Origin of the sequence: Aeromicrobium sp. NPDC092404, from assembly GCF_040684095.1 — a bacterium.
In the GTDB taxonomy this organism is placed as follows: Bacteria; Actinomycetota; Actinomycetes; order Propionibacteriales; family Nocardioidaceae; genus Aeromicrobium.
Genome location: NZ_JBFBFI010000002.1, coordinates 1,112,053 through 1,168,077, shown reverse-complemented (window position 1 = coordinate 1,168,077; position 56,025 = coordinate 1,112,053). Strand labels below are relative to the sequence as shown.

The window sequence follows — 56,025 nt, the reverse complement described above, 5'->3', positions numbered from 1 at the left end:
CTGCAGGGCCCAGGCGAGGTGCCGCAGGGCCGGAGTCGCGAAGGCACGCCCGCTGGCGATCACGACGGAGCGCGCTCCGTGCTCGGACACCGCGGCGAGCACCTCGCGGACGACCTGGGCCAGGCTGTCGTCGGACACGGCGCCGGCCGGAGCGAGCTCGTGCGGAGCACGCCACGAGCACGTGGCCAGGACGTTGATGTCCTTGCGGCCGACCCACCGGTTGGCGAGGCGCTCGACCGACTCGACCTGTCCGACGAGGATCGTCGGCGTACGACGCAGGAGTCGCCGGTGGGCGAACGCCGACGCGGCCGAGACCGCCGGGGCGGCGAGCACCGCGATCGCGGCCTGACGGATGGTGCTCGAGCTGTCCGCCTCGGCCATCATCAGGGCCAGGGCGGCGGCGCCGAGGAGCTCGATGAACCGGATCGCCGGCTTGTACGACCGGGCGCGCTCGTAGGCCGGCATCGCCGCGAAGCTGTAGGCCAACCACGTGCCGACGAGCGCCACGGCGCCACCCGTCCAGGCGTCAGGAAGTGCGAGCTGACGGTCGGCCAGGAACCAGGTCGCTGCAAGTGCGCCGAGATAGCCGAGGATGCCGGTGCGCAGGACGGCGAGCGGGAAGCCCCGGAGGCCACGGCGCGGCGCCCGACGTGCCGGCAGCTCGGTCTTGAGCCCGCGCAGCGGCACCGAGACGTTCATGACCGCCATGGCTAGATGCCCTTGCCGAAGCGGTTGGCGACACGGGCGATGGCGTGCGCGGAGACGAGGCGGAACGAGACCAGGAGGCCGAGCCAGGCGCGGACGTTGAGCGGCTGGGTCCGCAGCGCCGCTCGCAGCCAGGTGCGTGACTCGCGGCGGCTCCCGGCAGCGGCGAGCGCGAACCCGATCTGCGAGCCGATGCGCGCCGACGAGGCGGGGACCTCACGAAGCTCGGGATGCTTGGCGACGAGATAGCTCAGGCCGGCTGCGTACTGCGCCCACTTGCCGTAGAAGAACGACTCGCCGGACCAGCGCACCGAGACCAACGGCTCGTCGACGAGCCGGATCACCGAGCGCTGCGACGTGGTGAGCAGGACGTCGTAGTCCTCGCCATAGCTGCCCGGGAGGTCCTCGTCGATGAGTCCGACGGTGTCGACCAGGACGTCCCGGCGGAACACGAAGCTGCTGGAGTGGAGCCCGGCGATGCGGTCGCGGACCAGATCGGCGTGCGTCACGGTGGTCAGCGGCACCGGACGCACGTGGGTCGTGTGGCCGTCGTCGACCAGCATCGCCGTGCCGACCAGCCCGACCTCAGGATGCTCGGCGAAGACGGCCATCTGCGCCGTGAGCTTGGTCGGCAACCAGACGTCGTCGTCGTCGAGGAAGGCCACATAGGCGCGCTTGGCCTGCAGGATGCCGGTGTTGCGGGCGCCGGCGAGTCCCCGGGTCCGGTCGTTGACGACCCCGGTGAGCGTGCGGTGCGGGCCGGTCACGACATCAGGCAGCACGGGCTCGCACGCGTCGAACACGACGACGACGTCGATCGTGCCGGCGTAGTCCTGGTCGATGATGCTCTGCACCGCCTGGCGCATGAGCTCCGGTCGGTTGTGGGTCGGGACGACCGCGGTGACCGCCGGCAGGTCCGCCCGGGTCACTCGCCGCGCTCGGTCAGGAACGACCGGAGCATCGAGCTCGACGTGTGCCGGGTGTAGGGGAAGTAGACGACCTTGACGCCGAGCTCGCCCAACCTGCGCTCGAGCCGGTAGCCCTTGGGGGTGCCCTGCCAGTCGTCGCCCTTGAAGATCGCGTCGAACGGCCGCTGCTGCCACATCGCAGCCTTGTCCTCCGAGCGGTCGATCACGACCTCGTCGACGATCCCGAGCGACGAGATGATGTCGATGCGCTCGTCGCACGGGACGACCGGGAGCCGACCCTTCAGGTTGTCGACGTACTCGTCGCTCGCGACCCCCACGACCAGGTGGTGGCAGTGGTTGCGGGCTCGGCGCAGCAGATTGAGGTGACCGACGTGGAACATGTCGAAGACCCCGCTCGTGTAGCCGACCCCATACTTCCTTCGTACGTCATTCAAGGCACAGAACTTTCAGTTGGTGGTGCCTAGGGAGAGGAGCGAGCCGAGCAATCGTGACGGGACCTCGGCTGTGACGCTCGCGATACGTGCCCGTACGCCGCTCTCGTCGACCTGCACCGTGACGGCGGAGCCGACAGCAGCAATGACCTTGGGCGGCGACGTGGGCTCGGATCCTGGCGACGTGCCGGGCTTCGTGCCCGGGCTCGAGGCACCGGCACCGGCGCTGGCCGTGGCCTTGGGGCGGGTCTTGAGCGTGGTACGCCCGACCGTCTTCGTGACGGACTTCGACGGCTCGCTCTGCTTGGCCGCAGCGGGCAACGGCCCGCCGGGGATGCCCGCGCGTTCTGCGCGTGGACCGTCGGCCTGGACCGGCATCGGGTAGCGCATGGGCTCGGTGGCCTCGGTCGCCCCGAAGCCGATGACACTTGCTGCGGTGAAGGCCGCGACCGCGGCGGGAGGAGCCAGGACGGCGAGGCCGGCCTTGCCCAGTGCGACCACGTTCGCGGTCAGCGAGGCCCACACGCTGGCGAAGGCAGCGCCGACCAACCCGAGGAGCGACACCAGCAGCGCCGCCGAAACGCGGACCGCGCCGACCTCCCGGTTGACGATCCGCAGGTCCGAGTCGATCGCCGAGCACGCTGCGCACCCCTCGAGATGACCGGCGATGCTCGCCTGCTCGCGGGCGCTCGCGGTCTGCCGCACGTACGCCGACAGCCGGGCACGGACCTCGCCGCACGCCCGGCTGGGCGCCGGCCCCTGCTCGTTGACGTGCTGCTGGAGGTAGGCCTCGCGCAACCCCGAGCGGGCCCGGTAGGCGAGCGCCGAGACGCTGTTGGGCGACAGCTTCAGCAGGGGTCCCAGCTCCTGCGGCTTGCGGCCCTCCACGTCGAGGTGCCACAGGACCGTCCGCCATCTCGCGGGCAGCGACTCGTACGCACCGCGGATCGCGGACTGCTCGAAGGCCTCGAGCTGGCCGGCGCCGAAGGGGACGACCGAGTCGATCTGCCGCTCGTCGGCGGTGGGCATCACGCGCTGGCGGGCCTTGGCCCGCCGGGCGGACTCATGACGGATCGAGGTGAAGAGGTAGGCGCGAAAGGCGCGGTCGGGCCCCTTCCCACGACGGAAGAGGTCGAGCACCTGGGCGAACGACTCGGCGACGACGTCCTCGGCCTCCTCGCGCTGACCGAGGTGGCGCGCCAGACGGTGCGCCGCGTAGGTGTGTCGGCGGAACAGCGCGGCATAGGCGTCGTCGCTGCCGTTGCGAGCCAACGCGATCAGCTCGGCGTCCTCGAGCTCGGTGATCGACAGGTCGGCGAGCTCAGCGGTCAAAGGGGTTGCCGCAGCGGTCATGTCCTGCACGTGTACGTCCTCTGGATGTCTTGCGGCGCTCCAGATCGTGGAGCAGCCACAGGTCAGTCCCCCCTCGCCGTGCCGACAATGACAGGAGTCCGGGCCATAGTCCAGTCGAATTCGGACCTGACTTTTCTGCCGGGTTGTGGACGACGACGCCCGGATCCGCCCCGGTTGTCAGGCCTTTGTGTCCGGGTTGAACTAATTCACGCCTGAATCGGGTTGCCAGGGCTCCGTCGTGCGGCATGTGGAAAAACTCCCCGCTGGCGAAGTTGGACATTTGGGTGATTTAACTCTCAGTCGCCCTTTGTCGTCCGCCCCGTCATATTCCGTGCCGTGGCCGCTCTCACTCTTTGGGCCATCCGACCGGAGGGTCCACACCCACACTTGGTAGGCCTCCCGATCGGGATCCTGAAACCTTCGAGGAAGTCCAGATGGCAACCACTCCCCAACCCGTGCAGATCACCGACATCGCGGGCCGGCTCAAACGTCATTGGGCGGTCATCGCGGTGCTGGCGATTCTCGGACTGATCCTCGGCGTCCTTGCGTCCTTCGCCGTCCCCGCGAGCTACACGGCGACGACGACGGTCTCCGTCAACCCGATGAGCTCCGACCCGCTCAGCTCGTCGGTCGACAGCGCCCGATCGATCAACATGCCGACCGAGCAGGGGCTCGTCACGTCCCAGAAGGTCGCAGCAGCCGCCGCCGATCTCCTGGACGAGGAGTCGGTGGATGCCGAGGAGGTCAAGGAGGCGACCTCGGTCGACAGCCCCGAGGACTCGCTGATCCTCGCGATCCACTTCAGCGGCGACACCGCCAGGCAGGCGGCCGCCGGCGCGGACGCCGTCGCCGAGGCCTATCTCATGACGCGTCGCTCCGCCGCCTCCGACGAGGTCGACCGGCTCGTCCAGGCCGCCACGAAGCAGATCGGCGAGATCCAGGAAAAGTCCGACAAGCCGGCTTACGACACACCGATCGGTCGCCGTTCGCTCGCCATCCAGGCAGACGCGCTGGGCACCAAGCTGGCCGACCTGAGCAACGTCGACCTCAACCCCGGCCAGATCGTGGGCAAGGCCGACACCCCGTCGAGCCCGTCCACGCCGAGCGCCGTGTCGCTGGGGCTGGCCGGGCTGTTCCTGGGTGTCCTGGCGGGCATCCCGATCGCGCTGCTCCGCAAGGAGGAGGACTCCGAGATCGGCGGCGTCGACGGCCTGCACGCGATCGGCGACCAGATCGTGCTGGACGGCACCAAGGACACCAACCGGGCCGACACCTGGGACATCGCGGCGTTCATGCTCAAGATCCCGACCGAGATCGGCACCGACGGGCCGTTCATCATCCTGGTCGACGCCGAGGAGGGTTCGGGACGCTCCATCACGTGCGGTCAGGAGCTGGCGGACGCGCTGCAGCGCCGCGGTCGCACGGCTCGGTTCGTCGATGCCGGCGCGATCAACGAGGGCAAGATCAGCCGCGGCTGGCCGACCGAGAAGAAGCGCACCACGTGGGCCGGCGAGATCATCATCATCGACACGACGCACCTGACGTCCGACGCCAACAAGGTTGCCCTCGCGACCCGCTCGGACTCGGTCCTGCTCGCCCGCTCCACGACCGACGATGCAGCAGCCCTCCGCCGGTTCGCCGGGCTGCTCAAGTCCAAGAACGTCGACATCGCCCTCACGGCGCTGTTCCCGCCGCTCCCCGAGCTGGTCGCCCTCAGCCGCTGAGCCCGGCGGCGGCCGAGCGACGAGCCATCCGGACACCATCGGGCTTCCCGTGGTGTCCGGCTCGTTCGTCTGAGCCGACGCTTCGGACTGCTCAGCCGCGGTGCGCGACGAGAGCCACGAGACCGAGCCGGTGGCGCAACGGCCAGCTGGCCGCGAGGTAGGTCGCACCGATCACCAGGAGCGAGCAGCCCAGCACCGGCAGCGACGAGCCGCAGGTGGCGCGGGCCAGCAGCCCGAGCCCTCCGACGACGACGACCGGGAGCCCTGCGGCGACCGCCAGGTGCCCACCTCGGGGCCGTACGCCCATCAGCCGCTGCACCTGCCACACCACCACGCCGGTGTCGGCGACGATCGTGATGGCCCACGCCAACGCCGCTCCCTCGATGCCCCACAGCGGGATGAGCACGAGGTCGAGGACGATGTTGAGCACGAGGGCCATGGTCTTGTCGGCGAGCTGCCAGCTGCTGCGACCGCCCATCAGCAGGATCGTCTGGACGGTGCCGGCGGCGGCGGCGATCGCCATCGCGACGCACAGCACGGCGAGCGAGACGGCACCGTCGGCGAAGCCGGGACCGAACAGCGACAGGACCGCGTCGCCGAAGATCGCCAGCAGGAGGAACAGCGGCCAGGCGAGCCAGATCATCGCGGCCGTCACGAGGCTGTAGATCTCGCGCGCCGCGGCGAGGTCGCCCCGGGCCATAGCCGCGCTGATCTGCGGTCCGACGGCGACGCGTGCTGCGCTCTGGATGACCTCACCGGCGCGCGCGCACCTGGTCACGACGGCGTAGATGCCGGCTTGCTCGGGCGACGTGAGCGCGCCGACGAGCAGGACGTCTATCCACTCCAGCAGGATCTCCACGGCCGCCGACACCCCGCGGACGGCGCTGAAGGACCAGAACTCTGCGCGCAGGCGGCGATGATCGGCCGGGCGGGCAGGCGCGGGGGTGAGCCCGCCGGCATGACGCACCGTGAGTCGTACGGCCACGGCCGCCGCGCCGGCCAGCACGATGGCGACGGGGGCGAGCCACGCCCCCAGGATCCCGACGACACCCCAGCCGGCCAGGACGGCGAGGCCGACCCCGACCAGCCGGAGGACGGGCAGGCCGATGCCTTGCAGCAACGGATAGGCCAGGACTCCGCCAAGACCACGGACGACTGCGAGGATCACCGCGAGCAGCGACGACAGCACGGCGGTGGACGCTGCCACGAGGACGAACGACGTGGGCAACGGGTCGAACAGCTGCGGATAGGTGGCGGCAGCCGCGGCGGCGAGTGCAACGACCAGCGTGCCTCCGACGACCACCGGCCCGAGCGCCAGCCGGACGAGCCGCGGCACGTCCGCTGCACGGCCGCGGGCCCTCGCGGCGGAGACGTAGCGCACCAGGCCGGTGTCGGCGCCGAGCTCGGCCACGCTCGAGACGATCATGAAGACCGCGACCACGAGGAAGTAGGTGCCGGCCCCGACGGTCCCGAGGTGACGCCCCACGATCGCCGCGAGAAGCAGCCCCACCACCGACCCGATCGCGCCGCCGACCAGGTTGACCGCACCGGCCCAGGCGATGCCCCGGGACGCGGTCGCGGTGTCAGCCATCGGCGTGGATGCCGCCAGTGCCCGTGTCATCGAGACCGTAGCGGCGGCGCAGGAGCAGCGCCGCGACCAGCATGATCGTCAGGAACTGCATGATGTCGAGGCCGTAGACGAAGATGATGCCGCTCGCCACCACCAGGACGCTGTGCAGCACGAGGTCGACGTCACCGGGTGCCCGGATGGTCCGCAGCGTCGTGCCCCACAAGAACGTGATGAACAAGGCGAGCCCCACGAACCCGAAGCTGAACATCAGCATCCAGACGTAGCCCTGCGTGCCCAGCGACACCTCGTGTGCCGGCGACGGTCGGGGCGCGCCGTAGCCCAGCAGCGGGGACCTGAGCGTGCGCGCGATCGTCTCCTCGTAGAGCGAGAACCTCGTGTGCGACGAGTCGCCGTACTGCTGCCGGGTCGCGATCTGGGTGAGCAGGCCGTTGCCGATCAGCACGGCCGTCCCCATGACGCCCAGGACGGCGATCGTGAGCACGGGGGCGGCCCGGTCACGTGCCGCGAGGCGGACGACGACGTAGACCGCGGCCAGCGCGAGGCCGGCGAACATGCCCCGGTTGCCGGTCGCCATCGCCGGCCCGATCATCGCCGCCATTCCGCCGATGATCGCGACGCGCAGCAGGCGAGACCGCGTCATCAGGAAGCACGCGGCCGCCACCGGGGTCAGCAGCACGATCGCCACGCCCCAGCTGTTGGCGTACGGGAACGGGGCCGACGGGCGCACGAAGGTCTGGGGCGACCCCCACGGGTGCTGGATCTCCGCGAGCGGCGGGAAGAACAGGTCGCGGACGTAGTCGTTGCTGGTGAGCGAGTCGGGCAGCAGGAGGCCGACCGGCGTCGACAGGCGCACCTCGGGAAACGCCATGCCCAGCAGCCCGCCAGCGATCGCGAAGAACCAGACGAAGGTCAGGCCGTTGACGATCCGAGCGCGACTCAGGGCGCTGCCGGCGCTGAGGGTGTAGACGAACGCCGTCCCGACGATTGCCAGGATCGAGAAGCGATAGGCCAGGCCGAGCATCCGGGAGGTCGAGTCGATCATGACGGCGCACGGGATGACCCAGATGACGAATGCGGTGAAGGCGTACATGCCCGGCACGAACCGCACCGTGCCGCTGTGCGCGAGGAACGACAGCATCACGACGGTCAGCAGGACGCCGGTGATCACCGTCGCGCCGAGCGCCCAGAACACCGGGAAGCCCCACAGCAGCGTCAGGACCGGCCATGCCGGCAGGCTGTTGCGGCTCACCGCTGCGGCGGACGACTCCTCGGTCGCGACAGCGGTGCTCATGCGGGAGTCTTGGCCAGGGCCGCGAGCTCGCGGTGGCGGCGCACCAGTGTCGCGGCGAGCAGCAGCGCGTTGAGCAGGCCCATGACCCCGTACGCCCACAGGAATCCGGTCGTGAGCGGCCACAGCAGGACCACGAGGTTGAGCAGCCCGGTGTCGGCCGGGGCCTGGATCCAGGTGCCGAACCTCGGCACCGAGTCCGGCCCGGCGACCGGGTCACGGCGGGCCAGCTGCTCGGCGAGGATCTGCGCGAAGAACCGCACGGTCGACACGAGCCCGAACCCGAGCGGGACGAGCAGCACGGCGTCGGAGACGTCGGTGAACCGGTACAGCCCGACGAGCACCGCGAGGTGGAACAGCAGGTGCCGGCCGGAGTCGACGACGTGGTCGAGCCACTCCCCCGCGGCCGAGCCGCCTCCACGGAGCCGGGCGAGCTGACCGTCCGCGGAGTCGAACGCGAAGCCAAGCTGCAGCAGGAGCATCGAGGCGATGGCCATGACCGCGCCGGGCTCGACCGTCACCAGGAGGGCTGTCCCGCCGAGGAACGACGCGAAGCTCGCAGCGGTCATGTGGTTGGGCGTGAACCGGCCCTGCGCGGCCACCGCGGCGATCGCCCGACCCAGCCTGCGGTTCACGGCTCGCATGTACCAGGGCACGCCCGCACCACTCTTCTGCGCGTTGGCGAGCTCCCGGTAGGCGGCCCGCACGCCGGACGCGGTGGCGACCTGGCTCATGAGGTCGCGACCAGGCGCAGGTCCATGCTGCTGCTGGGGGTGGCCCGGTAGTTGGAGTGCACCTCGACCGCGATGGTGTTCGCGCCGGCCCGCAGCAGCGAGACGGGCACGTCGAAGGTGACCTCGTTGGCCACGGCCGTCGCGGTGTTGGGCGCGGAGCTGGCGTAGGTGCCGGCGCCCAGGGTCCCGGCCGGGAGGTTGGCGCGGCCGACCTCGGTGCCGTTGACGTGGACCGCGACGCCGTCGTCCGCACGGGTCGTGACCTTGACGGTCTTGAGCGCTCCGAGGTCAGCCACGGTGAACGACCGGCGGAAGTACGACGTCAGGGCCCGCGTCTGACCCGCCGCGACGTCGATGTTGGTCGCGATCGGACCGCTGCCCCACCCGAGTGGTGCAGCACCGGTCGCCCAGCTCCCGCTCTCGGTCTTCCACGCCGCCGAGACCGGCGCGGTGCTGTCGAAGTGGTACGACCAGGTCGCGCCGGCCGGCACGAGCGTCGTGGTGGCCGATCCGGTCGCGGCCACCGTCACCGGGGTCGAGGCCGAACGGTTCGCCCAGCCGTCCACGGCACGGACGAAGAACCGGTCGCCGGCCGACGCACCGGGCACCGTGGCGCTGGTCGTCGTGCTGGTCGCGACGACCCGGTCGTCCCGCAGGACCTCGTACGTGACACCGGAGGTCGACGAGGCGTTCCAGGTGACCGTCGCCGATCCACCCGCCACCGCGACCTTGAGGTTGGCCGGCGCGCCTGGAGCCTTGCTGGGACGGGGTGCGTAGCGGACGAAGCCACCGACCCAGCCGTTGCTGCCGTTCTCCTTGACCGCCGACGTGAACGTGCCACCGGCCCACAAGGTGCCGTCCGCGGCGACCTTGAGCGCCCAGGCGCCACGGCCCTGGCGCGCCTTCATCTCCGGGGTGAAGTCGGGCACGTAGTCGCCGGTGGCCTCGTCCCAGGCCCCGACGAAGAAGATCTTGTCGGCCTGTGACCAGCTCACGGTGGTGGAGCCGATGCTCGTGTTGTCGTAGTCCGCGGTGTCCTGGAAGACCCAGCTGAGGCAGTGGCACCCTCCGAAGACCAGGCCGTTGCCCGCGTCGATCGCCTGGAGGTCGCCGCCGGTCCTGGTGATGTGGGTGTTCTCCAGGGCGAACGTGCTGGCGTCGTAGGCGAACATGCTGTGCTGCGACCCGCCGAGCCACACCTTGCTGCCGACCTGCTTGACCGCCTGCTGGTAGCGAGCCGGGCCCGACGTGCTGAAGGTCGGTTGCCAGGTCGGGGTGATGCGCTGCGCACCGGGCCCGGTGCTGAAGGCTGCGGCGCGGTCGGCCGTGGTCCCCTTGGAGGTCGTGAAGTAGCCGGCGAGGTAGACCCGTGACTTGTCGTCGCTGACGTCGATCGCCGTGCCGGTGCCGTTGAGCTCGGGGTTCCAGGTGCTGTCCGCCGTGCCGTTGGACAGCAGGATCCGCGCGCCACCCTTGGCGTAGCGGTCGCTGACGCCGGGCTTGGTGAAGTGCGTGAAGGCGCCGGTGGCGTAGAGGTAGGTGCCGTCGGTGTCGAGGCCACGCACGGACACCGTGCCGCCGGTCGACCTGTTCTCGACGTTGGTCTGCCAGCTCGTGTCGAGCGCGCCCGTCGTGGGGTTGAGCACGACGATGCCCTTGCGGGCGACCCCGCCGACCGTGGTGAACTCGCCACCGACGGCCAGCCGTCCGTCGGGCAGTGCGGCGAGCGCCTTGACCTGGTTGTCGAGGACCGGTCTGAACCCCGGGATGTAGTCGCCGGTGGTCGCGTTGAACGCAGCGAGGTAGGGGTGCGCGACCTTGTCGGCCCCGGTCGCGGCGGAGCCCTTCTGCACCGTCGTGAAGTTGCCGCCGACGTACATGACGTTGCCGATCTGGGCGAACGCCTGGACCTCGGAGGCGGTCTCGGCCGTACCGCCCGCTCCGATGCCCGTGACGCCCCACGTCGAGGTCAGCGAACCGTTCTTGGGAACGGGCTTGATGCTCCGCGCCGGTGTGCCCGCGTCGGGGATCGCGTTGAACGTCAGGTCGCTGGTCCGGATCGTGGGGCGGATGAACACCTGGGTGAAGGGTGACCCGTAGCCGCCGCCGTCCGCGGAGGAGTAGATGTAGCTGCTGGCCGAGGTCGACCCGGTGCCGCCCTGCCCGAAGTTGAACCCGCGGACGTAGTTGTTGGTCACCGACTCGTAGGTCCAGAGGCGCTTGTAGGCGGAGTCGACCGCGATGCTGTACGTCGTGACGTTCGTGACCGTCGAGCCGCCGACGGTGGCCGACGCGAGCGGGTAGCCGGCACCGAACGACCAGCTCCAACGGTCCCGCGTGTTGGCGCGGTACTTCCAGCGCGTCTCCTGCCAGCTCGTGCCGGCCTGGTTGACGGCGCGGCGCAGGCGGACGCCGTCGCTGAACGAGTCGAGCCGGCGGCCACCGAGCAGGCCGTCGACGACCTTGGAGTCGAGCTGCCGGGGCTTGAACGCCGCGGTGCCGGTCACGGTGTCGGCGACCTGGGCGGGGGTGGCGTTGCCGTTGTAGGCCAGCGACCAGCCGTCGCGGCCACGCCCGACCAGCGCCCAGCCGCCGCCGTCCGTCGTCATGTCGCAGTAGATCTTCGTGGGCACCTGCAGCTGCGGGGTGAGGATCCAGTAGGTGCCGTCGTCGGCGCCGGAGTCGACCTGCTTGGCCTCCCAGCACGAGGCGGCGGCGGTCGCCTGCGTCGTGCCGTCGTTGGCGACGGCGGCCTGTACTGCACCCCCGACGGCGACCAGGGCGCCGGTCGACACGATGGCGGCAGCCAGCAGCAGGCGGGCATGACGGGGAGTGGGAGCTCGCACGACGAAGTGATCCTCAAGGCTTGGGGCGGCGGTGTCGGGATCCCGGCACGGCCGGGTCCCAGAGGTATAGAGGCCGCACCCGGCCGGTCATGACGGGGACCGACCCCTCGGGTCCGCGAGACCTAGGTCACGGCGCCGCGTACGTCTGCAGCTCGGCTGCCTCCTCGTCGGTGAAGACGCGCGAACGGATGATGAACCGGTTGCCCGTCGGCCCCTCGATCGAGAACCCCGCTCCCCTCCCGGGAACGACGTCGATCGTGATGTGGGTGTGCGACCAGTACGCGAACTGCTCACGAGAGATCCACACCGGCGCCGGCTCGGGCGCCCCGTAGTCCAGGTCGCCGAGGTGGACGTCCTGCGGGCCGGTCAGGAAGGTGCCCTGCGTGAAGCACATCGGCGCCGACCCGTCGCAGCAACCACCGGACTGGTGGAACATCAGCGGTTGGGCGTGCGAGCCCCGGAGGCCGCGAAGCAGGGTCGCAGCCTCCGGGGTGATCGCCACCCGATGCACGGTCACGTCGCACTCATCAGAAGAAGCCGAGCTTGTTCTGGTCGTACGAGACCAGCAGGTTCTTCGTCTGCTGGTAGTGATCGAGCATCATCTTGTGGTTCTCCCTCCCGATCCCGGAAGACTTGTAGCCGCCGAACGCCGCGTGCGCGGGGTACTGGTGGTAGCAGTTGGTCCACACGCGCCCGGCCTGGATGTCGCGGCCGGCGCGGTACGCCGTGTGGGTGTCGCGCGACCAGACGCCGGCACCGAGCCCGTACAGCGTGTCGTTCGCGATGTCGATGGCCTCCTCGTAGGTGTCGAAGCCGGTGACCGACACGACCGGTCCGAAGATCTCCTCCTGGAAGATGCGCATCTTGTTGTGGCCCTGGAAGATCGTCGGCGCGACGTAGTAGCCGCCCGACAGGTCGCCGCCGAGGTCGACGCGCTCGCCTCCGGTGATGATCCGGGCACCCTCCTGCGTGCCGATGTCGAAGTACGACAGGATCTTCTCGAGCTGGTCGTTGCTGGCCTGTGCGCCGATCATCGTCTCGGTGTCGAGCGGGTTGCCCTGCACGATCTGCTTGACCCGGTCGGTCGCTGCCGGCAGGAACTGCTCGAGGATCGAGTTCTGGATCAGGCCACGGCTCGGGCACGTGCAGACCTCGCCCTGGTTGAGGGCGAACATCGCGAAGCCCTCGAGGGCCTTGTCGTAGAACGCGTCGTCGTGGGCGGCGACGTCCTCGAAGAAGATGTTCGGGCTCTTGCCACCGAGCTCCAGCGTCGCCGGGATGAGGTTCTGGCTGGCGTACTGAGCGATCAGCCGGCCGGTCGTGGTCTCGCCCGTGAACGCGATCTTCCGGATACGGCTGCTGGATGCGAGCGGCGCACCGGCCTCCACGCCGAAGCCGTTGACCACGTTGACGACGCCGGCCGGGAGGAGGTCCGCGATCAGCTCCATCAGCAGCATGATCGATGCCGGGGTCTGCTCGGCGGGCTTGAGCACGACGGCGTTGCCAGCAGCAAGCGCCGGAGCGAGCTTCCACGTGGCCATGAGCAGTGGAAAGTTCCACGGGATGATCTGGCCGACGACCCCGAGCGGCTCGTGGAAGTGGTACGCCACGGTGTTGTCGTCGAGCTGTGACAGCGCGCCTTCCTGGGCGCGGATGGCGCCGGCGAAGTAGCGGAAGTGGTCGACGACCAGGGGCAGGTCGGCCGCCATGCACTCACGGACCGGCTTGCCGTTGTCCCAGGTCTCGCCGACGGCGAGCATCTCGAGGTTCTGCTCGATCCGGTCGGCGATCCGGTTGAGGACGTTGGCGCGATCGGCCACGGACGTCTTGCCCCAGGCAGGTGCAGCGGCATGCGCAGCGTCCAGGGCGAGCTCGATGTCCTCGGCCGTGCCGCGGGCGACCTCGCAGAAGACCTTGCCGTTGACCGGCGAGGGGTTCTCGAAGTACTGGCCCTTGACCGGTGCGACGTACTCGCCGCCGATCCAGTTGTCGTAGCGGGCCTTGTAGGTGACGACGCTTCCTTCGGTTCCGGGCTGCGCGTAGACGCTCATGGTGCTCCTTCAGGTCGAGTCCTGTGACCGTAGTCACGCGACCGTTGCCTGAACGTTGCAACGGGACCTCACCGGCCTGGTCCCGGCCGAGTCCTAGCCGAGCTCGGCGTCGAGCTGCGCCACGTGGGCCACGACCTGGGCGTGTCGGGGTGACGTGGGTGGCAGTATCGCCAGGACCCGCTCCCAGATCTCGAAGTCGTCACGACCGTGAGCGGTGTCGGCGAAGGAGAGCAAGGCGTCCGCGTCCTCCGCGGCGAGCAGACAGGAACGTACGTGCATGTGGAGCTGGTCGCGCAGCCGCTCGATCGCCGGCGCCGCCGACGCCGGCAGGATCGGTCCGCGGTAGTGCGCGACGGCTGCGCGCAGCCGGCCGGCCGCCAGCTCGTCGCGGACCCGCCCGATGTCCGTCGCGATCTCGTTGCGGAGCCGGTAGGGGCGAGAGGTCAGCTCGACGGGGCCCAGCACGGTCCGGAGGCGTGACATCTCGGCGCGGATCGTGACCTGCGCCTGCTCGTCGTCGCTCAACGCCACGGCGAGCTCTGCCGTGGTCATGCCATCGGCCGACTCCGCGAGCAGCAGCAGGATCTCGCTGTGCCGCTGGCTCAGCCGGGTCGTGGTCGTCCCGTGGCGCAGCACCGCCCCACGGCAACCCAGCACGTCGAGCGCGGGGATCGACCAGCCGCTGCTCTCCACCGCCGCCGGGGCCGGTCTGAGGCGCTCGATACGGAGCTCGGCCTCCACCGCCGCGACCGTCGCACGGACGAGGGTCAGGCTCTGTGGAGTCGCGACGTCGGGACCACCGGTCAGGTCGAGCATGCCGAGGATCGCGCCGGTGTCCGGGTCGTGGATCGGGGCCGCCGAGCAGCTCCACGGGGTGACCTGCCGCGCAAGGTGCTCCGCGCCGAAGATCTGGACGGGCCGGTCCAGGGCAAGAGCCGTGCCCGGCGCGTTGGTGCCCACACTGGACTCGCTCCAGTCGGCGCCCGGCAGGAAGTGCATGCCCTCGGCCCGCGACCGCAGCGATGAGTCGCCCTCGACCCAGAGCAGCTGACCGGCGGCGTCACTGACCGCCACGAGCAGGCCGGCCTCGGCAGCGCTCTCGACCAGGAGGCGACGGATGACCGGCATGCCCGCGGCCAGCGGATGGGAGTCCCGGATGTCGGCGAGCGCACCATCGTCCAGAAGGATCGCCGCGAGCGCCTGCTCGGGATCGAGGCCGCTGTCGACGCTGCGCCGCCACGAGTCGAAGACGAGCTGCCGGAGTGCGGGATCTGCTCGACCCGTGCTGACGAACTGGTCGTGGGCCTCCTCGAGACGTCGCGAGTGGGCCGCCGGGTCGGCTCCCTGCGGCATCGCGAGGTCGTGGCGCGCCATGTCCGGAGTGTACGACCCTGTGTGACGCGGGTCACCGGGTCAGGCGTCGCGGCGGACGAACAGGACGTACGAGAGGGCCAGCAGGCCGCCGACGAAGACCCCCATCACGACACCGCCGCCGACGGGGCCGAACGGCACGACGCCGAGGAACCCGAGCAGGTCCTCGATCGAGGCTCGCGTGTACATCTGGCCACCGGCGTCGTACGGCAGGTACTTCAGGATCTGCACCAACCCGCCGGTGCCGCGCGGGTCGTCCGACGAGGACTTGATCGCCAGGATGATCGCCTTGATGATCTGCTCGACCAGGGTCGGGACCAGCATCAGCAGCGCCACCGCGGCGGTCTGGTTGCGGGTCAGTGCGGCATAGGCGAGCCCCGACAGCGCGAACAGCGCGGTGTAGATCACCGTGCCGGCGGTCAGGTCGACGAGCTCCTTGAACGACGGCATGTCGAGCCCGAAGCCCACCATCCCACCGAGGGCGATGAGGATGCAGCCGAGAGCTGCCACCGCGGCGATGACGGCTGTCGAGATGACCTTGGCGACGAAGACGTGCGTCCGGTTGGGCACCGCCGTCAAGGTCGCGCGGATCATCCCGTGGCGGTACTCGTGCCCCGTCGAGAACACCCCGAGCAGGCCGATGATGTACGCGACGAACAGCGGCGCCAGACCGGCGGAGGCACCGATCGTGGCCAGGATGTCGAACGCGTCGTCGCCGCTCGGCGGGTCAGCCGCCACCGAGAGGCGCCACGCGATCAGCAGGGACATCACGAGCTGGAACGTGAGCGCGAGCCCGATCAGCCAATACGTCGACCGGATCGTCCGCAGGCGTACGTACTCGTAGCGCAGGGCGGCGATCATGCGGCACCGCCTGAGGTCCCACGGAACTCCTCGGACAGCCCGGTGGCGGCGAGGAACGCCTCCTCTAGCGTCGCCTGCCGGGTCGCGAGCTGGTGCAGCCGCACCCCTGCGGCGTGCGCGGCGTCGCCGATCTGCTCGGCGGTGGCGCCCTTGACCACGAGCACACCACCCTCGTCCGCGACCGTCGCGCCGAGCACCGTCAGGGCCGGAGTCAGCAGCGCCGCATCGGGCGTACGGACCTCGACCGTGCCGAGCCCGCTGCCGCTGACGAAGTCCGACACCGGACCGTTGGCGATCATCCGACCGCGACCGATCACGACGAGCTCGTCGGCCAGCACCGCCATCTCCTGCAAAAGGTGGCTCGACACGAAGACCGACCGGCCCTCCCCCGCCAGGTGCTTGAGCAGCGTGCGCAGCCAGCTGATTCCTTGGGGGTCGAGGCCGTTGCTCGGCTCGTCGAGGATCAGCGTGTCGGGGTCGCCCAGCAGGGCGGCGGCGATGCCGAGGCGCTGACCCATGCCGAGGCTGAACTTGCCCGGCTTGCCGCCGGCGACCGACGTGAGTCCCACCATCTCGAGGACCTCGTCGACGCGGGAGTCCGGGATGCGGTTGGGCGCCGCGAGCATGCGCAGGTGGTTGCGAGCACGCCGCGTCGGGTGGAACGGCTTGGCCTCGAGCAGGGTCCCGACGTGACGCATCGGGTGGTCGAGCTCGGCGAACGTCCTGCCGTCGTACGTCGTGGCGCCCTCGCCCCGGTCCAGGCCCAGCATGAGGCGCATCGTGGTGGACTTGCCGGAGCCGTTGGGGCCGAGGAACCCGGTGACGCTTCCCGGACGCACCTCGAACGACAGGTCGTTGACCGCGCGCGTCGACCCGTACGACTTCCCGAGCCCGTCTGCCCTGATCAGCGCCATGGGCCCACCCTTTCACGCGGGACAAGCGACGCGACGGCATACCGTGCAGGTATGACCGACGAAGCCGAGCACTCCGAGTCCTTCCGCCCGATCGAGGACGGCGTCGCGACCGACCTGCGCGGCGAGATGACGTACGCGAGCTACCTGCAGCTGCCGACGCTCCTGTCGGCACAGCAGCCGGTCTCGGACCATCACGACGAGATGCTCTTCATCGTCCAGCACCAGGTCACCGAGCTGTGGCTCAAGCAGCTGACGCACGAGCTGCGGTCGGCCATCGCCCTGGTCGCCGCCGACGACCTGCCGCCCGCGCTCAAGCGACTGGCCCGGGTCAAGGCGATCCAGCGGCAGATGTTCGAGCAGTGGGCCGTGCTGGAGACCCTGACGCCGATCGAGTACGCCCAGTTTCGCGACTCTCTCGGCAAAGCCTCAGGCTTCCAGTCCCCGCAGTACCGCACGGTGGAGTTCCTGCTGGGCAACAAGAACCCGCAGATGATCACGGTCTTCGCGCACGACGAGACGTTGCGATCTGCGCTGCAGGCCGATCTCGAGGCGCCGAGCCTCTACGACGAGTTCCTGCGGTTCCTCTCCCGGCAGGGACATGCCATCCCGGCCGCCGTCCTCGAGCGCGACGTCACGCAGCCGTACGTCGCCGACCCCGGCGTGATCGAGGCACTGCGCCGCATCTACGCCGATCCCGACACGCACTGGGCTGCGTACGAGATGTGCGAGGAGCTCGTCGACGTCGAGGGCAGCTTCCAGCTGTGGCGCTTCCGGCACCTCAAGACGGTCGAGCGCATCATCGGCTTCAAGCGCGGCACCGGCGGTTCGTCCGGCGTGGGGTTCCTGCAGAAGGCGTTGCAGCTCACGTTCTTCCCGGAGCTGCTCGACGTCCGGACCCACATCGGTCCGTGAGCGTCCGTCCCCGGACAGCACAAAGAGGGGCGAGCCGCCCCTCTATCACCAAGATATAGCGCAACAGGGGGCTTGCCGCAAGGCCCCGGGGGTGCCCCAGAATGGCCGGCCCAGACCCATCCGCCGGACCCCGGAGCCGCACATGCGCGAGAGCGCCTTCCACCTTGCCGACCACCCCACCAAGGACGATCCCGCGCTCATCGCGGCCGACGAACGACACTTCACCGCCATCGCCCGCACCCTCGAGGAGTCCGTCGCCGAGCTGTCCGAGCGGCTCGACACCGCTCGCAGGGCACCCGGCGGCGCCGGCCAGGAGGCGATGGACCGCGACCTGGAGATCCACCGGCTGACCTCGCGGCTGCGCACCCTGCGCCGGTTCGGGCTCGACCTGTGCCTCGGCCGGCTCGTCCGGGCCGAGGACGGCGAGGCGGTGTACGTCGGACGGCTCGGCCTGACCGCCGGCGACGGCCGGCGCCTGCTGCTCGACTGGCGGTCGCCTGCGGCCGAGCCGTTCTTCGGCGCGACGCATGCCCACCCCATGGGGCTGGCGAGCCGGCGCCGGTTCCGCTGGACGCAGGGCCGGGTCACCGACTACTGGGACGAGGTCTTCACCCCGGAGGGGCTGGAGGGACACGCCGCTCTGGACGACCAGTCGGCCTTCGTCGCGACCCTGGGCGCCAGTCGGTCACCTCGGATGCGCGACGTGCTGGGCACGATCCAGGCCGACCAGGACGCCATCATCCGCGCCGGGTCCCGGGGCGCGCTCGTCGTCGACGGCGGTCCGGGCACGGGCAAGACGGTCGTGGCCCTGCACCGGACGGCCTACCTGCTGTACTCCGACCCACGGCTCGGCCGCGGCAAGGGCGATGTGCTGTTCGTGGGGCCGCACCAGCCCTATCTGGCCTACGTCGCGGACGTGCTGCCCAGCCTCGGCGAGGACGGCGTGCGGACCTGCACGCTGCGCGACCTGGTGCCCGAGGGCGCCAAGGCGATTGACGAGGCCGACCCGCAGGTGGCTCGCCTCAAGGCGTCGGCAGACCTCGTGAGGGCGATCGAGCCCGCCGTCGGCCTGTACGAGGAGCCACCCACGAAGCCCTTGACGGTCGAGACCGACTGGGCCGACGTCCGGGTGAGCGCCGCTGACTGGGCCGAAGCCTTCGGCAGCGCCGAGCCCGGCACTCCGCACAACGCGGCCCGTGACCAGGTCTGGGCCGCGCTGCTCGACATCCTCGTCGACAAGCTGCGGGACGAGCTCGACGACTGGGAGGAAGACGACGACTTCGACGCGTACGGGCTGGCGAGCGAGGGCACGGCCGACCGGGTCCGCCGAGCCCTCGCGAACCACGAGGGGCTGGCCGAGGTGTTCGACCGCGCGTGGCCCGTGATCGAGGCCACCGACCTCGTCGGGGACCTGTGGACCGTGCCCGCCTATCTCCGGCGGTGCGCGCCGCGGCTGACCCCCGACGAGGTGAACCGGTTGCAGCGACCGGACGCGCAGGCCTGGACGACGTCCGACCTGCCGCTGCTCGACGCAGCGCTGCAACGGCTCGGCGACCCGCACGCCGCGCGACGGCGGCGCAGGCGGGAGGCGGCGGCCGTGGCCGAGCGGCAGCGCATGGCGGACGTGGTGACCGACCTGATCGCGACCGACGACTCGGAGATGGCGGTGATGTCGATGCTGCGCGGGCAGGACCTCCGCACCGCCCTGGTCGACCCGGACGCAGGACCCACCGCCGACCCCGACGCGCTGGTCGGCCCCTTCGCGCACGTCGTCGTCGACGAGGCCCAGGAGCTGACGGACGCCGAGTGGCAGATGCTGCTGCTGCGGTGCCCGTCGCGGAGCTTCACGATCGTGGGTGATCGCGCCCAGGCCCGGCACGGGTTCGAGGAGACGTGGCAGCGGCGGCTCGAGCGCGTCGGCCTCAGCGAGGTCTCGGTGGCGTCGTTGACCGTCAACTACCGGACGCCGGAAGAGGTCATGACCGAGGCCGAGCCGGTCATCCGCGCGGCCCTGCCGGACGCCAACGTGCCCACCTCGATCCGCCGCTCCGGCATCCCGGTCCGGCACGCGAGCACCGCGGAGCTCGACCCGATCCTGAGCGGGTGGCTCGCCGAGCACGCCGAGGGCACCGCCTGTGTGATCGCCTCTGACCCGATCGCCGAGGGGCCGCGCGTCAGGTCACTGACCCCCGAGCTGGCGAAGGGCCTCGAGTTCGACCTCGTCGTGCTGATCGATCCCGAGACCTTCGGCACCGGCATCGAGGGGGCCGTCGACCGCTATGTCGCCATGACCCGGGCGACCCAGCAGCTCGTGATCCTCACGAGCGGCTGAGCCTCAGCGACGCAACGCCTTGCGGGCCAGGGCGTTGCCTGCGAACTGGCCGAGCTGCACGATCACGATGACGATCGCGATGGCGGTCCAGGTGACCCACGGGTTGAACTGGCGGTAGCCGTACGTCAGCGCGAGGTTGCCCAGGCCGCCGCCGCCGATCGCGCCGACGACCGCCGTCATGTCGACGATCGCGACGAACGCGAAGGCATAGCCCAGCACGAGCGGACCGAACGACTCCGGCAGCAGCACCGTGAAGATGACCCGCAGTCGGCCGGCACCCATCGCGCGGGCGGCCTCGAGGACGCCCGGACTCGTGCTCACGAGGTTCTGCTCGACGATCCGGCCGATCCCGAACGCCGAGCCGAACACGAGTGCCACGATCGCGGCCGTGTTGCCGATCCCGGTCCCCACGAGCCAGCGCGAGAACGGCTGGATGCCCACCGCCAGGAGGATGAACGGGATCGGCCGGAAGATGTTGACCAGCAGGTTGAGGACCACGTTCACGATCCGGCTCGGCGCGATGCCACCGCTCCGTGTGACGTACAGCGTCGTGCCGATCGCCAGGCCCAGGAGTCCGCCGAACGTCAGGGCGAAGGCGACCATGTAGAGCGTCTCCCAGGTCGCCGCCAGGAACTCGCCCTGCAGCTCTGCCACCCGGTCCATCACGCCACCTCCGTCGTCTCGACGAGCGCACCGACCGCCGCGACGGCGTCGGACACCGCCCCAGGATCGCCTCGCAGCTCGAGGGTCAGGTGGCCGAACGCGCGTCCGCCGACCTGCTCGATGCCGCCGTGCACGAGCTCGAACTCGACGCCGCGACGGATGATCTCGGCGAACACGGCCGACTGACTGACCGACTCGTCGCGGAACGAGACCGTCACGAGCCGACCGTCGTGGTGCCGGCGGATCGCCTCGGTGGTCGGTCCGTCCGGCACGTCGTCGATCAGGGTGCGGACGAAGCGCTGGGTCGTCGGGTGCTGGGGCCGGGTGAAGAGGTCGAATGCCGGACCCTGCTCGACGACCCGACCGTCCTCCATCACGACCACCCGGTCGGCTAGCGACCTGACGACGTCCATCTCGTGCGTGATGACGATGATCGTCACACCGAGCTCGCGGTTGACCTTGCGCAGCAGGCCGAGCACGTCGGCGGTCGTCTCCGGGTCCAGCGCGCTGGTGGCCTCGTCGGCGAGCAGGATCGACGGGCCGGTCGCCAGGGCCCGCGCGATGCCCACCCGCTGCTTCTGCCCACCGGACAGCTGCTCGGGATGCGCGTGGGCCTTGTCGGTCAGCCCGACGAAGGTCAGCAGCTCGACGACCCGGGCGTGCTGCTCGTCGCGGGGCACGCCGGCGACGACGAGCGGATAGGCGACGTTGCCGTAGACCGTGCGGGAGTGGAACAGGTTGAACTGCTGGAAGATCATCCCGATCCCCCGCCGTACGCGCTGCAGTCGGCGCTCGGAGAGGGTCGTGATCTCGGTGCCGGCCACGGTGATCGATCCGCTGGTGGCGGGCTCGAGAGCGTTGATCAGGCGGACGAGCGTCGACTTTCCGGCCCCCGAGTAGCCGACCACCCCGACGATCTCCCCCTCCTCGACGGCAAGGTCGACGTCACGGACCGCGTGGACGGTCTCGCCGCGCTTGCTGCCGGGATAGGTCTTGGACACTCCGCGGAGCTCGATGAGAGGCATGTGTTCTTCCTTGGCAGGGCTCGGCCCGGCGGTGTCACGCACCGCCGGGCCGACCGGCTCACTTCTGGGCCGCGGTGTCCTTCTCGACCTTGGTCAGGGACGCCTCGAGCTCGGACACGGGCGTCTTGACGAGCTCGGCCGTGCCGCCCGAGACCTCGAGCAGACCGTCCGTGACCTTCTTGGTGTCCTGGAAGATCTCGACGAGCTTGAGGTACGTCTTGTTGTCCTTGTCCTCGGCGCGGGCGGCGAAGACGTTGACGTACGGCAGCGCGTTGGGATCAGCCGGGTCGTCCTTGGCGATGGCGTCCTCGAACGACAGCCCGGCCTTCTCGACGAAGTCGTTGTTGATGATCGCCGCCGCGACGTCGTCGAGGGAGCTGGCCGTGACGTTGGCGTCGAGCGCCTTCACCTCGACCTTCGACGCCGCCTTGTCGACGTCGGCGAGGTCGGAGAAGATCGTGCCGCCGTCCTTGAGCGTGATCAGGCCGGCCGACTGCAGCACCAGCAACCCGCGAGCCTGGTTGCTCGCATCGTTGGGGACCGCGACGGTGTCACCGGCCTTGATGTCCTCGACCGAGTCGTGCTGCTTGGAGTACAGGCCGAGCGGGTAGATCGCGGTCGCACCGATGGGCTGCAGATCCTGGTCGTTCGAGACGTTGTAGTCCGCGAGGTAGACGATGTGCTGGAACTGGTTGAGGTCGAGCTCGCCCTCGGCGACCGCCGGGTTGGGCTGCGCGTAGTCGGTGAAGTCGACGATCTCGACATCGATCCCCTCGGCCTCGGCGGCCTTCTTGTAGTCGGCCCAGTAGGGGTCACTGGCGCCGACGACACCGATCTTGACGGTCTCGCCCTTGGCGTCGCTGTCACCGCCGCCGAAGATCAGGAAGCCGGCGACGACGATCGCCGCCACGACGGCCGCGATCACGGCGTAGAGGGGTCCGCGGCGCTTGGGCGCCTCGATGGTGGTCTCGGACATGGTGCTTCCTTTCGCCCGGCTCGTGGCCGGTGGTTCCGGTGGCGGAGGTGTTCCGCGGTGTCCACGGTAGGAAGCAACCGGCGCATGCCCTGACCGATTCCGGCATGCAAGATGTGGTCGGTCACATCCCCGGGATCGGGTATGACCTGACATGACGAAGGCCCCGGAACCTTTCGGTTCCGGGGCCTTGTCTTGGACTCCTGGGGAGGCAACTCCCCAGCGCTGGGACTCCCCGGCGCTGGCTGCCCTCGACGCGTGACCTCGAGGGACCAGAGTCGCTAGGTCAGGTCCAGTCGCTACGCGACTAGAAGCCCATGCCTCCCATGTCCCCCATGTCCGGGGCGCCTCCGCCGGCCGGAGCAGGCTCCGGCTTGTCGGCGACGACGGCCTCGGTGGTGAGGAACAGGGCCGCGATCGAGGCTGCGTTCTGCAGCGCCGAGCGCGTGACCTTGGCGGGGTCGATGATGCCGGCCGCGATCAAGTCGACGTACTCGCCGGTCGCGGCGTTGAGGCCCCAGCCCGACTCGAGTCCGGCGACCTTCTCCGCGACGACGCCACCCTCGAGGCCGGCGTTGATCGCGATCTGCTTGAGCGGAGCCGACGCCGCGGTGCGAACGATGTTCGCGCCGGTGGCCTCGTCACCCGTGAGCTCGAGCTTCTCGAAGACCGCTGCGGTGGCCTGGACGAGCGCCACGCCACCACCGGCGACGATGCCCTCCTCGACGGCCGCCTTGGCGTTGCGGACGGCGTCCTCGATGCGGTGCTTGCGCTCCTTGAGCTCGACCTCGGTCGCCGCGCCCACCTTGATGACGGCGACGCCGCCGGCGAGCTTGGCGAGGCGCTCCTGGAGCTTCTCGCGGTCGTAGTCCGAGTCACTGTTCTCGATCTCGGCCTTGATCTGGCTGACGCGGCCCTGGATCTGGTCGTCGGAGCCACCGCCCTCGACGATCGTGGTCTCGTCCTTGGTCGTGACGACCTTGCGAGCCGTGCCGAGCAGCGTCAGGTCGGCGGTCTCGAGGCTGAGGCCGACCTCCTCGCTGATGACCTCGCCACCCGTGAGGATGGCGATGTCGGCCAGCATGGCCTTGCGACGGTCACCGAAGCCCGGAGCCTTGATGGCGACGGACTTGAAGGTGCCGCGCATCTTGTTGACGACCAGCGTCGCGAGAGCCTCGCCCTCGACGTCCTCGGCGATGATGACCAGCGGCTTGCCGGCCTGCATGACCTTCTCGAGGACGGGGACCATGTCCTTCACGGAGCTGATCTTGGAGTTGACGATGAGGATGTAGGGATCCTCGAGCACGGTCTCCTGGCGCTCGGCGTCGGTCACGAAGTAGCCCGACAGGTGACCCTTGTCGAAGCGCATGCCCTCGGTGAGCTCCAGGTCGAGGCCGAACGTGTTCGACTCCTCGACCGTGATGACGCCCTCCTTGCCGACCTTGTCCATGGCCTCGGCGATGATCTCGCCGACCGTGGTGTCAGCAGCGGAGATCGAGGCGGTCGAAGCGATCTGCTCCTTGGTCTCGACGTCCTTGGCCATGCCCAGCAGCTGCGAGCTGATGGCCTCGACAGCGGCCTCGATGCCCTTCTTGAGACCCATCGGGTTGGCGCCGGCCGCGACGTTGCGCAGGCCTTCGCGGACGAGGGCCTGGGCCAGGACCGTGGCGGTCGTCGTGCCGTCACCGGCAACGTCGTCGGTCTTCTTGGCGACCTCCTTGACGAGCTCCGCGCCGATCTTCTCGTAGGGATCCTCGAGCTCGATCTCCTTGGCGATGCTCACGCCGTCGTTGGTGATCGTGGGGGCGCCCCACTTCTTCTCCAGGACGACGTTGCGGCCCTTGGGACCGAGCGTGACCTTGACGGCGTCGGCGAGCTGGTTCATACCGCGCTCGAGACCGCGCCGCGCTTCCTCGTTGAAAGCAATGGTTTTTGCCATGTGTACGTTTCTCCGACTTGGTTGTCGACGTGGACGACCAGGCGATGCCCGCGACGGACGGCTGCGGCGTTGCGGCGAACCCTTCTCGCCACGGCCCACAACCTCATCGGTCTGGTCCAGGTGTTTAGCACTCTCATCATACGAGTGCTAATCAACGTCGCGCAATCAGGTGGCGGCTTTGGGCTTGACGTCGTACGACAGCTCGGCGAACTGGCCGACCTGGCTCACCCCGGTGAGGGTCAGCCGGTCCGACCGGATGTCACGCGGCAGCAACGGCGCCCCGGCGCCGAGGGTCACCGGCGCGATCGACACCATGACCCGGTCGAGCAGGCCCGCGTCGTCGAACTGGCCGACCAGGTCGCCGCCGCCCATCAGCCAGATGTCCCGGTCGCCGGCCGCGGCGGTCATCTCGGCGTGCACCTGATCGACCGGGGCCTGCGTGAACCGGATGTCGGCGTGCGGGACGGCCGGCAGGTCGCGGTGGGTGAACACCCAGCTCGGCCGTTCGCCGAACGACTCCTGCCACGCACCCGGCTTCTCGTGGGGCTTCTCCACCTCGAGCAGCCAGTCGTACGTCGAGGAGCCCATCACCAGGGCTCCGATGCCGGCCATGAAGTCACCGATGCCCGACTCCGCCTCGGCAGCTCCCGGCACCTCGAAGAGCCAGTCGAGCGAGTGGTCCGTCGTCGCGAGGTAGCCGTCGAGGCTCGTCGCGGTGTAGTAGATCGTCGCCATGGAGCCGACGCTAGCGACGTCCTCAGACAGAGAACAGCAGGAAGAGCCCGGTGAAGGTGTAGGCGACCATGAGGACCAGCATCCCGAGCTGTCCGCTGAGGCGGTGCCCCTTGGGCAGCAGCTCCAACGCCCGGTCATGGGCGGCGACGACCGCGAGCACGTGGCCGACGACCACGAACGTCACCTTGAGCCCGGCGAGCAGCGAGGTGTGCTCGGACAGGAAGTACGACGTCGTGGGATCGCCCAGCGGCTGCCACCCGCGACCGAGCGGGTCGAGCAGCGCGAAGAACGCGACCTGGCCCTTCTCGAGCAGGTACGTCAGGTAGTGGGCGAAGATGTAGCCGACGACGATCGGCACGAGCGAGTGCGCCAGTCGGCCCGGCAGCAGCGCGCGGTCACGGCCGCTCACTCCCCCGGTCGCCCGCGCCGCGACGACGAACAGCACGCCGACGATGATGCAGAACCCCAGCAGCGTCAGTGCGTTCTGCCAGTCCGCGAGGGTCTTGCCCTGCCAGAACTCCGACGCCGAGAAGCTGTCGTACGCCGTGGAGCCCAGCAGCACCGCGAGCAGCGCGACCAGACCGGGAGCCACTGGCGTCGTCGTCAGTCCGCGCAGCGGGTTGCGCGACTGCCGGCCGTCCCGGACGACCGGCGACAGCCGCGCGATGATCGCGCTGTAGACGTCGAACGGGTCGGCCCGGTCGTACCAGCGCTGGCCGAAGGCCAGGCCTCCCGCGAGCGTCACCGCGATGTAGATCGCGACCCAGGTGCGCACCGCGTCCACCGAGCCGGGATCGGGCGAGGCGAGCTCGAGCCAGACGAACGCGAACAACCCGGCCACCGCCGGCCAGTAGCCGAGCCGCTCCGGATAGGTCCAGAACCCGTCGGGCCGGCCGGTGAGCCGGCCGAGCACCGACTGGATGGTCCGCCACGGCGAGAGGTCCCGCCAGACGTGACCGGCCAGCAGGGCGAGGGGCACCAGGCCGACCCACACGAAGATGTAGATCGCGCCGAGTCCGCCGTTGTCCGATCCGGACGGCCCGGCGTACAACGCCGTCAGGACCCAGGCGGTGAGCGCGAGCCCGACCACCGCGAGCCACGGTCGACGACGAGGCCGGTCGGTGACAGTCAAGGCGCCTTGGAACCTCGGTTCCTTCCAGGCCAGCGCGAGCACCGCGAACGAGATCGTCAGCGCCCACGAGGCACCCACCATGGCGTACAGGAACGGGATCGGCAGGTCGGTGGACCCGCCGACGCCGTGGGCCTGCAGCCCGGCGGCGATCACGGCTCGACGACGAGCTGCACGATCGTGACGTCGAGGTGGTGGGCCTCGACCGCGACCTGCCCCGGGGTGTCGATCGTGAGCTGCTCGGTCAGCGGCTCGCCGGCCTTGACCTGATAGGTGTGCTCAGGATCGGAGTGGACGTGGATCTCCTCGTCGGCGTCCGACCTGATGTTCAACGAGATCGGGGCGCCGACCTTGACCTTGACGCGCTTGCCCTGGCCGACCACCTTGCCGTCCTGGATCACGATGGCGACCACGGTTCCGGAGACCTTGTCCTTGAGGTCCTCCTGCGCCTTCTCGAGCTGCTCGGCCTGCTCGGCCTGCTGATCGGCGACCGAGGTGGTCGGCACGTCGGGATCGGGCTCGTCCGATCCTCCGCAGCCGGCGAGGACGAGGACGCAGGCGAGCAGGGTGGCGGCGATCTTCACTCGTTCTCCTTGGTGTCGTCATCGGGCTCGAAGGCCCGCTCGATGATGTCGCGCTCCTCGAGCTCCTCGCGCCGGTCCTTGCGGGCGATGTAGAGGATCACCCCGACGACCACGACGGCCGGCACCAGTGCCGGGATGGCGAGCAGGGCAGCGTGGTGGGCAACGATCTGGTCGGCGCCCGGCGTCATGAGCTCAGCGTAGGCGTACGGTCACCCGGCGCCGCGCCTTCGTGCTCCTCGATGCGGCGTGCGACCCGGGCCACCGAGACCGAGATCCCGACGATGATCGCCAGGCTGCACAGCAGGACGACCATGTTGGCCGCGGCCCACAGCACCGGCGACGTGTCACCCTTGCGCTCGCGCTGCAGGATGTCGATCTCCGGCACGAAGTCACGGGTGAACGACGCGTCGGCCGGCACCTCCTCGACCTTCAGCGGCGCGTCGGCCGGCATGAAGATGGGGACGGCGGCGAGCGTGCGGCCGTCCTGCACGCGCAGCAGCGTCTTCCAGTTGCCGCCGACGGGCACGGGCTGGGTCGACTCCCACGTGTTGTCACCCGTACGGCGGAGGCGATCCGTCACGACGCCGGCGCCACCGCCCTGCCAAGCGGTGATCTGCACCCAGGTCGGGTGGTCGTCGACGAGGTCGGCCGGCTCGATCGTGACCTTGGCCATGACCTCGGGCTGGTCGGTCGTGCCGACCTGGGTCAGCGCGAAGTCAGCCGACGCGTTCTTGGGCACCGTGGCGTACAGGCCGTTGGCGACGGCCGCGGCGATCAGGAGCACCGAGACGGTCACGATCGTGCGGCTGATCTTCCTGGCCGGCAGACGACCCTGCAGGCCGAGGGCGAACAGGGCGCCGCACAGGCCGCAGGCGATGGCAACCGGGACCGCCATGAGCAGGCCCTCGAGCCACATGTCCCGGCTCCAGGGGAACTGGAAGACCCGGTCGTTCCAGAACTTCTCGATCACGAGCCCGACGGTGCCGATGAGGAACCCGCCGACCGCGCCGAACCACAGCGGCTTGTCGCGCAGCTGCGTCAGAGCCAGCAGCTCGATCAGGACGGCGCTGCCGAGGTAGAGCGGGAAGACGTGGTGCGCCTCACCGAAGAAGTCCGTGACGATGAACGAGATGATGCCGCGCATCAGCAGGAAGAACACCGCGGCGACGATCGCCGCACCCGGACCGACGAACAGCCGGGCCGCGACGAGGGCGACGCTGGCCGCTGCGACGATCATGAGCGGCGCGAACACCATGCGGAACTGCGCGATGCCGAAGTCGAACTCGGCCTGGAACACCGAGAGCCCGATCAGCAGGGCGCCGAACCCGATCGACAGGGTGCCGGTCCGGATCCAGGTCGGCATCTGCTTGCCGTTCTGGCGGATCGCGAAGTCTGCCTCGCGGTGCAGCAGGATGATGCCGGCGGTCGACAGGCCCGCGCCACCGATCAGCATGAGGTGCGTGGGACCCCACAGGGTGACGTCCTGGCCGAACATCCGGTGCCAGACGTCGTCGAGGGGGAAGCCGATCAGGGCGTACATGCCGCACGCCGCGATGAAGAGGCCGCTGACGGGGGCGTACCAGTTGCGCGTGATCCGGACCGACGCGATGCCGGGCTTCTCCCCGTCGCGGGCGTAGACGACCGCCGACATGCCGGCGATGAACAGGGCGAAGAGCCCGTAGAGGATCAGGTAGTGCGCGGGGTTGGCGAGGGGGCCGGCGTCGCGGCCGCGGCCCGCGTGCAGGCTGACGTCCCACATGAAGCCCAGCAGGGCGATGATCAGGGAGCTCGCGACGAAGAAGGTGGGGATCGAAGCCCAGCCCGGCTCCCCCGTGCGGGCACCCAGACGCTCGCCGGCCCTCTGGAACCACTCGATGCGGTGCGTGCGGTGGGCCCACGCGATGACCAGCAGGATGCCGGTGACGATGCCGGCCGCGATCGACAGGCCGATGACCTGGCTGAGCTCGGCTCCGCCCGAGGGCGCGGTGACGGGTTCCGTCGCAGTGATGAACATACCGGGAGTATGTCACCGAGTATGTGACATCGCAAGTGTCATATACGTCTCATCGACCGGGTCCGGGCATGAAAAAACCCGGTCCCCCCGGACCGGGTCCTTCCATGGACTTCAGTGTCCGACAACCTCGTGGGCTTCGCGACCCTTGGGACCGTCGACCACCTCGAACTCGACCTTCTGGCCGTCCTCGAGCGTCTTGTAACCGTCTGACGCGATCTTGGACCAATGGACGAAGACGTCGTCCTGGCCCTCGACCTCGATGAAGCCGTAGCCCTTGTCAGCGTTGAACCACTTGACGGTGCCTTGCACCATGCCGCCACTCCCACCTGATCCTGGAGGAACCCACCTGCCGGAGCCCCTTCATGCGCAGAGCCTACAAGGCTTCGCTGCGAGCTCAGCAACCACCGGCAACCGCTGGGATGATGGAGACCTGGGTGCCCGTCGGGGTCGGGGTGTCGAGACCCTGGGCGAAGCGGACGTCCTCCTCGGCGACGTAGATGTTGACGAACCGGCGCAGCTTGCCCTGCTCGTCGACGACGCGCGCCTTGATGCCGGGGAACGTGCCCTCGAGGGACTCGATGACCTCGCTGAGCGTCGTGCCCTCGGCGGTGACCTGGGACTGGTCCTGTGTGTAGGTGCGCAGGATCGTCGGGATGCGTACGTTGATGCTCACGGTGCTCCTTGGATGGTCAGGCTCGGGCGATGCCGGACGCGACGAACGCGTCGTAGGTCGGGGCGATGGTGGCGGCGGGGCGGACCAGCCCGGTCACGGCGTCGAGCGTCTTGAGACCGTGACCGGTGTTGATCACGACGGTCTCGAGCTCGGGATCCAGCGCGCCGGTCTCGACGAGCTTCTTGAGCACGCCGATCGTGGTGCCGCCCGCGGTCTCGGTGAAGATGCCCTCGGTGCGGGCCAGCAGGACGATGGCCTCGCGCACCTCGTCGTCGGAGATGTCGGCGACCGCGCCGCCGGTGTCGCGGCAGATGTCGAGGACGTACACGCCGTCGGCGGGGTTGCCGATCGCGAGCGACTTGGCGATCGTGTCGGGGCGCACCGGACGTACGGCGTCCCAGCCCTCACGGAACGCCTCGGAGACCGGCGAGCAGCCCGTCGCCTGCGCGCCGAAGACCTTGTAGGGCTTGTCGTCGACCAGCCCGAGCGCGATGAGCTCCTGGAACGCCTTGTGGACCTTGGTCAGCTGCGAGCCGGAGGCGACCGGGATGACGATCTGGTCGGGCAGCCGCCAGCCGAGCTGCTCGGCGATCTCGTAGCCCAGCGTCTTGGACCCCTCGGCGTAGAAGGGCCGGACGTTGACGTTGACGAACGCCCAGCCGTCCTCCTCACCGGCGATCTCGGAGGCGAGCTTGTTGACGTCGTCGTAGGTGCCGTCGACGGCCACGAGGTTCTCGGTGTAGACCGCCGAGTTGACCTGCTTGGGCGTCTCGAGGTTGCTCGGGATGAACACGACCGTCTTGATGCCGGCCCGGGCGCCGGCCGCGGCGACGGCGTTGGCGAGGTTGCCGGTCGAGGGGCAGGCGAAGACCTTGCTGCCGAGCTCGCGGGCGGCGCTCAAGGCGCACGCGACGACGCGGTCCTTGAACGAGTTGGTCGGGTTGGTGCTGTCGTCCTTGACCCAGAGCTTGGCCAGGCCCAGCTCGGCGGCGAGGTTGTCGGCCTTGAGCAGCCGGGTGAAGCCGGGCTCGAGGTTGGGGCTGAGCTCGATGTCGTCGGGGACCGGGAGGAGCGCCTTGTAGCGCCAGATGTTGGCCGGGCCGGCGGCGATCTGCTCGCGCGTGACGGCCGGGAAGTCGTACCGGATCTCGAGGGGGCCGAAACACTCGGCGCACACGTAGTGCGGGCCGAGCTCGCGGGCCGTGCCGCACTCGCGACAGGACAGCTCGACGGCGTTTCCGAACGCCCCTTCGCGGATCGACGGGGCGGTCGCGACGGACGAGGCGGCGGTGGAGGTCATGGGGCTTCCCTTTCATCTTTCCCGGATCGACTGTCGTCCGGGACGGATTGAGCACCTGGTCGATGAGCGACTGGTTGCTGGGGCGTCGTAGGGCCGTGTCCCTGTACCCCTCGTGATGAGTGGTTTCAGCCTACGGGCGCGTCTCACGATGTGTCCACTCGGTCCAGATGCTGAAACGCTGAGGTCCGCCACCCGGTCCTAGCGCCTCGGGGTCAGGACCGGCGGGAGAAGCGGGTGCGGGGCGGCGGGTAGTCGCCGTCGGCGAGGTTCGCGAGGCGCTCGAACGGGTTGTACGACGCGTGGTCGCCGGCGATGACGTACGAGACGGCGACGCAGAGGAAGTAGACGGGCAGCATCACGACGCCGAGGACGAACGCGTACTGCGTGCAGTGCCGGTCCTCGTGCCGCAGCAGCAGCGGACGATCGGCGAAGAAGTCGAGATCGTGCTTGCTCGTGATGACGCTGCCGACCGTGAACGCACTCGCCACCGGGAAGCCGAACCGGTAGCCGGTGGCGAGATAGGTGCCGCGGCCGTGGCGGGTGATCGATGCCCCACCGACCCGGGCGATCGCGAGGCCGAGCGGAGTGCTGAGGTTGATCCAGTTGAGCACCGTGCGGACACGGGTCCACCGTGTGTGCGGCAGCAGCGCCGGATCAGAACTCATCCGCCAGGGCTTCCAACCAGTCCGCGACGGCGTCGGGGCCGTCGAGGACGAGGTCGGCGTGCTCCACCAAGGCATCCTGCTCCGTCGACGCCGAGCAGATCAGCAGGCCGCCGACGCCGTCGGCGCGCAGCTCCTCGACCGCGGTGAAGGCCGGTAGGTCGCCGAGGTCGTCGCCGGCGAAGATCACCTGACGCGCCCCGAGCCGTGAGACGAGCGCGCGCACCGCGTCGCCCTTGTCGTTCCCGGGGGCGCGGAGCTCGATGACCTGGCGGCCCGGCTCGACCGCGAGGCCCAGGTCGTCGGCGAGCGCAGACAACGGCTCGGCCAGCTCGTCGAGGAGTCCTCGGTCGATGCCCCGGGTGTGGATCGCGATCGCGAGGCCCTTGTCCTCGATGCGTACGTGGGACGCTCCGCGCTCGGCCAGCCATCCCGGCAGCTCGTCGGCGAGGCGACCGACCGACTCGGGCCGCTCGGGCTCGACGGTCTCGGACGTCGCGGCATCCCAGCGCTCGGCGCCGTACTGGCCCCAGATCACGAGCCGCTCGAACCCGTCGGTCCTGGCGAAGCCGCCCAGCTCCAGGGCCTGCCTCACGGGGCGGCCCGTCACGATCGCCACCTGGCCCAGCACGCGGCCGAGCCGGGCCAGCGCCGCGATCGACCGCTCGTGGGCGTACGCCTCGGTCGGGTCGTCGACGATGTGGGCCAGCGTGCCGTCGAAGTCGAGCGCGAGCAGGGTGCCGGCGGGATCTTCGATCACCGCGGCACGGATGGATGCGGACACCCGACTATTGTTGCGGGCCCGCCAGGATGATCGTCAGGCGGTCGGTCCTCATGGGCGCGAAGCTCGGCAGGATGCGCCCGATGTCCAGGTCGTCGCCCAGCAGCCTGGCCTGCTCGGCCAGCTGCGGCGGGAAGTAGATCGTGTTGCCCGCGATCGACCCGCGCCAGTTGCCGACCCTGACGTCGGTCCAGCCGGCCTGCCGGACCTTGACCGAGTAGGTGGCGGCCAGGCCCTGGATCGTCGTGTTGTTGAGCACCGAGACCCCCGCGTCGCGGTTGGCCTCCGGCTCCTCGGTGGTCTTGGTCGGCTCCGGAGACGGCGACGGCGTGGTCTCCGTGGTCTTCGTCGGATCCGGCGAAGGCGTCTGCGACGGCGTCGTCGCAGAAGGCGAGGGCGTCGCGACCGGGGTGTCCGGGTCGTCGTCGACGAACAGCCAGCCCAGCCAGCCGGCCGCGCCGATGCAGAGCATGACGGTCAGGACGATGAACCAGCTGGCCGGTACGTAGGCCTTGCCGGACGGAGTCCTGCGGTGGTCCATGGGAACCTTAGAGGTCGATGCCGAGACGTCTGGCCGAACGGCTGCGCTGGCGCTGGGCACGCAGGCGGCGCAGGCGCTTGACCAGGAGTGGATCGTACGCGAGGGCGTCCTCGCGGTCGATCAAGGCGTTGAGCACCTGGTAGTAGCGAGTCGCGGACATGTCGAACTTGTCGCGGATCGCCTGCTCCTTGGCGCCGGCGTACTGCCACCAGAGCCGCTCGAGCGCCAGGATCTCGCGGTCGCGCTCCGACAGCAGCTCTTCAGCCGCCGGGCTCCCGGTCTTCGACTTCTCCACAGCGCTCATGCCACTACCTCCGACAAGAACCCACGATACGGAGGCAGCGGCATGATCCCTGCCTCAAGATTCGCTCGCTGGCGCTCGGTCATGCGGATGATTCTAGGGCACGAATCACACCGGTGTCATTTGCTTCGCCGAATGGCAGGGTGGGTGTCATGACGACCGACGCAGGGACGCACGGGCCCATCAGATGGGGAATTCTCGCGACCGGCCGCATCGCGGAGTCGTTCGCGACCGACCTCGCGCTGGTCGAGGGCAACGAGCTCGCGGCGGTGGGCTCCCGCCGGCCTGACGCCGCCCGCACGTTCGCCGAGCGGTTCGGAGCGGCGCGGGCCCACGGCTCGTACGAGGAGCTGGCCGCCGATCCGGGCGTCGACGTCGTCTACGTCGCGACGCCGCACAGCCGGCACCTCGAGGACGTCCTCATGTGCTTCGAGGCCGGCAAGGCGGTGCTGTGCGAGAAGGCGCTGACGATGAACCTCGCTGACACCGAACGGCTCGTCGCAGAAGCGCGATCGCGTGGCCTGTTCTTCGCCGAGGCCATGTGGATGCGGGCGAACCCCAACATCCGACGCATCGCGGAGCTGGCGAGCAGCGGCGCGCTCGGCACGATCGGCCAGGTCCGGGCCGAGCTCGGCTTCGTCGGGCCGGCCTCGACCGCCCGCCTCTGGGACCCGCAGCTCGGCGCCAGCGCTCTCCTGGACGTCGGGATCTATCCCCTGACCTTCGCGCACCTGATCCTCGGCGAGCCCGTCGGCATCGCCGCCGCCGGCACGCTGTCCGACCAGGGCATCGACGTCGCGGGCGGAGCGACCATGACGTACGCCGGAGGGGCGGTCGCGAGCATCGCCTGGACCCAGGTGGCCCGCAGCGACAACCGGGCGTCGGTCGCCGGCGATGCCGGGCTCATCGAGATCCCGGCGCGCTTCCACCACCCCACGATGTTCACGCACTGGCACGACGACCGGCTCGACACCCTGAGCGAGCCCGTGACGGGCCGCGGCTACGCGCACGAGATCGAGGAGGTCGCCGCCTGCCTGCGCGCCGGTGCGACCGAGTCGGCCCTCCTGCCGCTCGACGAGACCGTGTCGATCATGCGACAGGCCCAAACGATCCTGGACCAGCTCGGGGTCGCCGCCCGGTGAGCCCCGACACATCCGGCTAGGCTGCCGTGCATGGGGACCGGTACCGCAGACTTCGTCGTGATCGCCAACCGTCTGCCGGTCGACCGGGTGACCTCGCCCGACGGCAGCACGATGTGGCGCACCTCCCCCGGTGGGCTGGTGACCGCCCTCGAGCCCGTGATGCGCAGCAACGGTGGAGCGTGGATCGGCTGGCACGGCGCCGCTGACGAGAAGCTCAAGCCCTTCGAGCACAGCGGGCTGCACCTCGTACCGGTTCCGCTCTCGGAGGAGGAGGTCGCCGAGTACTACGAGGGATTCTCCAACTCGACCCTCTGGCCGCTCTACCACGACGTCGTCGCGCCGCCCGCCTTCCACCGCGAGTGGTGGGACGCCTACGTGCGGGTCAACCGGCGCTTCGCCGAGAAGGCCGCCGAGGTCGCCAACGAGAATGCCGTCGTCTGGGTGCAGGACTACCAGCTCCAGCTCGTGCCGAGCATGCTGCGCGAGCTCCGCCCCGACCTGCGCATCGGCTTCTTCCTGCACATCCCGTTCCCGCCGGCCGAGCTGTTCCAGCAGCTGCCGTGGCGTCGCCAGATCCTCGAGGGGCTGCTCGGCGCCGATCTCGTCGGCTTCCAGATGCCCGGCGCGGCGCAGAACTTCGTCCGCCTCGTGCGCCAGCGGGTCGGTCACAAGACCCATCGCGACATGATCTACCTCCCCGACGGGCGGACGGTGCTCGCCAAGGCCTATCCCATCTCGATCGACGCCGCCGGGTTCGAGGAGCTCGCCCGTACGCCCGAGGTCATCGCACGGGCCGCGGAGATCCGCGAGAGCCTCGGCAACCCCAAGGTCATGCTGCTCGGCATCGACCGGCTCGACTACACCAAGGGCCTGCGGCAGCGCCTCCGAGCTTTCGGCGAGCTCATCGCCGAAGGTTCGCTGCACGTCGACGACGCCGTGTTCGTGCAGGTCGCGACCCCGTCACGCGAGCGCGTCGACCAGTACAAGATCCTGCGCGACGACATCAACCGACTGGTCGGGCGCATCAACGGCGACGTGGCGCGGATCGGCCAGCAGCCGGTGACCTACCTGCACGCGTCCTACCCGCGCGCCGAGATGGCCGCGCTCTACCGGGCTGCCGACGTCATGGTCGTGACGCCGCTGCGCGACGGCATGAACCTCGTCGCCAAGGAGTACGTCGCGTGCCGCTACGACGACCGCGGCGCGCTCGTGCTGAGCGAGTTCGCCGGCGCGGCGTCCGAGCTCAAGTCGGCCTACCAGGTCAACCCGCACGACATCAACGGCATGAAGAGCATGATGCTGGCCGCGATCAACGCCAGCCCGCGCGAGAACGCCCGACGCATGAAGGCGATGCGCAAGCAGGTCATGGAGAACGACATCGAGCTCTGGGCGGCCAACTTCCTGCGCGAGCTCACGTCAGTCCGCGACCCGCACGCCAAGAACGTCCGCCCGGTCTAGCCTCCCTGCATGACCTCGCTGTCCCCCTCGGTGCGTCGCGGGTACGCGCTGGGGAGCGTCGCGACCGGGACATTCGGCACCGTGCCCGGCCTCCTGCTGCTGCCCTACCTCACGGACTCGCTCGGCATCGCGGCCGTCGTCGCGGGCTTCATCGTGTTCGTCCCCAAGGCGTGGGACGTCGTGCTCAACCCGGTCGCCGGCCGGATCAGCGACCGGTCGACGTCGCCGGCAGGTCGGCGTCGGCCGTTCCTCCTCAAGGGCGGCCTGGTCCTCGCGGTGTGCTTCGCGCTGCTGTTCGCCGGCCCCACCGGCCCGCCGGTCGTCGCCGGCGCGTGGGTCGTGGTGTGGTTCCTGGCGTGCGCCACGGCCTACGCGTTCTTCCAGGTGCCGTACGTCGCGATGCCGGCCGAGATGACGCTCGACTATGCCGAGCGCACGCGGCTCATGACGTGGCGGGTCGCCGTGCTGGCCCTCGCGATCCTGCTGTCCGGTGCCACGGCGCCGATGGTCGTCAACGCGTTCGGCGGCGAGGAGTCCGCCACGGGCTACCGCTTCATGGGTGTGTACGTCGCCCTGATCCTTGCGGCGGGTGTCTACGGAGCGTGGCGCGGCACCCGAGACGCACCCGAGCACCGGGTCGAGACCGCGGCCGGCTCCCTGCGGGACCAGCTGCGACTCGTGTCCGCGGTGCGCGACTTCCGGGTGCTGCTGCTGACGTTCGTGCTTCAGGCGATCGGCGTCGGGGCGATGCTGGCCGGCGTCGCGTACGTCGCCGACGACCTGCTCGACAGCGAGGCCGCGACCACGATCCTGTTCGCGGCGTTCGTCGCGCCCGCGCTGCTGGTGACGCCGCTGTGGGAGCGGTATGCCGCGCGGCGGGGCAAGCGGTCGGGCTACCTCGTCGCCTCGGGCTGTCTCGTGGCCGGCTCGCTCGCGCTGTTCCAGGCGCGCGTCGACCAACACCTTGTCGTGTACGCCGCCGCGGCCGTCGTCGGGATCGGCTACGCCGGCGCCCAGGTCTTCCCGATGGCGATGCTGCCGGACGTCGCCGCGCACGACGCCGCGACCTCCGGTGAGAACCGGATCGGCGTCTTCACCGGGGTCTGGACCGCCGGCGAGACCCTGGGACTGGCGATCGGACCCGGGCTGTTCGCACTCGTGCTCGCCCTGGGCGGGTACGTCTCGTCGACCGACCACACCGCCGTGCAGCCGGAGAGCGCCCGCACGGCCATCGCCGTCGGCTTCTCCCTCGTGCCGGCCGCACTGATCGCGATCAGCCTGCTGTTCCTGCGCCGCTACCGACTCGACGACCTGGAGGCCATCCGTGAGCCCTGACGACATCCTCCGCCGGCTCGAGGAGCTGCGCGCACACGACCTGCCGACCCACGGCGGTCGCACGATGGCGTACGTCTACGACTCCGGGCTGGCCGAGGCCGACGAGGTCGGCAAGCAGGCTCTGGCGATGTATGCCTCGACCAACGGCCTCGACCCGACCGCGTTCCCCAGCCTGCTGGCGATGGAACGGGATCTCGTCGCCTTCGGCCGCTCGCTCTTCCACGGACCCTCTGCCGTCGGGACGGTGACCTCGGGCGGGACCGAGTCGATCCTGCTCGCGGTGCAGGCGGCCCGCGACGCCCGTCCCGGCGCGCCGGACCCGGTGATGATCGTGCCAACGACGATCCACGCGGCCTTTCACAAGGCGGCGCACTACTTCGGCGTCGAGCGTGTGAGCGTCGACGTCGACCCGGCGACCAAGAGGGCCGACGCCGCAGCGATGACCGCGGCCATGGAGGCGTACGGGGACCGGGTCGTCCTCGTCGCCGCCTCCGCCCCGTCGTACGCCCACGGGGTCGTCGACCCGATCGAGGCCCTCGCTGCCGAGGCTCTCGCGCGCGGCATCCGGTGCCACGTCGACGCGTGCATCGGCGGCTGGGTCCTGCCGTGGGCCGAGCGCCTGGGGCGTCCGGTCACCCCCTGGGACTTCCGGGTGCCCGGCGTCACGAGCATCTCGGCCGACCTGCACAAGTACGCCTACACCCCCAAGGGGGTCTCGCTGCTGCTGCACGCGACGCCGGACCTGCGCCGGCCGCAGTACTTCGCGAGCGCCGACTGGCCGGGCTACACGATGCTCAACGCGACGATGCAGTCCACCAAGTCCGGCGGTCCGCTGGCCGCGGCGTGGGCCGTCGTCAACCTGATCGGCGACGCCGGCTATCTCGAGCTCGTCCGCACGACGCTGGACGGCACGGCGGAGCTCGTGGCGGGCATCGAGGAGCAGGAGCACGTACGCCTCGTGGTCCGGCCGGACTCGTCACTCGTCACGATCGAGACGGACGAGACCTGCGACGTCTTCACGGTCAGCGACGAGATGCTGGCGCGTGGCTGGTTCGTCCAGCCGCAGATGTCGTTCCGGGACATGCCGGCATCGCTGCACCTCACGGTCTCGGCCGCGACGGCTCCGGCGGTCCCTGAGTTCCTGGCCGCCCTCGCCGAGTCGCTCGACGCTGCCACGGCGTCCGGGCCGATCGTGATCGACCAGGAGCTGCGTGCGGCGGCAGTCGCGCTCGACCCTCAGGCGCTCGACGACGAGGCGTTCGACGGCCTGCTCGCGCTGGCCGGGCTCGGCTCGGGCACCGGCGACGTCACGGTCCCGGAGCGCATGGCCCCCGTCAACGCCCTGCTCGACGTGGCCCCGCCGGCACTGCGCGAGGCGCTCCTGGTCGCGTTCCTCGACCGGCTCTCCCGCTGACCCGCTGAGCGTGACGTTCTGCAGGTCAGTGTCGGCGTGTCGCCTGCAGAACGTCACGCCCAGCGCGGCGTTCGGGCTGGATAGGTTGGCCGCATGACCGTGAGCCCTGACGACTACTACGTCGCGCCCGTCCTCGACGGCCGGCACGTCCGCCTCGAGCCGCTGCAACCGCACCACGCGGCCGGCGTGCTGGGCGCCTCGGACGACGACGAGGTGTTCACGTGGCAGGCATTCTCCCGGCCGACCACGATCGAGCAGGCGGAGGCGCTCGTCGGCCTCTACCTGACCCGGCCCGGCACCGTGCCGTGGGTGCAGATCGACCAGGCGTCGGGCGAGGTCGCCGGCCTCACGACCTACCACGACATCGACCCGGCGGTCCGCACCGTCGCGATCGGCTCGACGTGGCTCGGTCGGCGGTTCTGGCGCACCGGCGTCAACACCGAGGCCAAGCTGCTGCTCCTGCGCCACGCGTTCGACGACCTCGGCTGCAGCCGGGTGGCATGGCACGTCGACATCCTCAACGAGCGCTCCCAGGCGGCGGTCGCCCGCATCGGCGGCGTGCGCGAGGGCGTCCTGCGCAAGCACCGCATCCGGCGCGACGGCTCGTGGCGCGACACCGTGATGTTCTCGATGACCGACGACGAGTGGCCGGCCGCGCGCGAGGCGCTCGAGGCCAGGCTCGCCCGCTGATCGACGGCGCTCCGGAGCGTCGACCACAATGGTGCCGATGACCGACACGACGAGCGGCCCCCAGGACCTGCCCACCCTTCCCGGCTCGTGGCGCGCCCGCATCCCCGGATACGCCGACATCGAGGCGCTCGTCGAGCTGCGGCGGCTCGACGAGCTGCAGGGCACCGGCGAGGCGCACGTCGATCCGGCCGGCATCGAGTCAGAGGTCGCGGGCGAGGCCTCCTGGACCCGGCGGCAGCTCGTCGCGGTCGGCGACGATGACGTGCCGCGCGCCTGGATCACCGTGCACGACCGGGCGGCCGGCCGGGCCCTCGTGTGGGGCTACTTCGACCGCGACGTGCCCGAGGTCGACACGATCGCGAAGGCGTTCTACGCCTGGGCCGAGGCGGCCGCCATCTCGATGGCGCGTCTGCGCGGGGTCACCGCGACCCGGCTCGACGAGAGCCCGTTCGCCGAGGACACGCGCCAGGCCCGATGGCTCGCCCGCGCCGGCTACGGCAAGCGGCGCACGTGGCTGCACATGGAGCGCCCGGTCGGCCCCGAGGACGCCACCCTCGAGCCTCGGGCAGGCGTCACGGTCCGGCCTGTCGAGCGGCACGAGAACGGCATGCCGGTCGCGGAGGACCTGCGCATCGTGCACCAGATGCTCGAGGAGTCGTTCGAAGACCACTTCAACTCGTACCGCGAGAGCTTCCCCGAGTTCGTGCAGCGCCTCCGCGAGGACCCCCGCCACACCTGGGACCACTGGTGGCTCGCCTACGTCGAGCCCGAGGACGGTGGCGCGCCGGCGGCAGCAGGCACGATCGTCTGCTCCGTCCTGGCCGCCAAGGACGGAGGCGCCGAGGGCACGTACGTCGAGTACGTCGGCGTCAACCGGGCGGCACGTGGTCGCGGCGTGGCCAAGTCGCTGCTCGGCACCGTGATCGCCGACGCCGCCCAGCGCGGTCGCGACCGGGTGGGGCTCGAGGTCGACGCCGACTCGCCGACCAAGGCCGACCAGCTCTACCTCGCGCTGGGCTGGAGGACCGACTACGCGACCGACTCCTGGTTCAAGGACATCGACCTGACGTCCTGAGCCCAGCCACCCTCACTCGGCGAGGCGTCCCCGCTTGTGCTCGAAGATCAGGTTGGTCTCGGTCAGCGCGACCTCGGGAGCAGAGCTCAGGTGGTCGACGACGAACGCCCGCAGGTCGTCGGGGTCCTGCGCCGCGACGTGCACGTGGAAGTCGTCGGCGCCGGCGAGGAAGTAGACGTTGAGCACCTCGGGCATGCCCGCGAGGCGGTCCGAGAACTCGTTGATGGCGCCACGGGCGTCGCCGCGCAGGCGCACCGCGATCATGGCCTGGATGGGTCGGCCGAGCCAGGCCGGATCGACCTCGGCGTGGAATCCTGCGATGACACCGCGGTCCAGCAGGCTGCGCAGTCGGGTCAGGCACGTCGAGGCGGCGATGCCGACCTTGTCGGCCAGGGCGTTGTTGGGCAGGCGGCCCTGGCTGCGCAGCGCTGCGACGATCCGCTGGTCGACGTCGTCCAGCTGGCGAACATCATTCGGCACGAGGGCTCCTGAGAGGGTTCGAGGCGACGCAATCCGCGGTCAAAGTCAATCGTACAGAATCTTGTTCGCGCGGTTGCACATCATTTCGCAGTTGATTCACCATGGGAGGACTATTCCGTACGAAAGTGAGCACGTCATGCTGGTCGGTGTCCCCCGCGAGGTCAAGAACCACGAGTACCGCGTCGCCATCACGCCCGCCGGAGTGCACGAGCTGACCCGGCACGGCCACGACGTCGTCGTCGAGCGCGGTGCGGGTCTCGGCTCGTCCATCACCGACGACGAGTACCTCGCTGCCGGCGCCAAGATCCTCGACACCGCCGACGACGTCTGGGCCGAGGCCGAGCTGGTCCTCAAGGTCAAGGAGCCCATCGCCGAGGAGTACGGCCGCATGCGCCGTGGGCAGACCCTGTTCACCTATCTGCACCTGGCCGCGAGCCGCGAGTGCACCGACGCGCTGCTGGCCGCCGGCACCACCTCGATCGCGTACGAGACCGTGCAGCTGCCCGACCGGTCCCTGCCGCTGCTGGCCCCTATGTCGGAGGTCGCCGGTCGACTGGCCCCCCAGGTCGGCTTCCAGCACCTCATGGCCAGCAACGGCGGCCGCGGCGTGCTGCCCGGCGGGGTGCCCGGGGTCTACCCGGCCGACGTCGTCGTGATCGGTGCCGGCGTCTCCGGCGTCAACGCCGCCGAGGTCGCGCGCGGCATGGGCGCCCGTGTCGAGATCCTCGACCTCGACGTCGCCAAGCTGAGGCAGGTCGATGCCCGCTTCGCCGGGATGATCACGACGGTCGCATCGAGCTCGTTCGCGATCGAGAAGGCCGTGCGCAACGCCGACCTGGTGATCGGCGCGGTGCTGGTGCCCGGCGCCAAGGCGCCCAAGCTCATCAGCGACGACCTCGTCGCCACGATGCGCCCCGGCTCGGTGCTGGTGGACATCGCCATCGACCAGGGCGGCTGCTTCGAGAGCTCACGCCCGACGACGCACGACGACCCGACCTTCATGGTGCACGAGTCGATCTTCTACTGCGTCGCCAACATGCCCGGCGCCGTGCCGCGCACCTCGACCTACGCGCTGACGAACGTCACGCTCCCCTACGCCGTCGCCCTGGCCGACAAGGGCTGGCGCCAGGCCGTGACGGACGACGCCGCCCTCGCCGGCGGCCTCAGCACGCACGACGGTCACCTCGCCAACGCTGCGGTCGGCGAAGCCCTCGGCCTCGAGACCACCCCGCACGACCAGCTCTGACCTTCCTGCACCCCAGGCGGGTCAGGTGACGTACGGGCGGGCGTTGCGCAGCGACCTGTTGGCGAGGCCGGCCAGCAGCAGTGCGACGCCCGCGGCGCCGACCGTCACGGCGAACGCCGGCGTGTGCCCACCGTCGTCGGCCAGCCGGCCTGCGATCGACGCCCCGATGGCATAACCGATGCCGGTCGCTCCGGCGAGCAGGGTCATGGCGGTGCCGACCCGGTGCACCGGCACGAGGATCCCGGCGAGGGCGAAGTTGCTGATCATGTAGGGCGCCACGACGAAGCCGAGCAGGGCGATGACGAGCACCAAGGCGCCGATCGAGTCGACCAGGAGCAGCGGCCCCGACAGCAGGAGCAGGCCGGCCGCCGCGACGAGCATGCGCGTGGCGTAGAGGATGCGCTCGGGCAGAGCCGTGATGGCGAGCCCTGCAGTGACGCTGCCGATGCCGAGCACCGCGTGGATGAGTCCCGCGCTGCCGGCGTGCCCGTCGGCGGTCGCGAGCACCGCGGTGCCGGTCTGCACGCTGCCGAAGATCGCGCCGATGCACAGCTGCGCGACGACGAGGACCGCGAAGGCCACGGTCCACAGCGGCTCGGAGCCGGAGCCGCCTGTGGTGGACCGCTTGGCGACGAGCTCCGACGTCCAGTGCACCGCGAACCACGAGCCGAACACCGCCAGGAGGACCGAGGCGGCCAGCAGCGCTCCGGCCGGCTCGGCGATGATCGCCAGCACGCCGATCATCGCGGGTCCCAGCACGAACGACGCCTCGTCGGCCGCACCCTCGTACGAGAACGCCGCGTCGACGAGCCGCCGCTGGTCGCCCTCGTCACGCGTGATGGGCCGCCACCGCACCCGGGCCAGCGGTCCGACCTGCGGCATCGCGAAGCCCGTGACGCCGGCCGCGACGAAGATCAGCGCCCGGGACGCGTCGGGGTCGGTCACCAGGACGACCGACGCGAGCCCGGCGGCACCCACGAGGGACTGCACGAGGACCACGGGACGCTGGCCGATGCGATCGGCGAGCGATCCGGCGATCGGCGACCCGACGGCGTTCGCGATGGCCAGGACCCCGGCCGCTGCGCCACCCGTGCCGTAGCTGTCGAGCTCGGAGCTCACCAGGACCAGGACGCCGAGCTGGCTCATGGCAAGCGGAATCCGCCCGAGGAAGGCTACGAGGATGTAGGCGGGCCCGACGATCCGCAGGAGCGCGCGGTAGGCGGCGATTGCTGACACAGCCTGACAACTGTAGGGCACCGTCCACCTCGATAGGGTCGGACCCATGCCGACCTCCGCCGCGCGAAAGTCGACCTTCGCGATCTTCGCGCTGAACGGCTTCCTCCTCGGCATGTGGGTGGTGCACATCCCGGAGATCCGCGAGCGAACGGGCGCGAGCACCGCAACACTCGGCTACCTCCTGCTCCTGCTGGGCGGGACCGCCCTGCTCGGCATGCAGGTCGGCGGCCGGCTCATCGACCGGTTCGGCAGCCGGGTGGTCGTCGTGGTCGCCGGACTCGCCCTCAGCGCATTCCTCGTCGGCCCGGGCCTGGCCACCAGCACCCTCGGCCTGGCCGTCGCCCTCGGTTTCCTGGGAGCCTTCAACGGGGTGATCGACGTGGCGCAGAACGCCCAGGCGGTCGAGGTCGAGCGGCTCTACGGCCGGCCCATCATCAGCGGCTTCCACGCGTTCTTCTCACTGGGCGGCCTCATCGCGGCGGTGGTCGGCGGCGGCCTGATCGCCCTCGACACCGACGTCCGGCTGACCCTGGCCGGCGCCGCCGTGCTCGGCATCCTTGTCACCCTCGCAGCGATGCCGGCGCTGCTCCGCCCGTCCCCCGGGACCACCCGCGAGCGGGGCACCCCGCGCGCCCCCGCGCCGTGGACCTTGCGGGTCGTCGTGCTGTCCCTGCTGGCGTTCGTGCTGCTGCTCTCCGAGGGCGTCGCGTACGACTGGAGCACGGTGCACCTGCACGACTCCCTCGACGCCAGCAAGACCGTGGCGGCCTGGGCGTTCGGCGCGTTCTCGATCACCATGACGCTCGTGCGACTGGTGGCCGATCGCATCGTCGCGCGCATCGGCGCTGCGGCCTACGTCCAACGGGCCGCCCTGGTCGGAGCGGCCGGCCTGCTGGGCGCCGCCCTCGCCCCCAACGCCGCGGTGGGGATCGCCGCGTGGGCGGTGTTCGGTGTCGGTCTGGCCGGCTGCGTCCCCCAGTTCTTCAGCGCCGCCGGCAACATCGACCCGGCTGCTGCGGGAACCTACCTCGCACGGGTGACGGGCACGGGCTACCTCGGGCTGCTGGCCGGGCCCGCGATCATCGGGATCCTGACCAACTGGGTCTCGCTCACGACGGCGTTCGCGGTGCCGATCGTCGGGTGCCTGCTCGCCGGAGTGCTCGCCCCGTCGGCGCTGCGCAGGCAGGAGGACGTCCGTGGCACGACCGCTGGCTGAGGTCATGGCGCCCGACTGGGCCGAGGCGCTGGAGCCTGTGGCTGACCAGGTGCACGCGATGGGGCGGTTCCTCCGCGACGAGATCACGGCCGGACGTTCCTACCTGCCGGCCGGCGAGCACGTCCTGCGGGCGTTCGCCGAGCCGATGGCCGACGTGCGCGTGCTCATCACCGGACAGGACCCCTACCCCACGCCAGGGCACCCCGTCGGCCTGTCGTTCTCGGTCGCCCCTGACGTACGCCCGCTGCCGCGCAGCCTCGTGAACATCTTCACCGAGCTCGAGTCCGACCTCGGCCTCCCCCGGTCGGAGTCGGGCGACCTGACCTCGTGGGCCGAGCAAGGGGTGCTGCTGCTCAACCGGGTGCTGACGGTACGGCCCGGCGCTCCGGCCAGCCATCGTGGCAAGGGCTGGGAGGCGGTCACCGAGCAGGCCATCCGGGCCCTCGTCGCGCGCGGGACGCCGCTGGTCGCGATCCTGTGGGGTCGCGACGCCCAAGGCCTGGCCCCGATGCTCGGCGACGTCCCACGCATCGAGTCGGCTCACCCCAGCCCGCTGTCGGCATCGCGCGGATTCTTCGGGTCCAGGCCGTTCAGCCGGGCCAACGAGCTGCTCGTCGCCCAAGGCGCCGCGCCCGTGGACTGGCAGCTCCGGCCCGCGCAACCCGTCGCCGCGGACCCCGTACCCCTAGGCTGAGTGGGTGACCGACAACAAGAAGATTCGCGACCGCGGAGTCGTGATCGACGAGGGCTTCGCCAACCTCCAGCGCTGGGGCCTGCGGATCATCGTCATCGCAGCAGCGGCGTGGGTCGTCGGCTGGATCATCGGCCACACCTGGATGGTGCTGTTCCCGGTCTCCATCGCGTTGATCCTCTCGACCGTCCTCGCGCCCCCCGTGACGTTCCTGCGGTCACGGCACGTCCCGTCAGGCCTCGCGGCAGCGGTCGTCGTGCTGGGCTTCATCGGCGTCGTGGTCGGGATCATCGCGATCCTCACCCCCCTGGTCGCCGACAAGTCCGGCGAGGTCGCGGCCGGGGCCTCCGACGGCCTGCAGAAGATCCGCGACTGGGTCACCGGTGAGCCGCTCAACCTGTCCGAGGGGCAGATCACGCGCGCGATCGAGGCCGTCCAGGACCGCCTGCAGTCCAGTGCGAGCGCCATCAGCTCGGGCATCTTCTCCACGATCGGCGCCGCCACCAGCGCCGTCGTCAACCTCGTGCTGATCCTGATGCTGACGTTCTTCTTCGTCAAGGACGGTCACAAGTTCCTGCCGTGGGTCAAGACGCTCGGCGGCCGGCGGTCGGGCGAGCACCTCGCCGAGGTCCTCAACCGGTCGTGGAGCACGCTCGGCGGGTTCATCCGCACCCAGACGCTGGTCGCACTGATCGACGCGGTCATCATCGGCATCGGCCTGGCGATCCTCGGTTCCCCGCTCGCCGCTCCGCTCGCCGTCATCACGTTCTTCGGTGGCTACATCCCGATCATCGGCGCGTTCGTCAGCGGCGGTCTCGCGGTGCTCGTCACCCTCGTCACGAACGATCCCAAGGACGCGCTCATCGCGCTGATCATCGTGATCGCCGTCCAGCAGCTGGAGGGCAACGTCCTGTCGCCGTGGCTGCAGGGCAAGAACATGAACCTCCACGCTGCGGTCGTGCTGATGTCGGTCACGGCCGGCGGCACGGTGTTCGGTGTCACCGGCGCGTTCCTCGCGGTGCCGGTCGTCGCGACGATCGCGGAGATCCTGCGCTACACCAACGAGCGCATCGACGACTCGGTCTCGGTCCTCGCACCCAAGCAGGACGCCGAGGCGGCGGAGATCCTCGACGAGGACTGATCGTCCCGTGACGCCCGACCTCGACGAGCTCGCCGGCCAGCTGCCGGACGGCGTGCTGCTGGTCGACCCCGACCGGATGGACGCCTATCGGTGGGACCGGGCCAACGATCCCGACGCCGGCGTCCCTGTGGCCGTCGTCCGGGCGACGAGCACCGAGGACGTGCAGGCGGCCGTACGGTTCGCTGCCCGGCACGGCCTGCCGATCGTGCCTCGCGGCGCCGGGACCGGCCTGTCGGGCGGCGCGTCGGCGCTCGACGGATGCCTCGTCGTGTCGATGGAGCGCATGCGGGCCGTCGACGTCGACCCCGTCACCCGCATGGCAGTGGCGGGCCCGGGAGCCATGAACGCGGAGGTGAAGGCCGCCGCCGCAGAGCACGGGCTGTGGTACCCGCCGGACCCGTCGTCGTACGAGATCTGCTCGATCGGCGGCAACGTCGCGACCAACGCGGGCGGCCTCTGCTGCGTCAAGTACGGCGTGACGACCGACTACGTCCTCGGCCTGACGGTGGTCCTGGCCGACGGCACCGCCGTCGAGCTCGGCGGCCCACGGCTCAAGGACGCCGCCGGACTGTCCCTGACCAAGCTGTTCGTCGGCAGCGAGGGGACGCTCGGCATCATCACGAGCGTCGTCCTGCGGCTCGTCCCGGCGCAGCGGCCGCCGTGCACGCTCGTCGCGACGTTCGCCTCGCTCGACGACGCGACGCAGACGGTGCTCGACATCACCCGACGGATGCGGCCGGCGATGCTCGAGCTCATGGACCACGCGTCGATCAATGCCGTCGAAGACGTCACCAGCATGGGGCTCGACCGCGGCGCCGCTGCGATGCTCGTGGTGCAGTCCGACGAGCCGTCGACCCACGGCGCTGCCGAGATCGCCGAGGTGACCGCGATCTGCGAGGCCAACCGCAGCACCGAGGTGTTCTCGACCGACGACGCCGAGACCGGCACGGCGTTCGTGGTGGCCCGCCGCATGGTCATCCCGGCGCTGGAGCAGAAGGGCTCGCTGCTGCTGGAGGACGTCGGCGTGCCCCTGCCCGAGCTCGGTGCCCTCGTTCGCGGCATCGCGGCGATCGCCGAGCAGCACGACATCACGATCGCTGTCATCGCCCACGCCGGCGACGGCAACACGCACCCGCTGATCGTGTTCGACGCGACGGATCACGGCGAGGTCGCCCGGGCGCGGACGGCGTACGGGGAGGTCATGGATCTCGCCATCCGCCTCGATGGCACCATCACCGGCGAGCACGGGGTGGGACGCCTCAAGAAGGACTGGCTGCCGGCCTACCTCGGGCCTGACGTCATGGACCTGAACCGCCGGGTCAAGGCGGCGCTCGATCCCCAGGGCATCCTCAATCCCGGCGCCGTGCTCTGAGCCCTGCGACACTTCACACGACCGACCGAGGAGGACCGATGGCCGCCGAGACCGCGCAGACGCTCGACCGCGGGCTGCGCATCCTCACGCTCGTGGCCGGCTCGGAGTCGCGGTTCACGATCAACGAGATCGCCGAGTCGCTCGGGATCAGCCGCACCGTGGCGTACCGGCTGATCGTCACGCTCGAGGAGCACGACCTCCTGCGCCGGGACGCCCAGGGCCGCATCGGTGCCGGCTTCGGCATGATGGCGTTCCGCAACGCCTACCTGCCCGAGCTCAAGTCGCGCGCCACGCCGGCACTGACCCGGCTCGCCGACGCCAGCGGGGCCACGGCGCACCTGACGATCGCCGACGGTGAGGACGCGGTCGCGCTGCTGGTCGTCGAGCCGACGCGCAGCGACATGCACGTGGCCTATCGGGTCGGCGCCCGGCACCGCCTCGACACCGGTGCGGCCGGCAAGGCGATCCTGCTGGGCCGCGAGGCAGGCGGCGTCGCCAGCACGTCCGGCGAGCTGCAGCCCGGCGCTGCCGGCATGGCCGCCCCGGTGCTGGGCGTGCCCGGGCTCGAGGCCTCGGTCGGCATCGTCAGCCTGCACGACATCGATGCCGCGACGACCGAGCCGCTCGTCGTCGAGGCCGCGCGCGCCGTGGCCCAAGCCCTGGCCTGACCCCCGCCGTCCGCCTGGGCCCGGGGGGTGGATCCTCCACCTTCTGAGCCGCCATTCGGTTGCAGATCCACCGCTCGCACCTGAAAAGGTGGCGGATCCACCGCGCACCGGGCTCATCGGGGGTGGATCGTGCCCTCGACCTCGCCGAGGGTGATCGATCCCGCGGTCGCGCGGATGATCACGGTGTCGCCGTCCTGGAGGTACGTCCGGGTGCTGCCGTCGTCCAGGGTGAACGGCTCGGTGCCACCCCACGACAGCTCCAGCAGCGAGCCGCGCTGACCGACCTCGGGCCCCGAGATCGTCCCGGAGCCGTAGAGGTCGCCGGTGCGCAAGGACGCGCCGTTGACCGTCAGGTGCGCCAGCATCTGGGCGGGCGACCAGTACATCGAGGCGTACGGCGGGCGGGACACGACCGAGCCGTTGACGACGACCTCGAGGTCGATGGCGTAACCGGCGGGCTCGGCGACACGCAGGTAGTCAAGGGGTTCCGGGTCCTGGCCGGGGAGCGGTGCGCGTACGTCCGTCAACGCCGCCAGCGGCGTGATCCACGGTGAGATCGACGTGGCGAAGGACTTGCCCAGGAACGGCCCGAGCGGGACGTACTCCCACGCCTGGATGTCGCGCGCCGACCAGTCGTTGAGGAGCGTGACGCCGAAGACGTGGTCGGCGAAGGCGTCGGCCTTCACGGCCTGCCCCATGGTGCTCGGCACGCCCACGACGAACCCGAGCTCGGCCTCGATGTCGAGGGCCTGCGACGGCCCGAACGCCGGCTGCCCGTCGGGACCGGGACGCCGTTGTCCTTGCGGCCGCACGATCGGCGTGCCCGAGGGGACGACGGTGCCGGCCCGGCCGTGATAGCCGACCGGCAGGTGTCGCCAGTTGGGCAGCAGCGGCTCCGCGTCGGGCCGGAAGATCCGGCCGACGTTGGACGCGTGGTGCAGCGAGGCGTAGAAGTCGACGTAGTCGGCCACGGCGAACGGCATCCGCACCTCGACCTCGTCGAGCGGGATGCGTCCGGCCGACGAGCCGGCCAAGGTCTCCTGCAGCCACGAGCGCACGTCGGCCCAGACCCGGGGCCCGGCGGCCAGCAGCGGTCCGAGGTCGGGGCCCGCGAGCACCGACGGGTCGACCCCGGACGGTGCCGACGCGGCCAGGGCGGCGAGGTCGACGACCGTGTCCTCGAAGCGAGCGGCGACGATCCGTCGACCCTGGTGGGTCACGACGCCGTACGGCAGGTGGTCGAGCCCGAATCCTGTGGTCATGCGATCAGCTCCAGTCCGACGAGGTCGTCATGCGGCTCGATGATGCTGCAGCTCCCGAACCCGCGGAACGACTGCCGCACGGCCGCCGCGTCCGCGTCGCTCCAGGAGCGCGCCTCGGCCGCCAGCCTCGCACCCTCGCGGTCGGCCAGCACCTCGGCGGCGGCATCCACGGAGGCGCCACCCAGGAGCCGGTGCACCGCGACCATCACGTTGAGGAAGCCGTGCTGCTCGAAGCCCGTGCCCGGCTGCGTGTGCCGCACCGCGCGATGCAGACCCGCGGTCAGCTTGAACCGGTGCGGCACGAGAGCTTCGAGCACCATCGCCAGCTCACGCTCGCCGGGATGGGCGTCAGGATGCACGCCGCCGGTGCGGAGCTTGACCTGGCAGCCGGCCTCGGCGACGTCGGCGGCCGCCGCCAGCCAGGCATCGGGCACGGTCGCGCCGGGTCGTGGCAGCTCGACCGAGACCGTGACGCCGGGCGGGGGCTTCAGCTCCGCGAGCAGCGTGCCGACAGCCGACAGCTCACCGGCGGGCAGTGGGATCTCGAAGCCCGTGACCCGCAGGTGCGGCCCGTCGTGCAGGGCGACGACGGCCCGCTGCAGGGCCGACGGACCGGTCGTGGCTATGACACCGATCTCGAGCGGTCTCTCGGCGAGCGCGACGACCTGCTCGACATCCGTCTCGCGCACCAGGAGCGGACCCACCATCGCCGCGTACGATGCGGCGCGATGACTCAGGTGGTCGCGGATCGCGACGTCGAGCGGCGCGTTGCCGGGCGGGAAGATCGCGGCGTCGTCGACCACGCGATCGAGCAGGGTTGACACGCTCAGCACGATATCGCATGGTGTTTTTATCGGACATGTTCATCCGTTATCCGGACACAGGAGACCTCGTGGCCCACTACCGCAGCGTCGGCCAGATCCCGCCCAAGCGCCACACCCAGTTCCGCACGGACGACGGGGCGTTGCACCGCGAGGAGCTGATGGGCGAGGAGGGGTTCTCGAGCGACTCGTCGCTGCTCTACCACCTCGGCGTGCCGTCGGGGATCGTCGCGTCGGAGATCTGGGACCTGCCCGACCACGCCACGACCGCCAACCATCCGCTCAAGCCGCGCCACCTCAAGCTGCCGCAGCTGTTCGCCGACGCCGATCCGGCGGCCACCGACCTGGTGACCGGCCGGCGACTCGTGCTCGGCAACGGTGACGTCCGCATCGCGTACACCGTGGGCAGCGCCCCCTCGCCGCTCTACCGCAACGCGATCGGCGACGAGTGCGTGTTCATCGAGTCCGGGTCCGGCGTCGTGGAGACCGTGTTCGGCGTCCTCGCGTTCCGCACCGGCGACTATGTCATCATCCCGCGCGCCACGACGCACCGCTGGGTGCCCGACGCGTCGACCGGCGCCGTCAAGGCGTACGCGATCGAGTCCAACAGCCACGTCGCGCCGCCGAAGCGCTACCTCTCGCGCTACGGGCAGCTGCTCGAGCACGCGCCCTACTGCGAGCGCGACCTGCACGGTCCCACCGAGCCGCTGCTCGTCGACGGCACCGACGTCGAGGTCTTGGTCAAGCACCGGGGCTCCGGCCCGAACGGCATCGTCGGCAGCCGGATGACGTACGACACCCACCCGTTCGACGTCGTCGGCTGGGACGGCTGCCTCTACCCCTACACGTTCAACGTCTCCGACTACGAGCCCATCACCGGGCGCGTGCACCAGCCGCCGCCGGTGCACCAGGTGTTCGAGGGACACAACTTCGTCATCTGCAACTTCGTGCCCCGCAAGGTCGACTACCACCCGCTCGCGATCCCGGTGCCGTACTTCCACTCCAACGTCGACTCCGACGAGGTCATGTTCTACGTCGACGGCGACTACGAGGCGCGCAAGGGCTCGGGCATCGCCGTCGGCTCGATCTCGCTGCACCCCGGCGGGTACGCGCACGGCCCGCAGCCGAGCGCCATCGAGGCGAGCCTCGGCGTCGAGGCGTTCGACGAGCTCGCGGTCATGGTCGACACGTTCCGCCCGCTCGAGCTCGGCGAGGGCGGGCTGGCCGCCGAGGACGACGCGTACGCCTGGTCGTGGGCCGGCCGCCGGCTCGACTCCTAGCCCCTGCACGACCGACACCCCGCTCTGAGAAGGTGGATCCATGGACACCCGTCATGACCTGCTCGACGTCGACCACCTGCTGACCGACGAGGAGCGGGCCATCCGCGACACCGCGCGACGCTTCGCCCAGGACTCGCTCGCGCCGCACGTCGCCGACTGGGCCGAGAGCGGCGAGCTGCCGGCCCGCGACATCGCCAAGCAGATGGGCGGCGCCGGGCTGCTCGGGATGCACCTCGAGGGCTACGGCTGCGCGGGTGTCGGCCCCACGGCGTACGGACTGGCGAGCATCGAGCTCGAGGCGATCGACAGCGGACTGCGTTCGCTGTTCTCGGTGCAGGGCTCGCTGGCGATGTACTCGATCCACGCCTACGGGTCCGAGGACCAGAAGCAGCAGTGGCTGCCCGGCATGGCTGCGGGCGACTTCGTCGGCGCCTTCGGCCTGACCGAACCCGATCATGGCTCCAACCCCAACGGCATGCGCACGCGGGCCAAGCGCGACGGCGACGACTGGCTGCTCAACGGCGCCAAGATGTGGATCACCAACGGCAGCATCGCGGACGTCGTCGTGGTCTGGGCGCAGACCGACGAGGGCATCCGAGGCTTCGTGGTGCCGACCGACACCCCCGGATTCTCCGGCCGTGCCATCAAGCACAAGATGTCGATGCGGGCCTCCGTCACGAGCGAGCTCACGTTCGAGGACATGCGGCTGCCGGGATCGGCTCTGCTGCCGGGCGCCGAGGGCCTCCGAGGCCCACTCGGGGCGCTCAACGAGGCGCGGTTCGGCATCGTCTTCGGCACGACCGGCGCGGCGCGCTCGTGCCTCGAGTCCGCCATCGAGTACGCCACGACCCGCACCCAGTTCGACAAGCCCATCGGCGCGTTCCAGCTGACGCAGGGCAAGCTCGCCGACATGAGCGTCGCGCACGGCCAGGCACTGCTGCTCAGCGTGCACCTGGGTCGGCTCAAGGAGGCCGGCATCCTCAAGCCCGCCCAGGTCAGCGCCGGCAAGCTCAACAACACCCGGGTCGCGCTCGAGATCGCCCGCACGGCCCGGACCATCCTGGGCGCCAACGGCATCTCGGGCGAGTACCCGGTCATGCGGCACGCCAACAACCTCGAGTCGGTGCTGACCTACGAGGGCACCGCCGAGATCCACCAGCTCACGATCGGTCGCGAGCTCACCGGCCTGTCCGCGTTCGCCTAGTCGCCTTCCCCAGCGTGAGACGCTGGGGGCATGACCGAGGCGGCTGCACCCCGACGAGGCCGGCCGGGCTACGACCAGCAGACCGTGCTGAGGCGGGCCATCGAGCTGTTCAACCGCCAGGGCTATGACGGCACCAGCATGGGCGACCTCGCCAAGGAGCTGGGGCTGACCAAGTCGGCGATCTACCACCACGTGCCGAGCAAGGAGCACCTCCTGGCGGCGGCGCTCGACGAGGCGCTCGACGGGCTGTCGACGGCCGTCGACTCCGCGGCCGCCGCGGCACCGGGCACCAGCGCGTACGAGCGACTGCGCACCGTCGTGCAGGAGTCGGTCGAGATCCTCGTCGCGCACCTGCCGGCCGTCACGCTGCTGCTCCGGGTGCACGGCAACAGCGAGGTCGAGCAGGCCGCGCTCGAGCGCCGTCGCCGCATCGACGAGCGCCTCGCCACCCTCGTCCAGGCGGCCGTCGACGAGGGGGCGCTGCGCGGCGACATCCCGCCGGACCTGATCAGCCGGTTGCTGTTCGGCATGGTCAACTCAGTCGTGGAGTGGTACCGCCCCGGCGGCCCGGTCGACCCCGACGTGCTCGCCGCCTCGATCACCACCCTGGCGTTCGACGGGCTGTCGCTGCACGAGCACTGAGGTCAGGCGTCGAAGTCGACCGTCACGGCGTCGGTCACCGGATGACTCTGGCACGTCAGCACGAAGCCGGCCTCGACCTCGGCGTCCTCGAGCGCGTAGTTGCGGCGCATCTCCACCTCGCCCGCCGTGACCTTGCCACGGCAGGTGCCGCACACGCCGCCCTTGCAGGCGAACGGCAGGTCGTTGCGCGTGACCGCCGCGCCGTCGAGCACGCTCCGGTCACGCGGCATCGGCGCCGTCGTCGTACGCCCGTCGAGCACGATCGTGACGTCACTCGTGACACCGGAGACGATCGCCTCGGCACGGCGGAGCTCCGGAGGCGGCTCGCCGACGTAGAACAGCTCGAAGTGCACCTTGGCGGCCTCGACCCCGACCTCGTCGAGCACCGTACGCGCCTCGGTGATCAGCCCGAACGGTCCGCACAGCCACACGTGGTCGAGGTCGTCGACCGGCACCAGCGCCGTCAGCAGCCGGCGCAGGCGGTCGGCCTCGAGCCGCCCCGAGAACAGCTCGACGTCACGAGGCTCGCGGGACAGGACGTGCACCAGGTCGAGGCGCGGCCCGTAGCGGTTCTTCAGGTCGGCGAGCTCCTCGGCGAACATGACGGACTGCGTCGTGCGGTTGCCGTAGAGGAGCGTGATCCGGGCATCGGAGTCGCGCAGCATCGACGAGACGATCGAGATCATCGGTGTGATGCCCGACCCCGCGGCGATGCACAGGTGGCGGCCGCCCAGCTCGGGGTCGGCCCGGAAGGTCCCGGTCGGCGTCTGCACCTCGAGGCGGTCCCCCGGTCGCACGTCGTGCACGAGCCAGCGCGAGAAGAAGCCGTCCGGGATCTCCCGCACCCCGACGCGCGGCGGCTCGCCGACAGCGGCGCAGATCGAGTACGTGCGCCGGTGCTCCTGCCCCTCGACCACCCGGCGGATCGTGAGCGACTGGCCGGCCTCGAAGGCGTACGCCTCGCGGAGGTCCTCCGGGACCTCGAACGTGACGGCGGCCGAGTCGTCCGTGAGCCGCTGGACCGACGCCACCGTGAGCAGGTGGAAGGCGGCGCGCGCTGCCGGGACCGGTGGGGTCATGACCGTCATTCAGATCTCCTTGACGTGCTCGAACGGCTCGAGGCAGGACCCACATCGATAGAGCGCCTTGCAAGCCGTGGGCCCGAACTCGGACGTCAGCTCGACGACGGGAGAGCCGCAGCGCGGGCAGGTGAGCGCCCGGCGCGTGGGCTGCAGCGACAGCACGACCGGACCCTCGTGCGCAGGTGCCGGGCCGGGCGCCGAGAGGCCGTGCTCCGCGAGCGCAGCGCGGCCGCGGGCCGTGATCCAGTCGCTCGACCACGCCGGGTGCAGGCTCAGGCGGACGTCGACCTCGTCGAACCCGGCATCGCGGAGCCGGTGCACGATGTCGTCGCGCATCGTGGCCATCGCCGGGCAGCCGGCGTAGGTCGGGGTGATCGTCACGACGACACGCTCGTCGTCGACCTCGACGTCGCGCAGCACGCCGAGGTCCTCGAGCGTGAGCATCGGCATCTCCGGATCCGTGACGAGCGCCGCTGTGCTGCGAGCCTTGGAGGAGGCCGAGACGCTCGAGACTCCGCCCATCACCAGCTCCCCATGGGGTGGGCCCGCGCGACGACCTGCATCTCGGCGAGCAGACGGCTGAACGCCTCGGTGTGCAGCCCGTCGCGGCCGGTCTCCCCGCGCACGCCCGCCAGCGGCGCGACGTCGGGACGATCGACACCGCTCATCGCGAGCACCTGCTCGAGGACGACATCGACCTCGTCGGCGACCGTGGCCGGGTCGACGCCGACGCCCGCTCCGGCGACGGCCAGCTCGACCGGGTGAGTCGTGACCAGCTCGGCGTGCAGGGGCCAGATCGCTGCGAGGCCCGCGACGACGCGGCGACGCGACTCGTCGGTCCCCTTGGCGAGGGTCAGGAACCAGCGGCCGGCGTAGTCGCGGTGGTAGGTCATCTCCTTGACACCCTTGACCGCGACCGCCGAGAGCACGTGGTCGCGGCTGGCGGCCAGGCGTTGCAGCAGTGCCAGTCGCCACGTCGAGAACAGCAGCAACCGCGCGATCGTCACGGCGAAGTCGCCGTTGTCGGCCTCGACCAGCCGCACGTTGCGGAACTCGCGATCTCTGCGGAAGAACGCGAGGGCATCCTCCGGCGGGACGGGAGAACCCTCGGGCAGCACGGGCACGACGGCAGGATCCGCGGCCGCCGCGCGAGCCAGCAGCAGGCGGGCCTGGCCCAGCAGGTCCAGAGCGATGTTGGCCAGCGCGAT

54 protein-coding genes and 1 riboswitch (2 of these 55 cut by a window edge) are annotated in these 56,025 nt (G+C 70.4%); of the genes, 18 read left to right on the top strand and 36 right to left on the bottom strand.

What is annotated here, in order from left to right; translation table 11 throughout:
- The 4 genes in view from AB0N22_RS16335 to AB0N22_RS16320 are tightly spaced (at most 12 nt apart) and all read right to left on the bottom strand, a layout consistent with a single transcriptional unit that may run on beyond the window.
- Positions 1-708, bottom strand: partial view of an exopolysaccharide biosynthesis polyprenyl glycosylphosphotransferase gene (locus AB0N22_RS16335; protein ID WP_364642529.1) — the start only. The gene continues 717 nt to the left of window position 1, outside the view; the window shows 708 of its 1,425 coding nt (coding positions 1-708); the start codon lies at positions 706-708; its stop codon lies off the left edge, out of view.
- A gap of 2 nt (positions 709-710) precedes the next feature.
- Positions 711-1,634 (bottom strand): glycosyltransferase family 2 protein, encoded by a 924-nt coding sequence (locus AB0N22_RS16330; RefSeq protein WP_364642527.1) that lies wholly within the window; start codon positions 1,632-1,634, stop codon positions 711-713.
- Entirely contained in the window at positions 1,631-2,068 is a 438-nt protein-coding gene (locus AB0N22_RS16325) for an adenylyltransferase/cytidyltransferase family protein (protein WP_364642524.1), read from the bottom strand. The genes AB0N22_RS16330 and AB0N22_RS16325 overlap by 4 nt, the downstream gene beginning before the upstream one ends.
- Before the next feature lie 12 nt (positions 2,069-2,080).
- Positions 2,081-3,418, bottom strand: coding sequence for a sigma-70 family RNA polymerase sigma factor (locus AB0N22_RS16320; RefSeq protein ID WP_364642789.1), 1,338 nt, complete (start codon positions 3,416-3,418; stop codon positions 2,081-2,083).
- A gap of 434 nt (positions 3,419-3,852) precedes the next feature.
- Between AB0N22_RS16320 and AB0N22_RS16315 the strand changes: the two genes are divergently transcribed.
- Complete coding sequence (locus AB0N22_RS16315; RefSeq protein WP_364642521.1) at positions 3,853-5,142, top strand: Wzz/FepE/Etk N-terminal domain-containing protein; 1,290 nt, start codon at positions 3,853-3,855, stop codon at positions 5,140-5,142.
- 91 nt (positions 5,143-5,233) lie between these two features.
- Here the strand turns inward: AB0N22_RS16315 and AB0N22_RS16310 are convergent, their stop codons facing one another.
- The 9 genes from AB0N22_RS16310 to AB0N22_RS16270 all read right to left on the bottom strand — a co-directional run bounded on the left by AB0N22_RS16310 (position 5,234) and on the right by AB0N22_RS16270 (position 16,798).
- Complete coding sequence (locus AB0N22_RS16310; protein WP_364642518.1) at positions 5,234-6,763, bottom strand: polysaccharide biosynthesis C-terminal domain-containing protein; 1,530 nt, start codon at positions 6,761-6,763, stop codon at positions 5,234-5,236.
- Positions 6,726-8,024 (bottom strand): O-antigen ligase family protein, encoded by a 1,299-nt coding sequence (locus AB0N22_RS16305; RefSeq protein WP_364642515.1) that lies wholly within the window; start codon positions 8,022-8,024, stop codon positions 6,726-6,728. Before AB0N22_RS16305 ends, AB0N22_RS16310 begins: the two co-directional genes overlap by 38 nt.
- Positions 8,021-8,755 (bottom strand): CDP-alcohol phosphatidyltransferase family protein, encoded by a 735-nt coding sequence (locus tag AB0N22_RS16300; RefSeq protein ID WP_364642512.1) that lies wholly within the window; start codon positions 8,753-8,755, stop codon positions 8,021-8,023. The genes AB0N22_RS16305 and AB0N22_RS16300 overlap by 4 nt, the downstream gene beginning before the upstream one ends.
- Positions 8,752-11,601, bottom strand: coding sequence for a fibrinogen-like YCDxxxxGGGW domain-containing protein (locus AB0N22_RS16295; protein WP_364642509.1), 2,850 nt, complete (start codon positions 11,599-11,601; stop codon positions 8,752-8,754). Before AB0N22_RS16295 ends, AB0N22_RS16300 begins: the two co-directional genes overlap by 4 nt.
- Positions 11,602-11,728: 127 nt before the next feature.
- A complete protein-coding gene (locus AB0N22_RS16290; RefSeq protein ID WP_364642786.1) occupies positions 11,729-12,112 on the bottom strand; it encodes a DUF779 domain-containing protein in 384 nt (127 codons plus the stop codon).
- A 16-nt stretch (positions 12,113-12,128) separates the two neighbouring features.
- Positions 12,129-13,652, bottom strand: coding sequence for an aldehyde dehydrogenase family protein (locus AB0N22_RS16285; protein ID WP_364642506.1), 1,524 nt, complete (start codon positions 13,650-13,652; stop codon positions 12,129-12,131).
- A 93-nt stretch (positions 13,653-13,745) separates the two neighbouring features.
- The gene (locus tag AB0N22_RS16280) at positions 13,746-15,026 is read right to left on the bottom strand and encodes a GAF domain-containing protein (RefSeq protein ID WP_364642503.1); all 1,281 of its coding nucleotides are present in this window, start codon (positions 15,024-15,026) and stop codon (positions 13,746-13,748) included.
- A 39-nt stretch (positions 15,027-15,065) separates the two neighbouring features.
- On the bottom strand, positions 15,066-15,884 hold the full coding sequence (locus tag AB0N22_RS16275) for an ABC transporter permease (RefSeq protein ID WP_364642501.1): 819 nt from the start codon (positions 15,882-15,884) through the stop codon (positions 15,066-15,068).
- A complete protein-coding gene (locus tag AB0N22_RS16270; RefSeq protein WP_364642498.1) occupies positions 15,881-16,798 on the bottom strand; it encodes an ATP-binding cassette domain-containing protein in 918 nt (305 codons plus the stop codon). Before AB0N22_RS16270 ends, AB0N22_RS16275 begins: the two co-directional genes overlap by 4 nt.
- A 51-nt stretch (positions 16,799-16,849) precedes the next feature.
- Here AB0N22_RS16270 and AB0N22_RS16265 point away from each other — a divergent pair, with 51 nt between their 5' ends.
- Entirely contained in the window at positions 16,850-17,710 is an 861-nt protein-coding gene (locus AB0N22_RS16265) for a tryptophan 2,3-dioxygenase family protein (RefSeq protein ID WP_364642495.1), read from the top strand.
- Positions 17,711-17,852: 142 nt separating this feature from the next.
- Positions 17,853-20,042, top strand: a complete 2,190-nt coding sequence (gene helR / locus AB0N22_RS16260) for an RNA polymerase recycling motor ATPase HelR (protein WP_364642492.1) — start codon at positions 17,853-17,855, stop codon at positions 20,040-20,042.
- Between the two features lie 3 nt (positions 20,043-20,045).
- Here helR and AB0N22_RS16255 read toward each other — a convergent pair whose 3' ends face one another.
- From AB0N22_RS16255 to AB0N22_RS16180, 16 genes are all read right to left on the bottom strand, one after another.
- A complete protein-coding gene (locus tag AB0N22_RS16255) occupies positions 20,046-20,705 on the bottom strand; it encodes a methionine ABC transporter permease (RefSeq protein WP_364642489.1) in 660 nt (219 codons plus the stop codon).
- Entirely contained in the window at positions 20,705-21,730 is a 1,026-nt protein-coding gene (locus tag AB0N22_RS16250) for an ATP-binding cassette domain-containing protein (RefSeq protein ID WP_364642486.1), read from the bottom strand. The genes AB0N22_RS16255 and AB0N22_RS16250 overlap by 1 nt, the downstream gene beginning before the upstream one ends.
- Positions 21,731-21,788: 58 nt before the next feature.
- On the bottom strand, positions 21,789-22,706 hold the full coding sequence (locus AB0N22_RS16245; RefSeq protein WP_364642483.1) for a MetQ/NlpA family ABC transporter substrate-binding protein: 918 nt from the start codon (positions 22,704-22,706) through the stop codon (positions 21,789-21,791).
- Positions 22,707-23,010: 304 nt separating this feature from the next.
- Positions 23,011-24,642 carry a chaperonin GroEL gene (gene groL, locus AB0N22_RS16240; RefSeq protein WP_364642480.1) on the bottom strand — a complete coding sequence of 544 codons (1,632 nt, stop codon included), beginning with the start codon at positions 24,640-24,642 and terminating at the stop codon, positions 23,011-23,013.
- Between the two features lie 165 nt (positions 24,643-24,807).
- Entirely contained in the window at positions 24,808-25,377 is a 570-nt protein-coding gene (locus tag AB0N22_RS16235) for a dihydrofolate reductase family protein (protein WP_364642477.1), read from the bottom strand.
- A 22-nt stretch (positions 25,378-25,399) separates the two neighbouring features.
- Positions 25,400-26,662 carry a hypothetical protein gene (locus AB0N22_RS16230; protein ID WP_364642474.1) on the bottom strand — a complete coding sequence of 421 codons (1,263 nt, stop codon included), beginning with the start codon at positions 26,660-26,662 and terminating at the stop codon, positions 25,400-25,402.
- Positions 26,659-27,090, bottom strand: a complete 432-nt coding sequence (locus tag AB0N22_RS16225) for a hypothetical protein (protein ID WP_364642471.1) — start codon at positions 27,088-27,090, stop codon at positions 26,659-26,661. Before AB0N22_RS16225 ends, AB0N22_RS16230 begins: the two co-directional genes overlap by 4 nt.
- Positions 27,087-27,278 (bottom strand): hypothetical protein, encoded by a 192-nt coding sequence (locus AB0N22_RS16220; protein ID WP_364642468.1) that lies wholly within the window; start codon positions 27,276-27,278, stop codon positions 27,087-27,089. Before AB0N22_RS16220 ends, AB0N22_RS16225 begins: the two co-directional genes overlap by 4 nt.
- Complete coding sequence (locus tag AB0N22_RS16215; RefSeq protein ID WP_364642465.1) at positions 27,275-29,104, bottom strand: hypothetical protein; 1,830 nt, start codon at positions 29,102-29,104, stop codon at positions 27,275-27,277. Before AB0N22_RS16215 ends, AB0N22_RS16220 begins: the two co-directional genes overlap by 4 nt.
- 111 nt (positions 29,105-29,215) lie before the next feature.
- Entirely contained in the window at positions 29,216-29,416 is a 201-nt protein-coding gene (locus tag AB0N22_RS16210; protein WP_364642462.1) for a cold shock domain-containing protein, read from the bottom strand.
- An 82-nt stretch (positions 29,417-29,498) separates the two neighbouring features.
- Positions 29,499-29,777 carry a MoaD/ThiS family protein gene (locus tag AB0N22_RS16205; RefSeq protein WP_364642459.1) on the bottom strand — a complete coding sequence of 93 codons (279 nt, stop codon included), beginning with the start codon at positions 29,775-29,777 and terminating at the stop codon, positions 29,499-29,501.
- Positions 29,778-29,793: 16 nt separating this feature from the next.
- Positions 29,794-31,077 carry a threonine synthase gene (thrC, locus tag AB0N22_RS16200; protein ID WP_364642456.1) on the bottom strand — a complete coding sequence of 428 codons (1,284 nt, stop codon included), beginning with the start codon at positions 31,075-31,077 and terminating at the stop codon, positions 29,794-29,796.
- A gap of 9 nt (positions 31,078-31,086) precedes the next feature.
- Positions 31,087-31,199: riboswitch (SAM riboswitch) on the bottom strand.
- Between the two features lie 90 nt (positions 31,200-31,289).
- Positions 31,290-31,742 (bottom strand): hypothetical protein, encoded by a 453-nt coding sequence (locus AB0N22_RS16195; protein ID WP_364642454.1) that lies wholly within the window; start codon positions 31,740-31,742, stop codon positions 31,290-31,292.
- Positions 31,732-32,523, bottom strand: coding sequence for a trehalose-phosphatase (otsB, locus tag AB0N22_RS16190; protein WP_364642451.1), 792 nt, complete (start codon positions 32,521-32,523; stop codon positions 31,732-31,734). Before otsB ends, AB0N22_RS16195 begins: the two co-directional genes overlap by 11 nt.
- A gap of 4 nt (positions 32,524-32,527) precedes the next feature.
- Entirely contained in the window at positions 32,528-33,061 is a 534-nt protein-coding gene (locus AB0N22_RS16185) for a LytR C-terminal domain-containing protein (protein WP_364642448.1), read from the bottom strand.
- Positions 33,062-33,068: 7 nt separating this feature from the next.
- Entirely contained in the window at positions 33,069-33,365 is a 297-nt protein-coding gene (locus AB0N22_RS16180) for a DUF3263 domain-containing protein (RefSeq protein ID WP_364642445.1), read from the bottom strand.
- Between the two features lie 149 nt (positions 33,366-33,514).
- Between AB0N22_RS16180 and AB0N22_RS16175 the strand changes: the two genes are divergently transcribed.
- From AB0N22_RS16175 to AB0N22_RS16150, 6 genes are all read left to right on the top strand, one after another.
- Complete coding sequence (locus AB0N22_RS16175; RefSeq protein ID WP_364642442.1) at positions 33,515-34,504, top strand: Gfo/Idh/MocA family oxidoreductase; 990 nt, start codon at positions 33,515-33,517, stop codon at positions 34,502-34,504.
- 30 nt (positions 34,505-34,534) lie between these two features.
- Entirely contained in the window at positions 34,535-35,962 is a 1,428-nt protein-coding gene (locus AB0N22_RS16170; RefSeq protein WP_364642439.1) for a trehalose-6-phosphate synthase, read from the top strand.
- Positions 35,963-35,971: 9 nt separating this feature from the next.
- Positions 35,972-37,297 (top strand): MFS transporter, encoded by a 1,326-nt coding sequence (locus tag AB0N22_RS16165; protein ID WP_364642436.1) that lies wholly within the window; start codon positions 35,972-35,974, stop codon positions 37,295-37,297.
- Entirely contained in the window at positions 37,287-38,711 is a 1,425-nt protein-coding gene (locus AB0N22_RS16160; RefSeq protein ID WP_364642433.1) for an aminotransferase class V-fold PLP-dependent enzyme, read from the top strand. Before AB0N22_RS16165 ends, AB0N22_RS16160 begins: the two co-directional genes overlap by 11 nt.
- Before the next feature lie 93 nt (positions 38,712-38,804).
- Positions 38,805-39,401, top strand: a complete 597-nt coding sequence (locus AB0N22_RS16155; RefSeq protein ID WP_364642430.1) for a GNAT family protein — start codon at positions 38,805-38,807, stop codon at positions 39,399-39,401.
- 37 nt (positions 39,402-39,438) lie between these two features.
- The gene (locus AB0N22_RS16150) at positions 39,439-40,476 is read left to right on the top strand and encodes a GNAT family N-acetyltransferase (RefSeq protein WP_364642427.1); all 1,038 of its coding nucleotides are present in this window, start codon (positions 39,439-39,441) and stop codon (positions 40,474-40,476) included.
- A gap of 12 nt (positions 40,477-40,488) precedes the next feature.
- On the opposite strand, the gene AB0N22_RS16145 is transcribed toward AB0N22_RS16150, so the two are convergent.
- Positions 40,489-40,956 carry an Lrp/AsnC family transcriptional regulator gene (locus AB0N22_RS16145; protein WP_364642424.1) on the bottom strand — a complete coding sequence of 156 codons (468 nt, stop codon included), beginning with the start codon at positions 40,954-40,956 and terminating at the stop codon, positions 40,489-40,491.
- 136 nt (positions 40,957-41,092) lie between these two features.
- Here AB0N22_RS16145 and ald point away from each other — a divergent pair, with 136 nt between their 5' ends.
- Positions 41,093-42,202 (top strand): alanine dehydrogenase, encoded by a 1,110-nt coding sequence (gene ald / locus AB0N22_RS16140; protein WP_364642421.1) that lies wholly within the window; start codon positions 41,093-41,095, stop codon positions 42,200-42,202.
- Positions 42,203-42,223: 21 nt separating this feature from the next.
- On the opposite strand, the gene AB0N22_RS16135 is transcribed toward ald, so the two are convergent.
- Complete coding sequence (locus AB0N22_RS16135; protein WP_364642418.1) at positions 42,224-43,438, bottom strand: MFS transporter; 1,215 nt, start codon at positions 43,436-43,438, stop codon at positions 42,224-42,226.
- 46 nt (positions 43,439-43,484) lie between these two features.
- Between AB0N22_RS16135 and AB0N22_RS16130 the strand changes: the two genes are divergently transcribed.
- Genes AB0N22_RS16130 through AB0N22_RS16110 form a run of 5 tightly spaced genes read left to right on the top strand, consistent with a single transcriptional unit; the run spans position 43,485 to position 48,526 of the window.
- On the top strand, positions 43,485-44,654 hold the full coding sequence (locus AB0N22_RS16130; RefSeq protein WP_364642415.1) for an MFS transporter: 1,170 nt from the start codon (positions 43,485-43,487) through the stop codon (positions 44,652-44,654).
- A gap of 4 nt (positions 44,655-44,658) precedes the next feature.
- Positions 44,659-45,348 (top strand): uracil-DNA glycosylase, encoded by a 690-nt coding sequence (locus AB0N22_RS16125; protein WP_364642783.1) that lies wholly within the window; start codon positions 44,659-44,661, stop codon positions 45,346-45,348.
- Between the two features lie 4 nt (positions 45,349-45,352).
- Complete coding sequence (locus AB0N22_RS16120) at positions 45,353-46,486, top strand: AI-2E family transporter (RefSeq protein WP_364642412.1); 1,134 nt, start codon at positions 45,353-45,355, stop codon at positions 46,484-46,486.
- 7 nt (positions 46,487-46,493) lie between these two features.
- Positions 46,494-47,858: an FAD-linked oxidase C-terminal domain-containing protein gene (locus tag AB0N22_RS16115; protein WP_364642409.1), complete on the top strand. Its 1,365-nt coding sequence runs from the start codon at positions 46,494-46,496 to the stop codon at positions 47,856-47,858.
- A gap of 38 nt (positions 47,859-47,896) precedes the next feature.
- On the top strand, positions 47,897-48,526 hold the full coding sequence (locus AB0N22_RS16110; protein WP_364642407.1) for a helix-turn-helix domain-containing protein: 630 nt from the start codon (positions 47,897-47,899) through the stop codon (positions 48,524-48,526).
- 113 nt (positions 48,527-48,639) lie between these two features.
- Here AB0N22_RS16110 and fahA read toward each other — a convergent pair whose 3' ends face one another.
- Complete coding sequence (gene fahA / locus AB0N22_RS16105) at positions 48,640-49,788, bottom strand: fumarylacetoacetase (protein WP_364642404.1); 1,149 nt, start codon at positions 49,786-49,788, stop codon at positions 48,640-48,642.
- On the bottom strand, positions 49,785-50,612 hold the full coding sequence (locus AB0N22_RS16100) for a hypothetical protein (protein ID WP_364642401.1): 828 nt from the start codon (positions 50,610-50,612) through the stop codon (positions 49,785-49,787). Before AB0N22_RS16100 ends, fahA begins: the two co-directional genes overlap by 4 nt.
- Before the next feature lie 68 nt (positions 50,613-50,680).
- Between AB0N22_RS16100 and AB0N22_RS16095 the strand changes: the two genes are divergently transcribed.
- Genes AB0N22_RS16095 through AB0N22_RS16085 form a run of 3 tightly spaced genes read left to right on the top strand, consistent with a single transcriptional unit; the run spans position 50,681 to position 53,735 of the window.
- On the top strand, positions 50,681-51,889 hold the full coding sequence (locus AB0N22_RS16095; RefSeq protein ID WP_364642398.1) for a homogentisate 1,2-dioxygenase domain-containing protein: 1,209 nt from the start codon (positions 50,681-50,683) through the stop codon (positions 51,887-51,889).
- A gap of 40 nt (positions 51,890-51,929) precedes the next feature.
- A complete protein-coding gene (locus tag AB0N22_RS16090; protein WP_364642395.1) occupies positions 51,930-53,093 on the top strand; it encodes an acyl-CoA dehydrogenase family protein in 1,164 nt (387 codons plus the stop codon).
- A gap of 30 nt (positions 53,094-53,123) precedes the next feature.
- The gene (locus AB0N22_RS16085; RefSeq protein WP_364642392.1) at positions 53,124-53,735 is read left to right on the top strand and encodes a TetR/AcrR family transcriptional regulator; all 612 of its coding nucleotides are present in this window, start codon (positions 53,124-53,126) and stop codon (positions 53,733-53,735) included.
- Positions 53,736-53,737: 2 nt separating this feature from the next.
- Here AB0N22_RS16085 and paaE read toward each other — a convergent pair whose 3' ends face one another.
- The 3 genes in view from paaE to paaC are tightly spaced (each overlapping or abutting the next) and all read right to left on the bottom strand, a layout consistent with a single transcriptional unit that may run on beyond the window.
- Entirely contained in the window at positions 53,738-54,823 is a 1,086-nt protein-coding gene (gene paaE, locus AB0N22_RS16080) for a 1,2-phenylacetyl-CoA epoxidase subunit PaaE (RefSeq protein WP_364642389.1), read from the bottom strand.
- Positions 54,824-55,339 (bottom strand): 1,2-phenylacetyl-CoA epoxidase subunit PaaD, encoded by a 516-nt coding sequence (paaD, locus tag AB0N22_RS16075; protein WP_364642386.1) that lies wholly within the window; start codon positions 55,337-55,339, stop codon positions 54,824-54,826.
- On the bottom strand, positions 55,339-56,025 hold the 3' portion of the coding sequence (gene paaC / locus AB0N22_RS16070) for a 1,2-phenylacetyl-CoA epoxidase subunit PaaC (protein WP_364642383.1). The gene runs 255 nt beyond the window's last position; only the last 687 of its 942 coding nucleotides appear in the window; its start codon lies beyond the right edge, outside the window; its stop codon occupies positions 55,339-55,341. The genes paaD and paaC overlap by 1 nt, the downstream gene beginning before the upstream one ends.

What these genes read in the sequence shown, in the direction of transcription:
- AB0N22_RS16130 (WP_364642415.1), top strand. Translation starts at nt 43,485, where the DNA reads ATGCCGACCTCCGCCGCGCGAAAGTCGACCTTCGCGATCTTCGCGCTG.
- thrC (WP_364642456.1), bottom strand. Translation starts at nt 31,077, where the DNA reads ATGACCTCCACCGCCGCCTCGTCCGTCGCGACCGCCCCGTCGATCCGC.
- AB0N22_RS16090 (WP_364642395.1), top strand. Translation starts at nt 51,930, where the DNA reads ATGGACACCCGTCATGACCTGCTCGACGTCGACCACCTGCTGACCGAC.
- AB0N22_RS16150 (WP_364642427.1), top strand. Translation starts at nt 39,439, where the DNA reads ATGACCGACACGACGAGCGGCCCCCAGGACCTGCCCACCCTTCCCGGC.
- helR (WP_364642492.1), top strand. Translation starts at nt 17,853, where the DNA reads ATGCGCGAGAGCGCCTTCCACCTTGCCGACCACCCCACCAAGGACGAT.
- AB0N22_RS16125 (WP_364642783.1), top strand. Translation starts at nt 44,659, where the DNA reads ATGGCGCCCGACTGGGCCGAGGCGCTGGAGCCTGTGGCTGACCAGGTG.
- AB0N22_RS16110 (WP_364642407.1), top strand. Translation starts at nt 47,897, where the DNA reads ATGGCCGCCGAGACCGCGCAGACGCTCGACCGCGGGCTGCGCATCCTC.
- AB0N22_RS16235 (WP_364642477.1), bottom strand. Translation starts at nt 25,377, where the DNA reads ATGGCGACGATCTACTACACCGCGACGAGCCTCGACGGCTACCTCGCG.
- paaE (WP_364642389.1), bottom strand. Translation starts at nt 54,823, where the DNA reads ATGACGGTCATGACCCCACCGGTCCCGGCAGCGCGCGCCGCCTTCCAC.
- AB0N22_RS16185 (WP_364642448.1), bottom strand. Translation starts at nt 33,061, where the DNA reads ATGGACCACCGCAGGACTCCGTCCGGCAAGGCCTACGTACCGGCCAGC.
- AB0N22_RS16305 (WP_364642515.1), bottom strand. Translation starts at nt 8,024, where the DNA reads ATGAGCACCGCTGTCGCGACCGAGGAGTCGTCCGCCGCAGCGGTGAGC.
- AB0N22_RS16245 (WP_364642483.1), bottom strand. Translation starts at nt 22,706, where the DNA reads ATGTCCGAGACCACCATCGAGGCGCCCAAGCGCCGCGGACCCCTCTAC.
- AB0N22_RS16320 (WP_364642789.1), bottom strand. Translation starts at nt 3,418, where the DNA reads ATGACCGCTGCGGCAACCCCTTTGACCGCTGAGCTCGCCGACCTGTCG.
- AB0N22_RS16250 (WP_364642486.1), bottom strand. Translation starts at nt 21,730, where the DNA reads ATGCCTCTCATCGAGCTCCGCGGAGTGTCCAAGACCTATCCCGGCAGC.
- AB0N22_RS16155 (WP_364642430.1), top strand. Translation starts at nt 38,805, where the DNA reads ATGACCGTGAGCCCTGACGACTACTACGTCGCGCCCGTCCTCGACGGC.
- AB0N22_RS16255 (WP_364642489.1), bottom strand. Translation starts at nt 20,705, where the DNA reads ATGGACCGGGTGGCAGAGCTGCAGGGCGAGTTCCTGGCGGCGACCTGG.
- AB0N22_RS16310 (WP_364642518.1), bottom strand. Translation starts at nt 6,763, where the DNA reads ATGACACGGGCACTGGCGGCATCCACGCCGATGGCTGACACCGCGACC.
- groL (WP_364642480.1), bottom strand. Translation starts at nt 24,642, where the DNA reads ATGGCAAAAACCATTGCTTTCAACGAGGAAGCGCGGCGCGGTCTCGAG.
- AB0N22_RS16085 (WP_364642392.1), top strand. Translation starts at nt 53,124, where the DNA reads ATGACCGAGGCGGCTGCACCCCGACGAGGCCGGCCGGGCTACGACCAG.
- AB0N22_RS16175 (WP_364642442.1), top strand. Translation starts at nt 33,515, where the DNA reads ATGACGACCGACGCAGGGACGCACGGGCCCATCAGATGGGGAATTCTC.
- AB0N22_RS16285 (WP_364642506.1), bottom strand. Translation starts at nt 13,652, where the DNA reads ATGAGCGTCTACGCGCAGCCCGGAACCGAAGGAAGCGTCGTCACCTAC.
- AB0N22_RS16270 (WP_364642498.1), bottom strand. Translation starts at nt 16,798, where the DNA reads ATGGCGCTGATCAGGGCAGACGGGCTCGGGAAGTCGTACGGGTCGACG.
- AB0N22_RS16195 (WP_364642454.1), bottom strand. Translation starts at nt 31,742, where the DNA reads ATGAGTTCTGATCCGGCGCTGCTGCCGCACACACGGTGGACCCGTGTC.
- ald (WP_364642421.1), top strand. Translation starts at nt 41,093, where the DNA reads ATGCTGGTCGGTGTCCCCCGCGAGGTCAAGAACCACGAGTACCGCGTC.
- AB0N22_RS16315 (WP_364642521.1), top strand. Translation starts at nt 3,853, where the DNA reads ATGGCAACCACTCCCCAACCCGTGCAGATCACCGACATCGCGGGCCGG.
- AB0N22_RS16265 (WP_364642495.1), top strand. Translation starts at nt 16,850, where the DNA reads ATGACCGACGAAGCCGAGCACTCCGAGTCCTTCCGCCCGATCGAGGAC.
- fahA (WP_364642404.1), bottom strand. Translation starts at nt 49,788, where the DNA reads ATGACCACAGGATTCGGGCTCGACCACCTGCCGTACGGCGTCGTGACC.
- AB0N22_RS16280 (WP_364642503.1), bottom strand. Translation starts at nt 15,026, where the DNA reads ATGGCGCGCCACGACCTCGCGATGCCGCAGGGAGCCGACCCGGCGGCC.
- AB0N22_RS16180 (WP_364642445.1), bottom strand. Translation starts at nt 33,365, where the DNA reads ATGAGCGCTGTGGAGAAGTCGAAGACCGGGAGCCCGGCGGCTGAAGAG.
- AB0N22_RS16210 (WP_364642462.1), bottom strand. Translation starts at nt 29,416, where the DNA reads ATGGTGCAAGGCACCGTCAAGTGGTTCAACGCTGACAAGGGCTACGGC.
- AB0N22_RS16170 (WP_364642439.1), top strand. Translation starts at nt 34,535, where the DNA reads ATGGGGACCGGTACCGCAGACTTCGTCGTGATCGCCAACCGTCTGCCG.
- AB0N22_RS16300 (WP_364642512.1), bottom strand. Translation starts at nt 8,755, where the DNA reads ATGAGCCAGGTCGCCACCGCGTCCGGCGTGCGGGCCGCCTACCGGGAG.
- AB0N22_RS16220 (WP_364642468.1), bottom strand. Translation starts at nt 27,278, where the DNA reads ATGACGCCGGGCGCCGACCAGATCGTTGCCCACCACGCTGCCCTGCTC.
- AB0N22_RS16215 (WP_364642465.1), bottom strand. Translation starts at nt 29,104, where the DNA reads ATGTTCATCACTGCGACGGAACCCGTCACCGCGCCCTCGGGCGGAGCC.
- AB0N22_RS16275 (WP_364642501.1), bottom strand. Translation starts at nt 15,884, where the DNA reads ATGATCGCCGCCCTGCGCTACGAGTACGTACGCCTGCGGACGATCCGG.
- AB0N22_RS16165 (WP_364642436.1), top strand. Translation starts at nt 35,972, where the DNA reads ATGACCTCGCTGTCCCCCTCGGTGCGTCGCGGGTACGCGCTGGGGAGC.
- paaD (WP_364642386.1), bottom strand. Translation starts at nt 55,339, where the DNA reads ATGGGCGGAGTCTCGAGCGTCTCGGCCTCCTCCAAGGCTCGCAGCACA.